Raw genomic sequence first — 57,671 nt, 5'->3', positions numbered from 1 at the left:
GCAGCAAATGCCGTGTTGATGATATGAATGATGCAGAAATGACGGAACGCACTACCCGCGCGCCCGGTGCGCAATGCCCAGATATTGCCGCACGGTCTCCGGCAATCCAAACTCCAGGGCATCGGCGATAAGGGCATGGCCGATGGAGACCTCCAGAACGTTGGGAACGGCTGATAGAAACAGCGGCAAGTTTTCGCGGTTCAGGTCATGCCCGGCGTTTACCCCCAGCCCCAGGCTCCCCGCCAACTCCGCCGCGCTGGCGTAGGCCGCAACGGCTTGCTGGCCTTCCCCGCGCGAATAGGCGGCGGCGTAGGGTTCGGTGTACAGCTCAATCCGGTCGGCACCGATTGCCGCTGCGCGCTGGATCTGCTCAGGAATCGGGTCCATGAACAGGCTAACGCGGCAGCCATAGCCGTGCAATGTTTCGATGATTGGCCGCAACCGTTCCCCTTCGGCAAGCAGGTCCCAGCCGTGGTCGCTGGTGAAGGCTTCGGGGCTGTCGGGGACAAGGGTGCATTGGGTTGGGCGAACCCGGCACGCAAGCTCCATGAACTCCTGAAACGGATTCCCCTCGATGTTGAATTCCATGCCGGGCCAATCGCGAAGGAAGGTGGCAAGGTCCAGAACGTCTTCCGTGCGGATGTGGCGTTGGTCGGGGCGGGGGTGGACGGTGAGGCCATCGGCACCGGCGGCGGCGCACAGATGGGCGGCGTGAGTGATCTCTGGAATCCCAATCGTTCGAGTGTTCCGCAGGGTTGCAACCTTGTTGAGGTTGACGCTCAGTTTGGTCATGGCGCGAATATACAACAGCAGCAAATGGCTATGGCCAAGGAAGATGAGTGATTGAAAGAAGTGGTTGGGGCGGCTACCCCTCCCCCAGAATTGGGGGAGGGGGTTGCTGCGGTGGCGGGCTTCACTCTGTTCGGTATCACCACTATCCAACCAATCCCACCCAACAACCCGTTACCCCACCCGATTTCTACCCCCCCGTATCTTTGCGAACTATGAGCGAATTGCAGCATGAAATAGCCCGGCGGCGAACCTTCGCCATCATCTCGCACCCGGACGCGGGGAAGACGACCTTGACCGAAAAACTCCTGCTGTACGGCGGCGCGCTTCGGCTGGCGGGGTCCGTTACGGCACGGCGAAATATGCGCAAAGCCACCAGCGATTGGATGGAGCTTGAGCAGCAACGCGGAATCTCCGTCACCAGCACGGTCCTGCAATTCGAGTACGAGGACCACACTATCAACCTGCTGGACACCCCGGGCCACGAGGACTTCTCGGAAGACACCTACCGCACCCTTACCGCCGCCGACAGCGCGGTGATGCTGATTGATTCGGCAAAGGGAATCGAGCCGCAAACCCGCAAGTTATTCGAGGTGTGCCGCATCCGCCGCATCCCCATTTTCACCTTCATCAACAAGCTGGACCGCCCGGGCCGCCCGGCGTTGGAGTTGCTGGATGAGTTGGAAGGGGAGTTCGGAATCGCGCCGTGGCCGGTGAACTGGCCGATTGGCTCCGGCCCAACGTTTAGCGGCGTTTACGACCGCCTTCACCACCGCGCCCATTTGTACGAGCGCACCGCCCACGGGGCCTATCGCGCGCCGGTGGAGCTGACCGATTTGAACGACCCAAAATTGGCCGGCATGATTGGCCAGCGCGAGCTTTCCGAGCTTCGCGATGACCTTGAGTTGATTGGCGGGGCGGGCGTTGAGTACAGCCATGAGCGTTTCCTGACGGGGGAAATCTCCCCAACATTTTTCGGCAGCGCGGTCAACAATTTTGGGGTTGATCTTTTCTTGGAGCGGTTCGTTTCCCTTGCGCCACCGCCGGCACCGCGCCGCACCGCCAACGGCCCGCTTGACCCTGCATCGGAGACGTTCACGGGGTTTGTTTTTAAGATTCAGGCCAACATGGACCGCCAGCATCGCGACCGTGTGGCGTTCCTGCGGGTCTGCTCCGGTAAGTTCGAGCGCGACATGAGCGTGACGAACACCCGCAGCGGGCGGCAGGTGCGGCTAAGCCGACCCCACAAGTTGTTTGCGCAGGAGCGGGAGACGGTGGAGGAAGCGTATCCAGGCGACATCATCGGCCTGATGAACCCTGGCGTGTTTGCCATTGGCGACACGGTGACTTCTGGGAAGGGGGTGCAGTTCGAGCCGATCCCGCACTTCTCGCCGGAGCGTTTTGCCAGCGTGCGAACCCCGTCGCCAGCAAAGCGGAAATCGTTGCAGAAAGGATTGGAGCAGTTGCGTGAGGAAGGGGCGATTCAGGTGATGTACTCCCCAAACAGCACGGACCCAATTTTGGCGGCCGTTGGCCAGCTGCAGTTCGACGTGGTGAAGTTCCGGCTGGAGGCAGAGTATGGGGTGGATGTGATCCTTGCTCCGCTCCCATTTGTGGCGGCCCGCTGGCTGTTTGGAAGCGAGGAGGACCTTGGCAACTTCCTGTACAGCGGCACGGTGGTGGTGAACGATGCCGACAATCTTCCGGTGATGCTCTTCCAAAGCGAATGGCATATCAACGCCGCACAGGAGAAAAATCCGAAGGTGACGTTCAGCCCAGTGGTGAGGGGGGAGGCGGTTCCGGTGTAGCCAGGGAACTCCTGTGCTTTTCCATGCCGTACGTGGAGTTATCTACTTCCATCACAATGTCCCATGGAATCATCTCCCTACATCTTCGACTATCACCTTCCCGAGGATCGCATCGCCGTGCGCCCGTTGGCCCAGCGTGATGGAAGTAAGCTGCTGCTGTGCGATGCCCGCAATGGCTCCGTTGCCCACCACACCTTCCGCCAGCTTCCGGCACTGCTGCCGGCGGATTCGCTTCTGGTGATGAACGACACCCGCGTTGTCCGCGCCCGCATCGTGATGCGGAAACCGACCGGCGGGCGCGTGGAGTTCTTTTTGCTGGAACCAGTTGCCCCTTCCCACGATCCCGCTATCACCCTTGCTGCCTGCGGAATGGCAACGTGGAACTGCATGGTTGGCGGCGCGCGAAGGCTTCGGCAGGGAATTGCGGTGGAGGGAACGTTCCCGATGAATGGGAAGGATGTTCAGCTATCCGCCACACTGCTGGGACCGGCTCCCGACGGCTTTGCTGTTCGGTTTCAATGGTCCCCCGCCGGGCTGCCCTTTGCCGATTTGCTGGATGCCGCCGGCTCCATCCCGCTCCCCCCGTACATCCACCGCCCCGCCGACGAATCCGATTCCGAGTCCTACCAGACGGTCTATGCCCAGCAATCGGGGGCGGTGGCCGCGCCCACTGCGGGCCTCCATTTCACCAACCAAATTTTTGCCGAGCTGCAACGCCGTGGAATCCAAACCGCACGGGTGACGCTTCATGTTGGGGCGGGGACGTTCAAGCAAGTGAAAGGGGAGATTGGCGAACACGACATGCACGAGGAGCGGATCGCCGTCGCTGCCGGAATGATGCGGGCGCTGATTGAGCAGGGGAAACGCCAGCGGGAATCGGTCGGTGCGCCGTTTGTGATGGTGGGGACAACATCACTCCGAACCGTCGAGTCGCTCTACTGGTTTGGCGTGCGGCTGCTGCGGAACGACGGCGATGCCCGGGGCGCGTCGGAGCTTTCCGTTGCGCAGTGGGACCCGTATCGTTTGGCCGAATCGGACCCCGCGCTTCCGTTGCCCGACGAAGCGTTTGCGGCGGTGGAGGGGTGGCGCAGCAGCCAGCAGATGGAGGCCGTGACTGGCCGGACAAAAATCTTGATTGTTCCCGGCTACCGGTTCCGCGCCTGCGATGCGTTGGTGACGAATTTCCACCAACCTGGAAGCACATTGATTCTTCTGGTTGGCGCGTTTCTTGGCCATGACCTGTGGCAGCAGGTGTACCAAGCGGCACTGCGCGAAGGGTATCGCTTCCTCAGCTATGGCGATTCTTCGCTGCTGATTCAGGGGCGGTGCGGTTCCGTTTCCCCGTAACCGTTGCGCGGTTTCCATCCCGCATCCAATCTGAATAGCTGACTTCCGGCCCCAGGGGAAGAAGTTTACTCCACCGAAATCTTCATTGCATAGCGCGACGACTTCGATTCAATCACCCCCATGGTGATCCGGTATTCGCCGTTGGCCGGAAGCTGGCCGCGCCATGTTGTGGTGATCTCCATTCCTGCATCCATCAGCGAGCCATTGGGGCCACTGATGGAGAAGACGACATCGTTGTTCGGCGTGGAAGCGTCAACGCTGGCGGTAAGCATTTGGCCAGCGTTGGCATTCAGCACAAACACCACCTCCTGGTTCTTTTTGATGGTGCCACGCAGAACGGTGCTGGTTTTCCCACGCGCAAACTTCACGCGGCGGACAATGGTTCCATTCTCCCCGGCAATCGTAATGGAGGTGAACGCAAGAAGGATGGCAAGAAGCGGAGTAAGAATTGCAGCGGCCGAGCGCTGGAATTGCGTAGCGGTAAGCATTGGCGGGATCCCTTTCTCCGAAAAGAGTGTTGATGAAGGACGTGCGTGCCCCGCTGCGGCAGCGGGCAGAAGGGGGGCTGAACATACAACGCATGCACGGCGCAGGCAAGCATGCGGCAAAAAAAGTTGGCTGGCAATCTGCGCCGGCAGCAATGTTGCCGGCGCAGGAATATCTAAAAAAACATCACCCCCACAGGGCTTTTTCCGTTGCTTCCTTCCCTTGCTGCAATGCCCCCTCAACAGTGTCGAATCCAACGCTTTGCAGCAAGGCATCCTGCTGGCCCGAACGCTGCAACGCTTCGGCGTAGCCGATGGTGCTGAACGTCACCATGCTGTACAACGGCATCCAGCGGTCGGGGAACAGTTCGTGCAGGCGGGCCTCGATAGATTTTTTGCGGAGGTAGTGCGGGTCCACCACGCGCGAGCGCATCTCGAAGAAGTTCGCGACGGCAAGCCGTGCAATTGCGTCGGCGTTCGGCTTCCGCAGCGCGTAGAATTGCGGCATGATGCTCCCCCAGTCGTGGCTGTCGGCAAGCAGGGTATCCAGCACGAAGCAATCTTCAAAACAGCAGTTCATCCCCTGCCCGTAAAAAGGGACGATGGCGTGAGCCGCGTCGCCAATCAGCAGCCCCCAATCGTCAAGGTGCCACGGCCCGCAGAAGACCGTCCCCAGCCGCGAGCTTGGGTTGGTGCGCCAGTCGTGCAGCAGCGTCGGCATCAGCGGAAGGGCATCGGGGAAGTGGCGTTGGAAGTAACCGTTCACGGCATCATCCCCCAGCACAGTGTCGAATCCATCCTCCCCATCGAATGCCGCGAACACCGTGCAGGTAAACGTTGCGTTCGGGTTCGGCAGCGCGATCATCATAAACTCGTGGCGGGGCCAGATATGGAGCGCGTTCGGCTCCATCAGAAACTCTCCATTGGGGCCGGGGGGAATCTCCAATTCCTTGTAGCCATGCTCCAGCCACTCCGTCCGCGAGTCGAATCCGGGCATTTCCAACTCCATTGCTGCACGGAGCGAGGAGTTCGCGCCGTCGGCAGCAATCAGCCGTTCGGGGGCGATGGTGGTCCGTTCCCCGGTTTGGTCGTTCACCAGCGTTGCGGTCCGTTCTTTCAGGCTGACAGATTCGCAGCGGGCGTTGAAGTGGACCCGCACGCCTGCGCGTTCGGCAGCGTTCAGAAGAATGATGTTCAGGCCCGAGCGGGAGATGGAGTTAATGGCTTCCCCAACTTTGCCGTACGGTTGGAAATCAAGGCTTCCATCCAACGCATGGATCATCCGCCCGGGCATTCGGATTGCGTCGGCCAGCACCTCCGCCTGCAGCCCCACCCCCTCCAACGCCCGAAGCCCACGGGTGGAAAGCGCAAGATTGATGGAACGCCCGCCACCAACGTCGTGGACCCGCATATCGGGGCGGCGTTCGTACAGGTCCACGGCGTAGCCACGGCGCGCCAGATAGACCGCAAGAAGGGGTCCGGTTAAGCCTGCGCCAAGAAGTGCGATGCGGTTGGGCATAAAAAAAAGCGTTGGATTAGGGAAGGAACAGCCACGGCTGTGCGCGGCGAATATGGTGCATGGGAACGGAATCCGCCAAGCATTTGTCCATCAACTCTACACCCCTTCACAAAATTCCTTCCCGAAAAGGCTTGACCCTGACGCGACGTGAGCCTGTATCTTGTTTCCACGCAACAACGCTATTCCAACGATTGTTCAACGATAGCTCAACACCGATGAACGAACGCATCTATCGCGTACGCCAGTTTGCCAAGTTGGCCGGGGTGACCGTCCGGACGCTTCACCATTACGACCACTTGGGGCTGTTGAAACCGCACGGGCATTCCGAAGCGGGCTACCGTTTGTACAGCGATGCGGACCTTCTGCGGCTGCAGCAGATCATCACGCTGCAGTGGATTGGCGTTCCGTTGCGCCAGATTCGGGAACTGCTGGATGGACAAACGCTGAACCTTGCCGAACTGCTACGAATGCAACGGACGTTGCTGCAGGAACAGCAGCGGCGTATCGAGCAAGCAATTCGGGCAATCCAGCAAGCGGAAACCGTTGCCGCCGGAAACGATCCCGATTCGGAAACGATCATCAACATCATCAAGGTAATCACCATGGCAACAAACAACGAATGGGTGAAGGAATACTACACCCCAGAGCAACTTGACGCGATTGAGAAACGCGCCACTCCGGAAACAATCACACAGGGGCAGCAGGCGTGGGGGCAGCTTATTGCCGACATCGAGGAAGCCGCCGCCAACGGCGTGGACCCCGCAAGCGCGGAAGCGCAAACGCTGATCCAACGGCAGGAATCGCTGATTGAAGGATTCACCGGAGGGGATGCCGGAACCCGGGAGAATTTGAACAAACTCTGGAGCGACAAAAGCAACTGGCCAGCAACGTTCAAAAGCCCCTACAGCCCAGCCGCAGAAGCCTTCTTGGAGCAGGCGCGGAAGCATAACAAGTAAGCGATAAACAGTGGGGGGGGAAGGGAATATCTGCCGGCGTGTGGAGATAGGAGAAAATCCTGCCGCACGCTCGGCAGTTGTTGTTCCCTTCCGTACTTTCGCTTCGTAGGGGTCTGCACGGGGTGTCACCATACTGATAAGCGGAGGGATCAATCATGGAGAATGTTCGATTCGGCGTACTGGCCTGGGCGATGGGGCTTCTGCTTCCGTTGCTTCCCAACCACCTCTATTCCCAAATTGCCGACTGGAGGTTCGGGTTTGAGTATATCGAGATTGAGCCTCCGTTTGCCACCGAGGCCCAGCACGACACGCTGATGGCAAGGCTTGCCTACGCCGCCGCCCCCCAGCAGAAGTTGGGGGCAATTAACGTCAACGAAATTGGCGGGGGGTGGAACGGGATGCAGCCAAACGAAAACGCCGCGATCAACTTCACGAACACCGATTCCTGGGTGCGGAGGCTGCAACGCAACGGGTTCGAGCTGGTGTTTAACCTTACCCCCAACGCCCCATGGTCCCAAGTGGGGAACACCGCCTGCATTGATGGATTCGGCAACGACGAATGCGCCCCCGACCCCGCCCACGAACCTCACTGGCGGAACTACATCAAGGCACTGGTGGAACGCTACGATGGCGACGGCATCAACGATATGCCTGGCTTGAAAATCCCCGTCCGGTTTTATGTGATGATGCAGGAAACCTATTTCGGCGGCGACGGAAAAGGGGACCAGGGGGAAGCACAGGGGAACGGATATTGGGAGGACAACATGGTGAATCTGATCCGCCTGCACCGCATCACGTGGGAGGCAATGCGCGAGGCCGACCCAACCGGCCAAACCAAGCTGGTGGGAAGCGGCGGGCTGTTCTTCGACCTCTATTCCGACTTCCCCGACTACCCCGCCGTTGATGGTCCCACAACCCAAGCGCGGCTGAACGGAGCCAACTTGGGGAAAAGCATCTACCGCCACAGTTTCGACAGCACCGTTTTCCTGATGCAGCAGCTTGGGAGCGACGTTGGCGGGGTGAAATGCGACTACATCGGCTGGCATCCGCATTTTGGCTGGCAGGCCACCGATCAATCGCTGAAATTCGTCCGAACCTACGCCCCGAACAAGCCGATTTTTATTGATGATATGTGGTCCAGCGTCCTTACCGATGTTCTTCCGCACGACGGGTTCACCCAGTTCATCGGTGGCGACTCGGCCAACCGGGACCTGCCGAACAGCACCGTTAGCAGCTTTGCCCAACTACGCGACAAACTGAACGCAAAGGACCCAGCGGTCACCGCGTGGTACAACGCCAAGACCGCGCGCGATGCCGTCAAATGCTTCGCCACCACGTTTGGGGAAGGGGCCGAACGGGCGATGTTCTCCCTTTCCAACGATTTCCAAAGCACCCATCCGCTCTACTTCTTCAGCCAACCCTGGCGATATACCGGAATCGTTGGCGACAAAGCCAGCAACTACGCGCCGAAGCCGGTCCTGCACACCATGCGAATGCTGATCGAGAAACTCCACGACTTCACTTCGGTGGAGCGGATTCCGGTTGGCACAAGCCAGCACACCCGCTGCTACAAGTTCCAGCGGAAACGGGGAACGCCCTGCTTAATTCTTTGGAGCGAGGCCACCCCCGTCACCGACAACCCCGGCACCCCGAACGGCGAAGAAGTGACGCTGGCAATCGCTGCCGACAGCGTGGTAATCACCACCATCGTCAGCACGCTTGAGCAGGTTACGCCCAACGTCACCACGCATCCGGTGGCGAACAACCGGTTTGGGGTGCGGCTGGGGTTCCAGCCGATCATCATGGAAGAAAAGGCCGCCGGAAGCAGCAGTGTTGGCCAACAGGAAAGCGAAGGGGAGTGGGGGCTGCGCTGCTTCCCTAACCCCGCCAGCCATGCCTTAACTGTGGCGGCCACGCTCCCCCGTCCGGCGGAGGTCACCTTGCAGTTATGGAACGTCCATGGCCAGCTGGTGCGCCAGCAGCGTGTGGGTTGGAACCAGCGTGGGGAGCATCAATGGAAGATGGAGCTTGCGGGCCTGCCGTCGGGAAGCTATCGCGTAACCCTGCAAGGCCAGCAAGGGAATGCCAGCGTTGTTGTGGCAGTGGTGGGGGAGTAATCGCGCACGTGCAGGCATGGCTTCCGGGGGAATCCATAATCCGGAAAAAGCAACAAGCCCCGGCAGAGCATGCACTCTGCCGGGGCTTGTTCGTTTTGCGTTTGCGAAAAACTGGATTACCAGCGTCCGCCGCCGCCGCCGCCACGGTTGCCGCCGCCGTAGCCACCGCCACCGCGGTTGCCACCGCCGCCAAATCCGCCGCGACCACCGCCGCCGCCGAATCCACGACCGCCGCCGCCACGCTCTTCGCGTGGTTTGGCTTCGTTCACCACAAGGTTGCGGCCCTGGTAATCAGCGTTGTTGAAACGCTCGATTGCTTCGTTGCCGGCCTCGCGCGATTCCATCTCCACAAAACCGAACCCGCGTGAGCGTCCGGTTTCGCGATCCTCAAGGACCGAAGCGGAGAGAACTTCGCCGACCTGCGAGAACAGATCGTTCAGGTCGTCGCCTGTGGTTTTGTAGGGAAGGTTCCCTACGTACAACTTAATTGACATGAAACTAACTTCCTTCCCGGTACGGGAAATATGAGAAACGGAGGATCGGTGGCTTCAACGGAAACTGTCGGTAGGGAAGACAATGACCCCAAGACTCAAGGTTGTTTGTGTGAATGAGCCGTTTCTACAAGGTTGACAAATCACCATCTCTAACTATCCCGAAAACCGACACGCCAACCTTTAGGAAGCAGGCGCACATCACCGTTGATGAGCGAGAGAGGATTACTATTGGGCTGCAAAAATGCAGAATGATTGCGAGATACCAAGCAAGCCCTGAAAAAAAGTTTTTGGCGCGAACCAATCGCCAGCGCTTCCGCCGCGTTGCCCCCCGGGGGGAATGCTCCGCTTGGTGCATCGGGGGGGGCGGATTGGCGCAGCGCGTCATCGATTGCTATCGTTTCACCCCTCCTTCCACTCACGCACCAAGCGTTCGTACTGCTGTGCAAGTTGGGCCGAGCGTTCGGCCTCGTCGGTTTCGGCCACCACGTGGAACAGGGGGCGTTCTTTGTCGGGAATCAGCATCACCCAATCATCATCAAGGAACATTTTCACCCCGTCAACCAGTATCCGCCGTTCCCCTTCACTGTGGTTCATGGCGTGGCGCATCACCCGGCCTTTCACCTCCCACGGGCATTCAATGGACCGTTCGGTGACGGCGCGGCGGGGAAGCTCGGCATGGAGTTGCCCAATCGTCATTCCGGTGCGGGCGCACATCTCCATAATCTTGGCCGCCACAAACATTCCATCCACCGAGAACAGGAAGTTCGGGAAGATGAATCCGCCGCGTGTCCCGCCAACAAAGGAGACATCGGGGTCCTTTGTGGCATCCATCATTGCTGAGTGGTTGTTCTTCGTGTACACCAACTCCACCCCGTAATCTGCGGCAATCATCTCCACCTCGCGCGAGGCAAGGATTGGCACGGCGATCTTCTTGACGCTCCCTTGATTGGCTTCCAGAAAGAGCTTGGTGACGATGGAAAGAAGCCGGTAGTTATGGATTGCCTCCCCGGTTTCCGAAACCACATTGATCCGCTCGGCACCGGGGTCAATGATAAACCCAAAGTCATACCCCAACGAGGTGACAACCTCACCGAGCTTCCCCTGCGCGGCCATCATCTCCTCCCGTTCGCGGGTCATGCGGCTGGGGTCAAGGTATGCGTTCAGCGAGATGACTTCCGGCCCCAGCGCGCTCAAGATATTCGGCATCAGGGTGCTTGCCACGCCGTAGCTGAAGTCGAACGCCACCTTGAAACGTGCGTCGCGGATTGCCACTTCGTCCAGCGATTGCAAGAATCGGGCAAGGTATGATTCGTTGGTTCGTTCCGGGAAGTAGATGCTCCCAACTTCGTCGTAGCGGGCGCGGCCATATTCTTCGCCAAAGAAGAGCCGTTCGATAGACTTGGTTTTCCCGGTCGGCATATCCTTCCCGTCGCCATCAAAGAAGATGATGTCCGTTTTGCGGCGGTCGTTGGGGGATTTACGGATATGGACCCCTGCGGCCTGCTTCCCGTTCAGCAGCTCGGCACGGGTGATCGGGATTGGAAGCCGCTGAAGGTCGTTGACATGGACCCCGGCGGACATCAGCCCGGCAATCATGGCGCGGTTAATCATCCGGGAAACGTTGTCGGCATCGCGACTGATGACCACGGTTCGGCCTTTGCCGGCATATGCCCCAAAGGCGGACCCTAACTTGGCCGCGAACTCCGCGTTCATCTCAACGTTCGACAATCCGCTGACCCTTGCATCGGTGAACAACGCCCGGGACCAGCGGTCGGCCCACACCATGCTGGTGGAAAGGATTGCGCGCGATTCCACTTCCTTGTCGGGCCAGAGTTTGATGTTGGAAAGAAGCCGTGCGCCGTCGCCAATCCGGCAGCGGTCGGCAATAAAAACATTCTCATGGACCACCACATCCCGCCCGATTTCCACATCGTTGCACAGCACGTCGTCGGCAAGCAAGGCGTTGGACCCAATGGTGGAGCGTTCCCAAACAACGGTGTTGCTTAGCCGCGCGCCCGACTCAATCTCGCACCCATCCCCAATGATGCAGTTGCTGATGTACGCCCCTTGCTGCACCGTCACGCCATCGCCCAGAACCACCGTGCCGTCGAACGTCACGCCGTCGGCCACCACGCTCTGTTCCCCCATGTGGACGTGGCCCAGCTTTGTCCCGGGAATCCGCACCTTGACGCGGCCGGCAAGGATGTCCATCTGGGCGGTTTGATACTCGTTCAAGTTCCCGATGTCGCGCCAGTACCCGTCGGCAATGTAGCCGAACAGCCCCAAGTCGTCGCGAAGCATCTGGGGGAAAAGGTCCTTGGAGAAATCGTAATCCCGCTTGAAGGGGATAAGGTCCAACACCTCCGGCTCAAGAATGTAGATGCCGGTGTTGATCGTGTCGCTGAAGACCTCCCCCCACTGTGGTTTTTCCAGGAATTGGGTGATCTTTCCTTCGTCGTTGGTCATCACCACGCCAAAGGCCAGGGGGTCGGGGACGCGGGTAAGGACGATGGTGGCGCGTGCGTTTTTTTCTTCGTGATAGGCAATGGCTTTTGCCAGATCAATATCGGTCAGCACGTCGCCGCTGATGATGATGAATCGTTCGTCCAGAAACTCGTGGGCGTTGCGGACCGACCCTGCCGTCCCGAAATCGGCTTCCGATTGGACGTAGTGCATATCAATGCCAAAGGCCGAACCATTGCCGAAGTAGGCAGTGATAACCTCCGGCTGATAGTAGAGCAACGAGACGATTTCCCGGATGCCAAGATCGGTGAGCACGTTGACGATGTGGTGCATCATTGGGCGATTTACCATTGGTGCCATTGGCTTAGGAACGTTGCAAGTAAGCGGACGCAACCGTGTGCCGAACCCGCCTGCCATGATGACTGCTTTCATGCTGTTTGCGGAGATTTGGTTTGCTTGAAGGAAGGAACGAAGCGTACAAGAAAAGGCCGCAGAAGTTAAGCAATTGGCGAAATGAACAACCAGGGGAAGAAGATTTTTTTTTCGGAAATCTGCGCCGGATGCGGAAATCTTTGCCAGCCACCCCCAGCCAACAGTCAACCAGCGCGGAATGGTAAACCCGCCGCACGCCTTCCCGCAGCTCCCGGAAAAAAGCATCCCACACCCAAATTTCTTCTTTCCATTGTTGTTGCGGCACGGTAGCTTTGCGGCCACTGCTGCACCGCTTAGCCTCCTTCTTTGCCACGGAATCTAATCTGGGGATGCCCGATGATTGCTCGTTGTTCTTTCGTGCTCTTCCTCTGTTCGCTGCTTGCCGCTCTGGTGGCCACGGCCCAGCCCGCCGATGAGTGCCGCGAGTGCCCGCCGCCGTCGCCCCGTTCCGGTGGTGACATGGACGTGATCCTTCGCAACCGCCCTCCGCTTCGCAATTGCCTTTCGGCAAAACGTGTCATGCTAACGGCCTTCGGTGCCGAGGAGCAAGGGCTGCTGCTGCGATACCGCACCGCAACCGGCTGCGCCGACACCACCGTCCGGTTGCAGGATGTGGAATCCTTCAGCATGGCCAGCTTGGGGATTGGCGGCCAGCCGCTGGTGGTTCCGGTTCTTCCCGCGCGTGAATTCTTCCGCGAGACCGGGCTAAAGGAGGAAGGGACTGGCTTTTTTGAGATTACCGCGCTGGGGGGATATGGCGGAAAGGACACTTCGCAGCGGGAAGTTGGGTTCAACAGCATCTACGTGGGGGGGGAGCTTCTTATCAGCATTTGGGAGCTTGCGAAGAATCTGGATTTTGCCGTTGGCGGCGGGGTGATTGCCGAGAACGGACGGACGCGGTTCCCGGTGCAAGGGCATGTGCGATGGAGTTTGGGGAAATCCAGCAGCCTTGAAGATGCCCGCGATTTCCTTCCCGGCCCCTGCAAATTCCGGCTTCCTGGCGAATCCCCAGCCCCCGGCCCCGGGGAGGATTATGTTGAAACGGCCACCGCCGGCAGCCGCGACAGCACCGTCTATCTGGTGCGGGAGAAACGCCGCGCTTCGGGGGGATTTACTCCATTTTTGTTTGCCGAGGGGGGAATCATTTTCAGCACTGGCTTCGATGGTGCGGGGCGTAATCCTTCGGTGAACCCCGATGAGTATGGGGAGTATTTTGTTGGCGCCGGCCTGGGCCTTCCGATTGCTGATTTCCTGACCGCAAGCCTTGCCTACCGCTACCTGCGGCTGAACCTGCGGACCCCCTGCCCAACTTGCCCACCGGATGTAACTGGCAATCCCGATAATTTCTTTATCCAAAACACCAACACTGCCCACACCGTGCTGCTGAAATTTGGGTGGAAGGTCTGGTAGTGGAACTTCGTCACCGCGCCGTAGGGGAATCCAACAACGCCTATTATGTTGCCAACATGAAATCAGTAACCAACGCATACTCCATCCTTCGCCGCGCGATTTCGCTGCTGCTTGCCATTGTTGGGCTTAGCTGCCAAACGCCCACCGAACCAACCGACGTCACCCGGCAAATGGAGACGCGGGTGGAGGTCCGCGATGGCGGGCAACGCCCGGTTGCCGGCGCGGCGGTTCGCTGGGCCATTAGCGAGCCTGGGTTCCCGCTGACCCCATTCGAGGCGATGGCGCAGGATGGCAGAGGAATTTTTAAGGCCCAGATACCGGTTCCGTTGGCGCGGCCCAACACGTTTGTTGTGTTCGAGGTGACCCCGCCAACAACCGCCGAATTTGCCGGGGCCGCAATCATCTTCGACTCCGTTGCGGTTTGCCTTGACACCACCGTCATCTACAACTTCGACCGCCGCAGGGATATCCGTTGCGGCGATGTTGAAAGCGAGGTGCTGGACCTGTTTGTGGATCTGAACCGCGAGACCTCGATCACCGGTTGCACCCCCGATTACGTCAACACCAGCGGCTTCACCCTTGCCCTGAATTTGGCGGCCAACCCCACGCTGCCGCAGAACACCCAGACGGCGTTGTTCCTGAATGGCGCGGCTGCTCCGCTGAACACACCAATCCCCCCAAACGCCCGTTTCCGCATCTGCTACACCTTCAACTTTCCACCGGGAACTCCCCCTTCGCAAAACAGCTTCAACGCCACGATTACGGGGCTTGCCAACGCCCAGCAGTGCTTTGTCAGCAACGTCCGAATTAATGTGGAGGCAGTGAAAACGCAGTTGTGCGATTGCCCCACCAGCAGCCTGACGGTTGACTATCCATCGGCCACCACCGAGGACACCGTTTGCACCAATGCGCAGGAGCAGATTGACATCCCACTTGGCGCGGTCCGCAACACCAGCGACCGCTGCCAGATGGTTCTGCGACTGGACCAAAGCCAGAACGATGGTGAGTTCACGCTCCTTTCCCTAAATGGAGGAAGCGTGACCGAACGGGTGATCCCGCCCGGCGGATCCATCAATTCCATGACGGTGCGGTTCGCGCCCCAGCAGCGGAAAACGTATGTGAAGCAGTTGATCTACAGCATCCAACTTCGCAACCCCGACGGCACCGTGACCAATTGCCCGAACAAGTTGCTGGTGAACTTCCGCGGGCGCGGCGGCGAAGGGGTTTGCACGGTGGACCGCACCCCAAGCGACACCACACTGGTCACCATTGACAGCACCTTGCAGCAGTGTGTTGGCCAGGACGACCCGACCGAGGTGAAACGCTACTGCATCACCAACACTGGCGATTGCCAGATGACCGCAACCGCAGCAATCACTGCCGGCGGAACGTTGTTCGAGGTGGAACCGGCCAGCCTAATCCTTGATCCCGGGGAAACCGATTGCTTCCAGGTCCGGTTCCTTCCAACCACCACCGACTACTGGCCGCCAGACGGCAACAGAAATAATCCCAAGCGAGAAGACTTCACGGGGGAGCTTTCCATCACGGGGCTTCCGGCCTGCAGCCCGGCAACGATTCAGCTAAGCGGCAAAGCCAAATTCCCCTGCCTTCGGTTCAACGATAACTGCTACAAGCAATGGGGATCGAAAGGGGGGGAGTACAAGGTGGGGGTTCGGTTGATTGAAGGTGGGTCGCTCCTTTCGGAACCGCGCGACATCAAGGATTCGCTGGCGATTTATGCCGATGCTTTCAACAGCAACGCCGCGCCAACCAGCGTGACGTTGCGCTCGGGAAACCCGACGGGGGGGAATCCGTTCGCCAAGTTCCGCCGGATTGACAACATCCGGTTGTCGCAAACCGAGAACATCTGCCAGCGCGCCGTGGGCTACTCGGCACAGTGCGATGGGCAAGGAACCTCCACCATCACCGGGGTCCAGGAAGGGGATGTTCTTCTGCTGACGTTCGAGTTGTTCGGAAGGCAGTTCTGCGCCGTGATGTGGATCCGCACCATCCGCCTGGACCGCACCAACGACCCCGCCAACGCCGTGCCGGAGGTCTGCTTCGAGATCTGTTATCCGATATAGAAAAACTGTCATCGTGCCGATGATCTTTTTCCCAACCGACCATCCAAAATCGTTATGCCGATGCGACTGATACTTTTCCCTCTCTTCTTCTGCGTTGCCTTGCTTCCGGCGATTGCCCAGGAGGTTCCCTACGGAACCGCCAACACCGCCGGGGATGATTACGCCGCCGCCTTCCGGTACGTTGAAGGAGGGGGAACAGAATTTTGGTTCACCACCAGCGATGGTTTCCAGCAGGCGCGTTCGCGGCGGCTGGTGCACGTTCCGATTTCTTCCAGCCAGGCCGAAACGCTTCCGTTCCCCCTGAATGTGGTGAACTTCGACAACGCGGCGGTGGTGATGGACGGCGCGCCAGCATTTCCCGTCTGCGAAACCGCCAACGGCCTGTTTGTTAGCAATCGGACGGTGGATGGGAAGTATCACGACAACGACCTGTATGAAATGCACGCCAACCGCGACGGGGCCTGGAGCGTCCGCCGCGTGGATGAGCTGAACAGCGATGCATGGGACGACACCCCGGCACTCTCCTCCAACGGAAAAACGCTTTACTTCGCCAGCGACCGCCGATTCCCGGGGAGCCAGAAAACTGATCTTTTCACCTCCCGCCGCCAAGAAAACGGACGCTGGTCCACACCGGTTCCGCTTGATGGAATCAACACCCCTGAGTATTCGGAGCAGACCCCAACGATTGGCGATGACGGCTATCTCTACTATGCCACCAACCAAACCGCGACCGGCGATTACGACATCTGGAGGGCGCAGATAGATGGCGCGACGGGAACCATAACAGGCCGCCCCGAACCAGCCCCATTTGCCGGGGTAAACAAAGCAGGTTCCGACGAAGGGCATCCCCTGTTTTCGCCCGGGGGAGCGCAGCTCCTGTTCTCCTCCAACCGAAGCAGCGCGGGGGGGACGAAAGATTTCGACATCTACGGGGTAGCGATTCCAAGCAGCAAGGGGGACAGGGTCTATCTTAGCGTGCAGCTTCGGACCCGGGTGGCGGGGGAGGACAAGACCGATCCGATCCGCACCACCGTCTTCATCACCGACCGCCAAACCGGGGAGCGAAGCAGTGTGGAATCCGATGGAAGCGGCGAGGCGACAATCCCACTGGGAAAAACCAGCGGGTCCGCAACCGACCGCCGTTTCCGCGAATTGATCGTCACCGCGCAATCGCCACGGCCTGGCTTTATCACCTCAACCGACACCCTTTCCATTGACCTTCTGTGTGGCCGCCGTTTGGCGCATACGCTTTATTTGTGGGACACCGCCGCGCTGCGCAGCGTGGGGTGTGTGCAAGATTTCCGCATCAAGAATGTCCGCTTTTTTGTCACCGGATATTGGTGTCCAACAACGGCAAAGTTTGCTGGGCTTGCCCCCTGCGCTTCGGCAATTCCTGGCGATCAATCTTGCTTGGCTTTGGACCATCCGGCACCGGAATCCCCCTGCGAAAGCAATGAGCTGTACACCTACGCCGTGAAATACACCGCGCCGCAAGTGGTGGCCACGCGGCAGCCCTTCAGCAACTGCATTGCCCTTGCCGAATTGAACGATCCCAAAATCCGCGAGCCCCGCGTCCGCGAAGTTGATTCGGCATTTGTGAAGCTGGTGGACGCAATGCGCTCGGCGTTGGAGTACGACTGCGTCCAACGTGCGGTCCGCGATGGCAAGCTGGTGGAAGTTGATGTTGTTGGCTGGACCGACCCCCGCCCGCTGGATGGCTCCTGCCGATACACCGGCCCGGACATTGACCTGAACAGCAGTTTTGTGAAGATAGACACTGCTGGCAGCCCATACATCGAGCAAGGAATTTTGCGGAACCAGACGCGGTTTCGCGATTCAAAATCTGGAGGGAATCAATTGCTGAGCCAGCTTCGGGCGTACCACACGGCGGTGCTGCTGGATAAATTGTGGGAAGAACAGGTGGAGGATTATCGGGAACTGAAGAAGGTGGGCTTGCTGCGTGTTACCGGGGTTGGCCGCGCGGTCTCGCAGGAAAATGTTGACATGGCGCAGCAGCGTTCGGTAAGCGTGCTGGTGAAGGTTCCGCTGAAACCTGGCGAGGCGATTGCCGCCACGCTTCCCCCGCCCGGGCGGTATCGCCAATTGTGCGACTCACCCTGTAAATAACCAATAACCTAATGCTCAATTTCACTCACCACTCCGCCCGCAATTTGATGCTTGCGGCGCAAGGGCTGGACCGCCCGCCGGCAAAAACTGCTGGGAAGCACGATGTCCTGAAAGCAATCCAACGGATGCAGGTTCTTCAGATTGACACCATCCATGTGGTGGCCCGAAGCCCGTATCTGGTGCTTTGGAGCCGCTTGGGGGCGTACCATCCGGCATGGTTAGAGGAGCATTTGGCCGAACGGCGATTGTTCGAATATTGGGCGCACGAAGCCTGCTTTATTCCAATCGAGGATTACCCCCTGTACCGCCACCGCATGGTGGACCCCGGGTCGCTTGGATGGAAATACTCCCATGCCTGGATGGAACGCCACCGCCCCGAGGTTGAGCGCGTGATGGAGCATATCCGCAGCAACGGCCCGGCGCGGTCCGTGGATTTTAAGGCCAGCGGAACCCGGGGCGGAACGTGGTGGGAATGGAAACCGGAAAAGCGAGCGTTGGAGATGATGTTCACCGCCGGAGAATTGATGATTGCCCGAAGGCAAAATTTCCAACGAGTGTATGACCTTCGCCAGCGGCTGCTTCCCGATTGGGACGACTCCGCAATGCCAAGCACCAACGAAGTGATGGAGCAGTTTGCACGCAAAGCGGTAAAAGCATTGGGGGTGACGACCGCACGCTGGGTTGCCGATTATTTCCGCACAAAAAAAGGGGAGACAATTCCGGTTGTGGAAAATCTTGCCGAGCGGGGTGAGTTGCTTCGCGCCGATGTTGAGGGGTTCCCGGCCAAAGCGTTCGTCCATCCCGATAATCTTGCGCTGGCCAAGCAAGCGATTGCTGGGAAGCTCACCCCTTCCCACGCCACTCTGCTTTCTCCATTCGATCCATTGGTTTGGGACCGCGAGCGAGCGCTTGCAATGTTCGGCTTCGATTACCGGATTGAATGCTACACCCCCGGGCCAAAACGGAAGTATGGCTATTTCACGCTCCCAATCTTGTGGCGTGGAAATTTAATCGGGCGATTAGACCCCAAAGCACACCGGAAGGAGGGGATATTTGAGATTAAATCCTTCCATCTTGAACCGGGCGTAGAACTCACGTCAGAAATAATCCACGATGTTGCTTCGGCAATTATCGAGTGCGCCCGTTGGCATGAAACGCCGAAGGTTCAGATAACCAGCAGCAACCCACCAAAGCTGGCAAAAATGTTGATGGAAGAAATTAGAAGGAGGTGATGGAAATCCGGCCACCGATGAACGATTCGAGCAGGAGGCACAGGCGCAACTATTCGCTCATGTCGGGGTTTTCCTCCAGTCCATTATTCACAATTTCAACATCTCCAATGATAGCCCTTCGCAACCTGAACCGAATGCTGTTGGCACTGGCCATTGGCGTGGCATTTGCCGCTTGCGCCGATAATGCCGTAACAACGGGCCCCATCATTGCCGTCAGGCCAGAGCTTGGCAAGCCTGCCCCCGATTTTACGCTGAAGGATCAGAATGGAGCCACGGTGAAGCTCAGCCAATTCAAAGGGAAAGTAGTGGTGTTGGATTTTTGGGCAACGTGGTGCGCGCCTTGCATCGCCTCAATTCCTGAATTCAAAGATTTATGGAATAAATACCGCAGTGATGATTTTGTGCTGTTCAGTATTTCGGCAGATTTTGGGGAAAAGGAGTGGAAGGAGTATATCGCCGCAGAAAATATGGATTGGGTGCATGGCTTCGACCCCGGCGAATCAACCGGCCCGCTGTCGGTTTATGCGATTGAGTATATCCCCGACACTTGGATTATTGATAAAAACGGCATTGCTATCGCCCACGGATTGCGCCACAACGACCTTGACGCTGCCGTGGAAAAAGCTCTGCGGTAGAAGAGGGGGGCTCACTCCAGCACCAATAATTCCACCATTGATTTGGGTGGCAAGTTCCTGTTGCATGAAGGTAGCCGTAAAAACGTAGAAAAGGGAGCGCAAATTGCGTTCCCTTTTCTGTGCTGTTTTTTTTTTGATTATTCACTTCCCACCGTTTCGGCGGGGAATTACGAGGCCATTGCTTCGCTTAATTTCATCCGTACCCGCTCGGCATCGGCGCGTTTGCCAAGTTGGCGAAGCGTTTGGTACAGCAGGTCGGCAAGCTCCTCGTCGTTCGGCATTGCGCTGAAACCCGGGCGGAGCAATTCCTCGGCACTTCGCAGGTCCCGTTCGTTCACCAAGTGGCGCGACACCTTCAAGATCAGCGAGCGGATATTCCCCTCGAAGTCATCGCGGACGGCTTCGAAGAACGCTTCGTACAAACCGGGGAAGGGGACTTCGCCGCTGGTGTATTCCAACGCCTTCAGAAGCTCCCGCTGCGCACGGATAAGCGACTCGCTGCGCAATGCCGCGGTGGCTTGCTGGATATGCTGGTGGGCACGCAGAATATCCACATCCACGCAGCCCAGATTCAGTTCCGGCGTTTCCGATTCGGTGTTGATGACCTCATGGCCAAGCATTTCGCGCAGCCGGAACACAATGCCGTTCAAGGTTTTGCGCGCACGGTCTGGGTCGTCATCAATTCCGGTGACGATGTGGCAAAACTCGCGGTAATCCAATCGCTCGTCTAACATCCTGTCGGCCACCATCACCCCAAGCAGCGCACGCAGCCGCGCACCACGCACCGGCGACGTTTCCCCACCCTCCGGTCCCGACTCGATGGAGCCAAGCATTGTCAGTTCCGTCCGCTGCCGTTGGGTGCCCAGCGGTTGCGCGCTGGCTTGCGCGGCCTTCAGTTGCCCCATCCGGTTTTGCCACGATCCCTCCACACCTTTGGGAAGATACTTGCCGAACAACGCCAGGATCGGTTGCATGTAGGGGAACAGCTTCCGCTCGCTTAGCCAATGTAGAGTTAGCTCGACGGCATGAATGATATCGTCGTGGAGCCTGGGGATCAGGCTCCCTTTTCCGATCCGTTGCTCCAGCGCCACGATGATCCCCAGCACGGCCCTCCGTTCCAGCAAATCCTGCACCCGCAGAATTGGGGCGCGAAGTGCGGATCGGGCCATCGTCTCGGCAGTGCCGGAATCGGGAAGCTGGGGGTTGATCCAGGTTTCCAGCAACGGTTTCAGCCTTGGGGAGGTAAGGTGGATGCTTGTTGATAAAGTTTCGCATTCCACCCCTTCCTCCAGCCGCAGCAGTGCTTGCGATTCGGGTCGCAAGGAATCAAGCCGCAACCGCCGCTGGGCAATGGCTTGGCGCAGCCATTGGCGATCCCCGTGCAGCAACCCAAGCTCAACCAACGCCGCTTCGGCAAACGTTTGGAACCGGTGGCTGATGTCGCGGGGAGCTTCGCCGCACAGGCGCATCATTTCCGCTTCCACGGTGGGTAGCTCCGCCCCCAACGCGGCCACGGCGCACAAGCGGTTCAGCGACCCGTAGAACAGGTTGTGGGTAAGGCCACGCTCGCGGAAAAGCTGCAATGCTTCGGCGGAGGTCCTGAGCGCGTCCTCCATCTGGCCAATGTCCACAAGGAACCCCAGCTTGAAAATCAGGAAGCTCATCTTCCGTTCATCGCTGTGGGCTTCAAGGTCGGCAAGGAGCTTCAGCCGCTCCTGCAGTTCCTCCTCGGTGTCGAACATATCCAAGAAATGGACGGCGACTTTATGCTTGGCCAGGTAGCGATAATCGTCGGTAACGTGGGGGCTTGCGGCAAGCTCCGACAGCTCCCGCTCGATCTGGCGCAGCGTCTCGAACTCCCCCATGTAGAGCATGGACCGGGCCGCCGAATCCAAGTAGCTGATGTAGCGTGGCGTGTAGCGAAGCTGCGGGTGCCGCTCCACAAACGAACGGGAAAATCCCCAAGCCTGGTGGCAAAGGTGCGTATCCTTCCGCCGGCCCAAGGAGTGCAAGTAGGTGAACGCCAGCAAGCGGTATTCCAGTATCGGGTCGGGGGCTGGCTCGTTGGTGAGTTGCAGCAGTTCCATCACCAACCGCTCGTACTCATCATGGCTTTCGGTGCGGCGAAGCAGCATCAGCCGTGCCGATAGGAGTTCGGCAGAAAGGGTAAGGTCCTGCAGCTTGCTCCAAACCGGTTGGTAGGCTTCCTTGATTGCTTGCGCGGCGCGCCACGGGGCCATTGCCAATCGCCAGTCGGAGCTTGCATCCAGCAGGCAGCTTACCTCAATGGCACGCATCACGGCGCGGTAGGCTTCTTCCGGCGAAAGGGTGGGGGCGATTGCCGATTCGCTAATCAGCTGGAATGGAACAACCGAGTAGAGTGGGATATCCGAGGCAATAATCTGGATCAGCCGTTGAACATCGTGGCTTCCTTGCCGGATAAGATGGTTATGGAGGATCGTGTGGGCAAAGGCCATCACCGGAAGCCCGCTTGCCGCACCGCTGATGGGGGCAACCGGGGTGTTGGAGGCAATGATGATCCCCCGAAATCCCAGCGATTCAATCATGCTATCGTTGTTGTCGCTGACGGCCCAGGCGGCCTCGCGGGAGAAGACCTCGCCCAACGCGGCGATCTTCACGGCGGCCTGCCGTGCATCTGGGGTAAGGTGCGCCGCCAACCCTTCGGAGAGCACCCGAACGTTCCGCTGGACAATCTGCCCAAAGGCATCGGCAGCGATGGTGGTCCGCCACGTGTTGCTAAGCGGGTCGTGGGTCAATGCGCCGGACTTGACAACCCCGCGCAGTGCCGAACGCAACGCCAGCGGGTTGCCGATGGTGGCACTTTGGACCTGATGCAAAATTTCTGGCGGCGGGGTCAGCCCAAACAGCTGCTCCCAGATGGTGGCAATCTCATCGCTGTTCAGCCCTTTCAGTTCAATCTCATCCACCAAGTAGCGTTCCAAAATTCCCCGCACGCTTAGCTCCACCGGGCGCGCCAAGCAAAGCACCGACAATTGCTCGTCGCTGATTGCCTCCAGCATCATCGCCAGCTCGCTGGTGGTTTCGGTGTTCAGCAGGTGGATGTCCTCGATAATCAGCAGGGTGGGGCGCAGCCGGGTAAGGCGGCGAAGGGAGGAGATGACCGAAAGGAGTTTTTCTTCCGGTTCATCCACCATCAGCCCGCGGCGGGTGTTCAGGAAACGGAGCGCGCGTGCCTGCAGCGAGGCAATGGAGGTGGAGGATTCAGGATAGAGCTTGGTGTGCAACACCGCACCCCCTTGCTGCGAGATGCGAGGGGTGATCTCTTCAATCAATCGGCTTTTCCCAATCCCCGACTCCCCCGATATCAGCATGGCGCGAAGGCGGTGGAACTCACTGCTTCCACGCCACAGCCCCATGACCCGCTCAACTTCTGCCGAGCGGCCCACAAATGGAAGGATGCCATGATTGAGAAAGTCAATCAGTTGAAGTTCCATGCGCCGAAATTAGTGATTCAGTGCAAGCCAAAAATGGCGGGAGAGTAAAGAATTGGCTAATCTGCCCAAAAAACGCAAACTGAGTTCACCGGGCCGGGCCGGTGCGCGTTAGCCTTCGGCAGGCGCGCTAAGCTGGATGCGGAACCAAGAGATGAAACCGCAGTTGTCGCAGATTCGGGGGAGTTGATGGATCACATCAACGGTTGCGGGATCGGGGGTGGCGGCCCCCATAAACTCGCGGGCTTCGTACACGCGGGCAATGATTTTCCAACCCGGGCGGCCACACGCCGGGCAATGTGGGCTGGTGCTGGCTTCGATACCTTCAGCAAGTTGTTGTGCGAATGCCGGATCAATCGTCATGCGGATGTTCGGAGAGGTTTGTGGATTGAAGGGAAGGAGGGCAGGAACGTCCATCCCATCAATGAAAATGTCGGCGGCAAAGATACGCCCAAATGAGAAAGATCAAACAGTGGGGCGTGTGAAATTTGGGAGCGGGGGAGAAGGTTCTCCTCAATCTCTCTCCCCCCACCTTTTTCCGATGAGTTCTATCAATCACCATAACCTGTTAAAAAATCTTCTTCAAATTTCCCTTTCGACCTTGCTTACAGGCTTCTTCTGTTGTAAGTTCAGCCCAAGCATTTCCATCGCAATTGTTGGAATGCGGTTCATTCTGCAGCGGGTAACGCTATCCTCAAGTATTCAGCAGCCCTATGAACACTCTCCACAGATCTCTAACGATTTTCGAAGCGGATACTCGGTACTCGGTACTCGGTACTCGGTACTCGGTACTCGGTACTCGGTACTCGGTACTCGGTACTCGGTACTTAATCCCCTCCCTATTACCACCTGTTTTTTCAGGGGGGGCTGCTTCCCAAGTATAGATAGCGGATCATCGTCCGCCCCCGACCTCTGCCACCGTCCTACGATTTTGTCTGCACCAACATTTATGCACCAAGCACATCCACAAAGGAGGGTATAACAATGGCTCCATAGTTCAAGCCACCTGCACCAAGAAGCCTTTTGCCGATGAAGCAATGGAAACGTCTGCGTTGCAGCGCATTCGTTAAGACCTTCGGAACATTCAGTCTATCCCTATGGAGCCAGAAATGGTCCCATGCGGAGTTCGTTGATAGCAAATCCAACACTAACAATTGAACCTAAAGTACAACTGGGAAGCGGATCCATGCAACGGTATCTGCTTCTCGGGAGGGACATAACCTATGAAGATTCACAAAACAACACGCCGCGCTGCGGTGGCAACCGCACTTTTGACAGCAATAGCAACCGGATGGTGGTTGCTCAGCAACGATACCAAAACTCCAGAAACCCATATCACCGATGCTGAAACTGCTGTTCCGGTAGTGCCAGTATCGAACCGAGGAACAAAGGAGGAGATGATGAATAAAGCTCGCGACTTTGCACAAAAGAAAGAACTGCTGTTTGTTCAAAACAGCGGCCAAGTGAAGGACGACCATGGCACTATTCGCTCCGATATTGACTTCACTGCGGAAGCTGGGAACCTGCGGCTTTACCTTGATGCTGGGCGTATCAGTTACGTGTTTACCCAGCATGAGCAAGCAAAGGATAGTAAGGAAGACAGTGCCAAACAGGAGTTGTCCCATCACAACCACACGCATTCGGCAACGGAAAACGTAAAGGTTTGGAGAATGGATATGGAGGTAGTGGGGGGTGCGGCCAATCCAACAGTTACGGCAACGGATACAGCCATTGAAACGCGGAATTACTACGTGGCAGGGAAATCGGTGCAGAACGTCCGCACGTTCCGGACGGTGGTGTATCATGGTATTTATCCACAGATTGACCTACGGCTGCGCACGTCTGGAAAACGGATGAAATACGAGTTCATCGTGCATCCGGGTGGGGATGTTGGGGATATTCAACTCCGTTATAACGGTGGAACAGCAACGGCGATGGGCGATGGAAGCCTGCGAGTTGAAAATCCTTTGGGGTACATCGTCGAAGAAGCCCCTGTAACCTACCAGACCGCGAATCCGCTCACCGGAAATGAAGCCGCTGAACCAGTAGAAAGCCGGTTTATCCTGAAGGAAAACACGGTACGGTTTGGCGTTGATGCTTACGACCACTCCAAAACATTGGTGATTGACCCCGACGTGCTGTGGGCAACGCTCTACGGTGGAAGCGGAAGCGATGAAGAGTATGAAGGAGGGGTTTGCGCCATTGATGGAAATGGCAACGTAGTTTTTGGCGGGAACACCGTAAGCACAGATTTCCCAGTAAGCGCAGGGGCGTTACAGTCAACGAATAAAGGAATTACAGATGTTGCTATTGTCAAAATGAATGCAATCGGGGGGAGAATTTGGGCTACATATATTGGCGGTTCACAAGAAGATTGGATACATGGTATCGCAATCAACAGCAGTAATGAAATTTACTTAGCTGGGCATACCGATCGTCCTGCTGATGGGACTGCTGAGTTTCCAGTGGGTGGTGGTTCAGCACATCAAACAGCACGCACCGGAGCAAAGCCAGGAGAACTTCCTGGGGGACAGCCAGATCGTGACGCATTTTTGATGAAGTTAAATGGTAATGGAGGGAAGATTTGGGCAAGTCTCTATGGAGGCCCTCAACCGGATGATGCTTATGGGTTGGCACTTGATTATAGTGGTAACCCAGTAATTACAGGGTTTACTGGAAGCACGTACAATATCTCAACCGATCAGAACCAGAGTCTTAAAAATGATCTAGACCCTACTTGGGATATTGATATGTACGTTGCCAAATTTACTCCATCAGGAGCACGTACATGGGGAACATATTATGGCGGCACTGGATACGAAAGCATTGAATCAGGTAGTATTACGGAAGAGAGCTATGACATTGCTGCGACTGCTAATCGAATCGTTATTACGGGCTGGACCTCAAGCTCAGATATTCCATTAGGAGAGCCAACAAAAGTATATCAGACAACAAATGTTTCTGGTATCAGTGCTTTTGTTGCAATGTTCGATAACCCAAATACAGGAAATCCTACCTTACAATGGACAAGCTATTTGGGCGGCGATAATTGGGATATTGGGTATGGAGTGATTTTTGACGGAGGTGATGTCATTGCTACGGGATTTACAGCATCTACTGATTTCCCAACGAAGCAGGCGATAACAGGGCAAACCACGCTAAAGGGTGATCGTGACGCGTTTGTCACAAAACTGGTTGGAGACATCACCACAATTCAAGCGAATCAGAATTCACAGCACTTAAAGTGGTCAACATATTTGGGCGGAAGTGGTGCGGAGATTGGCTTTGACCCAGTAATTGATGCTCAAGGAAAATTATGGCTGGCTGGTTGGACAAATAGTCAAGATTTTCCAACTTCAGGAGCTGGAGTTGTGCAAACTAAAAATGCAGGTGCTGTGGGAACTGCTGATGCGTTCCTTGTCCAACTTTCTCATAATTCCACTAACGTAGTATTGGATTGGGGAACATACTTTGGTGGCTGTGGTGAAGATTTTGGCACTGCACTGGCTATACGCGATGATGTAATAGTGATGGTAGGAGAAACTGACAGCAAAGATTTTCCAACGACAGTCGGTTCTTTTCAGCCGACACTGAGTGGAACCGCTTCTGATCTTTTTGTTGTACGGTTTGGCGAACAAGGAGATGATTGGAGCACGTACCTCGGTGGAAATTCCTTAGATGTCGGAACTGGTATTACCACCGACCGTGACGGCAATGTGATTGTCACAGGATTTACCTGTAGTGGCGATTTTCCAACAACGCCCGGTGCTTACCAAGAAGACTATGTTGGTATCTATCCACAAAACGATGCCTTTGTTGCAAAATTCTCGCCACAAGGTGAACGGCTTTGGATTACCCAATACGGCGGCACTAAAGAAGATGCTGGGTACGATGTTGGCGTTGATGATGCTGGCAATATCGTTATCGTTGGCAATACCGAAAGTACAGAGTTGGGAACAGCAGGAGATGGTGTCAAGTACTCGCTTGCCGGAGGTTTTGATGCCTTTATCGCAGAATTTTCACCAGATGGGGATCGCTTATGGGCATCATACTTTGGCAGCACTGGTGCTGATCGCGGATATGGCATTGCCGTTGCAGGGAACGGCACTATTACCATCGTTGGTGAAACAAGTCCGGGAGGGAATATTCCTGTGGCAAGCGTTGCCGGTGTACAATCAGGTAGAGGCGGTGGCAAGGATGGGTTTGTTGCCAAATTTAATCGTTCGGGAACAACCACGGTCTCCAGAACATTACTTTGGTCAACCTATTATGGAGGAACCAACGATGACATCCTCCATGGCGTTGACATGGACGACAACGGCACAATGGTTGTTGCTGGCGAAACCCGCAGTAGTAATATCGGATTAACCACAGGAGTTGTTCAGACTACCCTTGCTGGGCCACGCGATGCGTTTGCCGTAAAATTTGGGTTAGAAGCGAACGGCAATGATTTGGGAGGGAGAAAATGGGCAACACTCTATGGAGGCAGCGGCTCGGATGGAGCCTACGATGTTGCGCTTGATAGAAATGGGGATGTTGTTCTGGTAGGGGAAACCTTTAGCACAAATTTTCCTGTCAGTACGAACGCACATCAAAAAACAAAATCAGGAGGGGGTGGTTCACCAGACGGATTTGTTGTAAAACTGAATGGTTCCACTGCTGCGTCGGCTGTGTGGGGAACATATTTGGGAGGATCAACTCCTGATTATTTCTTGGGTGTAGCTATTGATCCTTTTAATAGCGTAGTAGCAGTTGGTGGAACAAACTCACCAAACTTCCCAACAGCCCCAGTTACGCAAGGAAGCAAAACTAGTGGGATCAACATGGATGTTATCATCTTCACTTTGAACTCTGCTGGTAAAGCTCTCTCTCGAACATTTACTGGTGGAAGCGGGGATGAGGTTCAATATCTAACAGTTAAACATACCGATGTAGCTGTAGATATGGTTGGTGATGTAGTAGCCACCGGGGTAACAACCAGCTCCGATTTCCCTGTTACTGCTGGCTCATTTGATGAGAGCTATAATGATGGTGATGGAGATGCCTTCGTTTCTAAATTCCATCGTGACTACGAGCCGGAACTCTCAACCTATTATGGTGGAGGAAGTAGTGCATCCCCATCAGGTAACCCTGATGACTATACTACTGATATTGCATTGGACAACGTCGGTAACACTATCATTACAGGGTATTCAATCTGTAGCGATTTACCGCGGCAAATTGGATTAGGAAACTCTGGTGGTTTTGATGCCATCATTGCAAAGATTGATCCTGAAGGACGAGTACGTTGGACTGCGGTTTTTGGTGGATCAGGAACAGAGTTTGCCCATAGTGTTGCGGTTGATGCCAACAATGATATTGTTGTCGTTGGGGAAACAAGTACCAACAACATTTGGCCTAACGTTCTTCCTGTTACGCCACCTCTGCAAACAATCTATGGAGGTGGATCAACAGATGGCTTTGTGCTGAAACTGGATGTATGCGGTAGCATTCGATGGGCCACCTACTATGGCGGAGCCGGGCTTGATGCAGTCTATAGCGTTGCTATCGGAAAGAGTCGGCTAAGTGGCAAACAGGAGGATATCCTGATTACTGGGATCACACGTAGCGGGAACCTACCAGGTGTTGTTCCTTTTGGCCCTCCTGGAACTCCTGGCAATGTTCTCAATCGCGGAAATTCGACAACAGCAAGCGACGGATTCATTGCCCGATACTATCCAACCGGAAATCGAATTTGGGCATCATATTATGGCGGGAGCCAAGACGATCAAGGGAACGGAATTCATGTGAAAACCGTTGACTTCCAACAACCCGAAGGACAGCAAGAAATTATTGCGGTCGTGGGGCAAACAGAGTCAGTGCTTGATCTTCCAATGGCAGGTAACAGCCTATTCCCAATCTTGATTGGAAAAGTTGATGCCTGGTTTGCAATCTTTACCGATGTGCCAGGAAATCCCCCTATTACTCTACCATCACCGATCCTCCGCTATGCTACCTATTATGGTGGCCACGATGATGATAAAGCGGAGGATGTAGTGATTGATGGTTCTGGAAACATTGCATTTATCGGCGGAACAGAATCCTTCGATTTCCCCACCTCGTGCAATAATCCCATGTTTCCGAATGAATCACGAGCCTATCAATCAACGCAAGGGAGTTTCCTGATCTACGATGCTTTCATCGTGAAATTCAATCATCAGCCACAAACTCCGGCATTATGGGACCGGTTCTGGGCAACTTACTATGGTGGTGCCGGAATTGATTTCGGTTATGCGATTGCTGTCGATGCCAATAATGACTTGTTGATTGGTGGTTCTACCAGTAGCCCCAACTTCCCTGTTGTTGGTGCCGCAACTTTACAGAAGACCTATCAGGGAGGAGGTAGCGATGGCTTCCTTGCCAAACTTAATGGGACACCAGCACCAGCACCATTTACTCCATGCAATGCGGCCCCTCCTCCGGCAGGAGCTGGTATCCCAATTTGGTCCGGGTATTTAGGAGGCACTGCTCAGGATGCTATTGGGAGTGGAACCGGTGCGCCTTCAACCCCACCTCGTGGCGGAATTGTTGTTGATGCTACAAATACACTTTACACCAGTAGCTCAACATTAAGTGCTGATTTCCCTATTGGCAATGGTCCATACCGCCGCAGGGCAATTGCTGGAATGGATATCGCTATTACAAAACTAAAGGGGGATGGAACGGCCATCTTAAAGACCAAGGGGCCATCTCAGCCCCCGGCTATCCTTCGGCAGCCTTCGACCCAACAGCCAACGATTGATCTTCGATAACCTTAGACTGTAGGCTATAGTGCGGTGGTGTTCTTCTCAGAAATGAGAGGGACTCACCGCTCCTGTAGCCGCAGTGCTGTAAACAGTCCCACCAAGTACTCAATTATACAGGAGAAGAACCGATGAGAACCTGGACAGTAATCAATGGCATAGCCCTTTCATTATGCCTATGGTGCGTAAGCAACACAGCTATAGGTCAATCAAACCCCTCACGTTTGCGTGTTGCCAACTTTATAGAACGCTCCCCAGTCGAAGGGATAGACATTTACCTAGATGATGAATCAACGCCGATTGCAACAAACCTCCGGTTTGCTGAAGCCTCCAGAGCATTACCGATCAGTGTAGGAGAACATCGGGTACGGGTAGTTGCTACCGGGGGAACTCCGCAACAAGCATTGTTTGATGAGTCCTTCATCACGACATCAGATTCATCCTATGTGGTCTATGCCGCCCGCACCCCCGGCGATACGTTGCGTGGAATTGTGATGGCGCGATGGCTATCGGAACCATACCCAGAACGAACCGTGCTGATCTATATGCTCCACCTTGCTCCCCGACTTGGTAAGGCACATATTGATTTCAAAAATTGGGGAGGAGATGGATCCGCTCAAACCTACACGTTTGCCAGTAGAGCAAGTGGTGAGTGGCGGCGGTATCCAGTACCCGAAGGAAAGATCGAAACGGATATAGATCCAACGAAGATTAAGGAGTTCAACAAGTTTAGCACACAGTATTTAGGGGGACCGATCTTGACGTTTATTGTTACGGGTGCAGCAACCGATACCTCGTTAGCAGTCTATGAGTTAGCGGAGTTAGACACAACTGAGCAACGCCCAGTGAAGAAGCAACGCCGCCGAGGCGAAGAAGATGGGGCGGTTCGATTCGTGATCTTAACACCAGATATTCTTAACCGCACCCAAGAAGAAGCAGCTCCAAATTTTGGAGGGGGAGCGGGAGCCAGCACTGCACCAAATGTAAGCGGAGTTTTTCGAGAGGCTATGCAAGTTTCAGATGATTTTTTAGGTCTATTGCGGGTACGAAGCAGGATATATGAAGGGATCCCAACCAGGGAGTTACAGCGATTAGACGATACAATCATGGTGAATAAGGATACGCTGTACACCTACTACCTCGTTGGAACAGCAAAGGACTCCTCGGCAACTCAGGTGATTCTGCATAGCTCATTAACAGCACGCCCGTCAGCAGGAAAATCATGGGTGCGCCTACTCCATGCTGGGGCTGACCTTGGTAGAGTAGATGTTGAGTTGCGGTATGCAGATGGTAGTATCCGTCAGATTCTTGATCTTGAATATCAAGCGTGGGTTGACTATGAAGAGAGTACCGCTGGAGTCATAGAAGTACGTGTAAGTCGTGCAGGAAGCAACCAGCAGTTACTTTGGAGTAGTGGTAGGATAGATGAAGATTCAGTCTATACGCTAATCATCAGCGGGATAGTCAAAAATAGTTCTATGGGGATCAATCGTTTAAGTGATCTGGATATGAACGCGCAGCTTCCGATCCCGTTATTTACAGCAACAGTAGGAATTAAAGAGCAGCAAGAGCAAACCTCCAGTATGAAGATTTTCCCGAACCCTTCGCGGGATGAGTTTGCGGTGGGGTATGTATCATCGGGGAGGGGTGAGGATAGGATAGAGGTGGTGGATTTGTTTGGTCGCGTGGTGCTGCGCCGTGAGGTTGGTGCAGGGATCGTTGGGGAGCGATTGGTGGGTATCCGCACGGAGGGCTTATCAAGCGGAAGCTACCGTGTTCGAGTGATAGATGGAGCAGGAATGGAGGTAGGATCGGGTGGGGTGATGGTGGTGAAGTAGATGAGAAGCCTTGGGGGATACCGCCGCACGGCAATTGCTGGGAAGGATATTGCGGTTACGAAAATGAAAGGCGATGGAACCGGAGTGTTGAAAATTAACGGTGATGGCGGATCGCAACCATCAATGGGTGCACAGCCATTACCAGCCACGGAGTTTGATTTACGCTAATAGATCATCGCTTCTCCTGCCATACCCTTGTGATGATACCATCACAAGGGTATGGTGAGGGGGGAGAGAGAGAGTACGCCATATTCACCATAAACCTTAGCAGGAGCCAGTAGATGAAAGTCCTATACACCATCGCGATGATGCTTGTTGGCATAGTAATGGCCGACCAGAACGCATACAGCCAGGCAATGATACCCCGGTTACGAGTGGCGAACTTCATGGAGAACGCCCCTGCGGAGAAATTAGATTTTTATGTTGACGACGAAGCAACACCGTTTGCAAGCGGACTGAGATTTGCTGATGCATCAGCGTCAGTGCCAATTTCCGTTGGAAGTCATAGGGTCATTGCCGTAGCATCGGGTGCACCGAAAAGTGAAGCGATCTTTACCGAAGAGGTGATGGTGACATCGGACTCGGCCTTTACCCTCTATGCGGTGCGAACACCGGGGGATACGATTAAAGGAATAATTGGTAGCTACGCGAATATCAACAAGGTCAATGGAAATAGGAGAGTACGTGTCGGATTTATGCATCTATCGCCAACATTAGGAACGGTGTCTTGTCGGTCACTCTCTGCCAACGGTAATCCACTATTTGTTGTACCTGATTGGACATTTGGAAAAAAAGGATTAGCTGGTGGCACTCCCTCATCGTTAGTCACAGAGGGATTATTACGTTCAACATTATCAGGCGATAAAATCTCAAATGCAAATATTTTTACTGATCAATTTATAGGAGAACAAGTAGTGACGTTCATTATTACAGGATCACCGGCTACAAACAACCTTGCTATTTATACGCTACATGATAGTGATACAGGAGAGCAACGTCCGATACATAAGCAACGCTACGCCTATCAAGGGGATGGTGGTATGCGGTATGTGGATTGTGTGCCAGATGAATTTACAGGAGATGCGGCTGGGCGTAGATTTATCAGCACTTCTATTGCATACTGGAATCGCGAGACTGCCCAATTTCTTGGAGCAACAACAGTGGTAGATGATCTATTAGGACCGACCATTACGCAAACCTACGTTGGACTTGATGGCCCTGCCGAGCAATTCCAACTTCTGTACGACACGGTCAATGTTCGTACCGACACACTCTACACGTTGTTTTTAGTGGGCACCGGGATGGATAGCAATGTCAGCACAGTAATCCTACCAACCAACTGGAACAACCGCCCTGCACCCGGGAAGGTTCGGTTTCGGTTATTCCACACAATTCCCGATGTAGGGAGTGTGAACTGTCCATGAAATTCAGCGATGGGGAGGAACGAATGGTTCAAGGAGTAGGGTTCAAGGGGCATAGCGAGTATATCGAGGTATCGGGTGGCCCGGTAACGGTGCGGTGCTTGCAAGCCGGAGGAGGGAAGGTGTTGTTCGAGAGCCGGGGGATATTGCCGTACGATTCCACCTACACGCTGCTTCTAACTGGGATGGAGAAGCGGAAGACGCTGGGGAGCACCCTGCTGAACGACAGCTACAGCGGCTTGCAGAGGCCGATGGTTCAGTTCAGCACAGTGGCAACGGGTGCTGAAGCAGAAGTGAAGGGGGTGCGTGGCGTAGGTATCTGGCCGAACCCTTCACGGGATGAGTTTGTGGTGGAGTATGTATCATCGGGGAGGGGTGAGGATAGGATAGAGGTGGTGGATCTGTTTGGTCGCGTGGTGCTGCGCCGTGAGGTTGGTGCAGGGATCGTTGGGGAGCGATTGGTGGGTGTCCGCACGGAGGGCTTATCAAGCGGAAGCTACCGTGTTCGAGTGATAGATGGAGCAGGAATGGAGGTAGGATCGGGTGGGGTGATGGTGGTGAAGTAGATGAGAAGCCTGGTGAGGATACCGCCGCACGGCAATTGCTGGGAAGGATATTGCGGTTACGAAAATGAAAGGCGATGGAACCGGAGTGTTGAAAATTAACGGTGATGGCGGATCGCAACCATCAATGGGTGCACAGCCATTACCAGCCACGGAGTTTGATTTACGCTAATAGATCATCGCTTCTCCTGCCATACCCTTGTGATGATACCATCACAAGGGTATGGTGAGGGGGGGGGGAGAGTACGCCATATTCACCATAAACCTTAGCAGGAGCCAGTAGATGAAAGTCCTATACACCATCGCGATGATGCTTGTTGCCATAGTAATGGCCGACCAGAACGCATACAGCCAAGCAATAATACCTCGGTTACGAGTGGCGAACTTCATGGAGAACGCCCCTGCGGAGAAATTAGATTTTTATGTTGACGACGAAGCAACACCGTTTGCAAGCGGACTGAGATTTGCCGACGCATCAGCGTCAGTGCCAATTTCCGTTGGAAGTCATAGGGTCATTGCCGTAGCATCGGGTGCACCGAAAAGTGAAGCGATCTTTACCGAAGAGGTGATGGTGACATCGGATTCGGCCTTTACCCTCTATGCGGTGCGAACACCGGGGGATACGTTGCGGGGGATAACATTTGGCCGGACATTAACGCCAGTGTATAAGGAGTTTAATAATTTAATTATTGGGGTATTTCACGCTTCGCCGAAATTAGGCGAGGTTCGATTAATGGGTCGTGATCCTAACGAGAAAAATGTGTTTGCGTCACAACTGTGGTTTGCGCGTCGGGGAATTAATGGAGAATTAGCGTATTTTTTACAGCAGGAGACGCGAATAACGTCAACGCTATTGATAGATAATCAACCGACGAATATTTATTTCACGGGCCAGTACATTGGACCGCAAGTGCTGACGATGGTAATTGTTGGAACAGTAGCGGAGAACACGCTTGGGTTCTATATGGTGCATGATAGCGATACGTTGGAGCAACGCCCGGTGGAGAAGCAACGGTATGCGAATCAAGGGGATGGTGGTATGCGGTATGTGGATTGTGTGCCAGATGAATTTACAGGAGATGCGAGTGGTCGCCGATTCATTCGTTCTCTTATTGCATACTGGAATCAGGGTGCTCAATTTCTTGGAGCAACAGGAGTTATAGATGATTTATTAGGCCCCACAATCACCCAGACGTACGTTGGACTTGATGGTCCCCCCGAGCAATTCCAACTGCTGTACGACACGGTCAATGTTCGTACCGACACACTCTACACGTTGTTTTTAGTGGGCACCGGGATGGATAGCAATGTCAGCACAGTAATCCTACCAACCAACTGGAACAACCGCCCTGCACCCGGGAAGGTTCGGTTTCGGTTATTCCACACAATTCCCGATGTAGGGAGTGTGGACCTGTCCATGAAATTCAGCGATGGGGAGGAACGAACGGTTCAAGGAGTAGGGTTCAAGGGGCATAGCGAGTATATCGAGGTATCGGGTGGCCCGGTAACGGTGCGGTGCTTGCAAGCCGGAGGAGGGAAGGTGTTGTTCGAGAGCCGGGGATATTGCCGTACGATTCCACCTACACGCTGCTTCTAACTGGGATGGAGAAGCGGAAGACGCTGGGGAGCACCCTGCTGAACGACAGCTACAGCGGCTTGCAGAGGCCGATGGTTCAGTTCAGCACAGTGGCAACGGGTGCTGAAGCAGAAGCGAAGGGAGTGCGTGGCGTAGGTATCTGGCCGAACCCTTCACGGGATGAGTTTGTGGTGGAGTATGTATCATCGGGGAGGGGTGAGGATAGGATAGAGGTGGTGGATCTGTTTGGTCGCGTGGTGCTGCGCCGTGAGGTTGGTGCAGGGATCGTTGGGGAGCGATTGGTGGGTGTCCGCACGGAGGGCTTATCAAGCGGAAGCTACCGTGTTCGAGTGATAGATGGAGCAGGAATGGAGGTAGGATCGGGCGGGGTGATGGTGGTGAAGTAGATTCCTTCCATTGTGGCTTGGCAAGAAAGTGGGGGGAGAGAGAGAAAGGATTCTCCTCTATCTCTCCCCCCCCACCTTTTTCCGATAGGCCGTTGATTCCCTCACTTCTTCTTTTTGGACTTCGATTTCTTTCCCGTTTTTTTCTTCCCCTCGCTTGTGGAGGTCGCGGTGTCGGTGGCTGCGTCGGTTGTGGCTTCAACCGTGCTCTCCTTTCCCTTGTGCTTCTTCTCCTCCTTTGCTTCTTTTTTCGCTTCCTCTTTCAAGGTTTTTTGCAGGTCAATCGCCCGGTAAATCTCGAACAACACCGCCGAATTTTTCTCCTCCTTCTTCAGCTTTGTCACCCGTTCCAGAAGCTCCAAGTCTTTCCAGCCGATAGCAAGGCGCGCGCCTTCAACGCGGTAGGTGGCGTTGGGGTCGGCAAGCAAGCCGTCAACAAGGCGTTTGCGTTGCACCGGCAGGGTGATTTTTGCGGCAAGGGGGCTAAGCAGGTCGTGGGTGTATCCGTGGCGTTGGCGCAGCAAGGCATCGGCAAGGAAGGGGGCAATGCTATCAATTGCTCGCATCCCCAGCCCAATTTGAATTTGGTAGCGGACAATCTGGCTGGGGTCGTTCGTTAGCGGAAGGATCAGGGTTTGTAGCTCGGTGCTGTCGGCAATGTTCACCAATGCCCGCGCCGCGCGCCCGCGAACGATTTCGACGGTGTCGCCCAGCGCACGGATCAAGTAGGGGCGTGCGGTGTCGGCTTTCATTTTTAGCAAGGCTTCGGCGGCGGTGGCGCGTATCCGCCAGTTGGTGGAGTCCACCAGCTTCCGCCCAAGCGCGATTGCTGCGGTGCTGTCCTTCATCTCACCCAACACGTACATCGCCAACCCCTGGCGCGATGGCGAGCCAAACCGGAGCGTATCAATCAACTGCGGCGTAAGTCTGCGCCCGATTTTCGGGAGGATGTAGTCGCGCAGGGCCAGTGCCTCGCGGGGGAGTTCGGTGTTGAGCATCTCCATCAGGAAGGGGATGGATGAGTCGGCGCGGTCAATGATTTTCTGGCGGGCGGGGCCAACCATGTATTGGTATTTCTGCGGCGCGGTGGAGGCCTGGATGAAGAGCGTGGGAAGATCATCGGACAATTCTTTTTCGATCTCCTCTTTGGTCTTCTCCGGCTTTTTCTCCTCAACCGGCGCGCCTGGCTCGCTCTCCTTCGGTTTGAAATTTCCGTCAAGCCCTGCACCGTAGAAGCTGCCGGTCCAAAGGGTGTCGTTCTTCCCTTTCGCGCTGCCGAAGAAGTCGTGGCCATCAAGGTCCAGGAAGATGCCGATCATGCCGAACCAGTTCCGCAAATCGCTGTAGCCCATGGTGTTGTCGCGGCGGGCGATGTAGCCATCTTCCCCCGCGCCGTCAATGAACAGCGAGATAGCGTTGGCGTTCCCGCCCCCTTGCGAAAGGGATTCCACCACATAGTTGTCATCCCCTTTCACGTCGTACAACCCGCCAAAGCCAACGTCGTGGCCGCACCCTTGCGAGACCCCGTGCGAGACGTAGTTGTCGTCGCCGGCGTTGTCCAGCACCACGCCATGGGCAAAGTGCACGCCGGCCCCTTGCGAGTATTGGAAGGCGTTGTAGCGGTCGTTCCCTTTGCGGTCAACGATTGCGCCGTAGCCGAACCAGTAGGCGGTCCCTTGCCCAAAAATGTCGGCGGTATAGTTGTCGCTTCCGGCAAGATCAGTAATGAATCCGTAGCCGGCCGAAGCCACCGGGCGGCTTCCAAGCGCGGCTCCCTGGCAGAAGGTTTCGTAGTGGTCGTCGTAGCGAAGGAAATCGGTGTAGGGGCTGTTGGCGATGTAGCTGTCGTTTCCGGCGCGGTCAATAATTCCGCCAACGCCACGGGTGTAGCCAAACCCTTGCGAGCAGAGGTGAGCCTGATAGACATCGTTGCCGGCCTGGTCAATCAGCAAGCCAATCCCGAACAGCCCCGCGCCTTCCACCGCTGTTCCGCCAACGTAGCGGTCGCTTCCTTCGGCATCGTATAAAACCCCCGTGCCGAAGTATCCGGCTCCAAGCGCAAAGTTCCCTGCGGAGTAGCTGTCGTCCCCTTTCATATCTATCAGCACCGATGCCCCGAACAAGGTTCCGCCAAAGTCAAAATCTCCGCCGATGTAGCTGTCGTTCCCGCTAAAATCCACCACCAGCGAAACGCCACGGTCGGCGGCTTTCTCCTTTGTGCGCGGGCTTGGTTTATACACGTCGTTCCCGCCAACATCAATGATGCAGTAGAAGTTTCCGGTGTAAACATCATCGCCTGGGCCGCCAATCGCCACCCTTCCAAGCCGTGTGTTCCAGATTCGGGTTTTCACGGAATCCTTCAGCTTCTCAACCTCGGGCGCGATGTTCCGCGCAAACTCCAACCCGCTGATAAACAAGTTTGCGCCGGGGCTGATGAACTGCGCGTAATCAATGTCGGCAGCGTCGGTGTTGAAAAACCGTTTTGCCCGCGCCAGCCCGTAGCGTTCGGCCATCCGCATCTCCACCGGCGTTGCTTCCCCGCCCCCTTCGGATTGCAGCACCAGCGAGTCGCAGTAGCTGACCAATCCTTGCAGCCGCTCCTCTATCAGTGCGGTGCGGGCGTTGTACATCTGCACGTCGGCCGCCAGGGTCAGCGTCAGGAATCGGCGAAGGATGAAGGCGGGGGCAAAGTCAACGGAATCCAGATCAACTTTTGCGAAGGAACGGAGCTCCCGGTCCGTTACCGATAGCCGGGGGTTGCTGAACAGGTCATCTTTCAAATCAAGCATTGCTGCGAATTGCTTGAAAAGAAGTGCGGGCTCTTCCAGCCCTTTTTCGGCAACGTTCCCCAGCGTATCGGCTAGCGCAAAGCAGATCAGGGGTTGCTCGAACATCCGTTTCACCAAGCTGAGCCGGTGGCGGTCGTCGGGGACGCGGTCCCAGCGGAGCTTCATGTCGTCGCGGGTCATCAAGATTGCCGAGAGCGAGGTGTCAATCGCCCGCATCACATAGGGGGGAAGGCTTTGCGAGGCAAGTGGAGGTGCGGCGGGAAAAACGGAAAGGGAAACAACGCAGGCCAGCAACAACGATAGGCCACGTATCGGCAGCGTCCGGTTCATCATCATGGTAAAGGGGGTTGGTAGCAACGGTTATCGTGTGCAGTTGTGTTGGATATGGAGTTGTCAAGGCAGGGGATGGCCAAAAAGCCTTCGCAAGCCGAATGGAGCAATGGCCAAAATAATCAGCCAGCGGAGAATGGAAAGGGGCTTAGTGAACAAGATGCTCAAGGAAAAACCCTTCCGTTGCATCAATCACTTGCTCGAACGCCAGCGTGGTTCCGGCAAACGGGTGGACCGTTCCAAACGTGTGCCCGGTGTTCGGTATCGGCAGATACGTGGTAAGGTCGGGCGAAGCCGCAGCGGCAATCCGCGCTCCATTGTCGGGGGAAACGGAAAGATCCTGGTTCCCATGCACCACCAGCAACGGGCGTTGAAGCCGGGCTGCGGCGGCGCAAATATCCAGGCGGTTGCCATGCTCGGCAAGGTCATCCATGAATGCGGCGTTTATCCGCATCGTCTGCCCGGTGCGTGCATTGGGAAGCTCGATGAAACCAGCATCCTTCCAGCGTTGCTTCTGCTGCTGGGTGTAGCGGTCGAACGTGCTTACCGGCCCCCAGACGGCAACCGCAGCAACCGAAGGCCGTTCGGCAGCGGCGATAATCGCGGTTCCCCCCCCGCGCGAGTGGCCAATAACCCCAAGCTGCCCAGGAAGAAGAAGGTGCGATTCCGGCAGGACTGCGCCCCCGGCAACGGCATCAATCACCTCGGCAGCTTCGCGGACTTCGCGGGAGTGGGTGTTGCTGGCAAACCGATCCAGCCGCGTGAACTCCGTCCCGTTCCCTTCAACACCGTTATGCGTGAAATTGATGCTCACAACGTAGAAGTCGGCATCGGCAAGCCGCTGGCAGGCGTAGGGAAATCCGCCCCAATCCTTAAAGCCCTTGAATCCATGAAAAAAAAGCAGCACTGGAAGCGGGCGGACCGGCTCGGTGGGAAATCGGGCGGTGCAGTGGATCCGCTCGCCATCGCTCATTGGCAGCGTAAAATGGGCGGTTGTTACGTCCAGTTGGTTCATGCCGGCCAATCTACATCGTGGCTTTAAACCGAAACAAGGTTTTGGTGGCGGCGTTGGCAATCTGGAACGAATGCTAACTTTGCGCACGGTGCGCAACGGGCCGCCAAACTCTACATCTTACTCCATGCGTTTTCAACAACTGATTGGGCGGTTTTTCCTGTTGGTGCTGCTCCTGTTTCCGGTTCTGGTTCTTGCTCAAAGCCGTCAAGATCGCCCACAACATTCAACTCAGGACTCAACCGAAGATCGTTCCGTGGCCGACACCGTTCTTCCAACACTGTGCGATTGCCCTTCGCAGAATGAGCAGGGGAGGGGGACGCTAAGTTTTGCTTGGGGCTACAACAAATCGTGGTTCAGCCGAAGCACCATCCATTTCAGCGACCACACAACCGACCAGTACGATTTCACCCTTTACAATCTTGAGGCGCACGACCGCCCAGGGCTGGAAATCGTTGGGACCAACCTCTCCAATCTCTCCGTGCCGCAGTACGTGTATCGGCTTGCCTATTTTTTCAATGATCCCAACGATCTTGGCATCGAGATCTGCTTCGACCATGTGAAATATGTGATGACCCAAAACCAAACCGCCCGAATCGAGGGGGAGATTCGTGGCAGAAGGGTCAGCACCGATACGGTTCTCAGCAACCAGTTCCTGCGGTTCGAGCATACCAACGGCGCGAATTTCTGGATGGTGAATTTCCTGAAGCGGCAGAACCTGCTGAAATCGAGCAACCGGCTCCACTGGTTGGGGCTGCTGGGGAAAGTTGGGGCGGGGATCGTGATCCCAAAATCGGACGTGGCTATCTTCAACGTGGAAACCGACAACCGCTACCACATTGCCGGTTACGTGGTTGGCCTGGACCTTGGGCTTCGGTACGATTTTCTGAAATATGGATTTTTGGAAGCAAGCCTGAAAGGAGCCTACGCCGATTACAGCGACGTTCTAACCGTAGGCGAAGGCCGCGCTTCGCACAGCTTTTTCACGCTGGAAGCAATCGTTTCATTGGGGTTTCAGGTGAATTTATGATTGATCGGCGGAAGGCATTCGGCAACAGCTTGGCTTCTTAAAAAAAACAGCAACCATAACCAACTAACCATATCAACATCATGTTCGACAAACTACGCCCGGCACTTCAGCAAGAGCTTCAAAATATCCGCGAAGCAGGCTTGTTCAAAAACGAGCGGGTGATTACTTCGCCGCAAGGGGTGGAAATCAGCGTTGAGGGGCGCGAAGGATCGGTGCTGAATTTTTGCGCAAATAATTATTTGGGGCTAAGCTCCCATCCAACGGTAATCCAAGCGGCCCACAACGCGCTTGATTCGCACGGGTTTGGGATGAGCTCCGTCCGGTTTATTTGCGGCACGCAGGACATCCACAAGGAGCTTGAACGGAAGCTGGCGGAGTTTCATGGAACCGAGGACACCATCCTGTATGCCGCTTGCTTCGATGCCAACGGCGGGGTGTTCGAGCCGTTGTTTGGCGAGAACGACGCGATTATTTCCGACTCCCTAAATCACGCATCCATTATTGATGGAGTTCGGTTGTGCAAGGCAAAACGCTACCGCTACGCCAATGCCGACATGGCGGACCTTGAGGCGCAACTCCAGAAAGCCGATGCCGACGGCTGCGTGCAAAAAATAATCGTCACCGACGGTGTTTTTTCGATGGATGGAATTATTGCCCCAATTGATAAAGTCTGTGATCTGGCCGACCGCTACGGTGCGCTGGTAATGGTGGACGAATGCCACGCCGCAGGATTTATGGGGGCAAAAGGGCGGGGCGCAACGGAGTACTGCAACGCAATCGGGCGGGTGGATATTATCACCGGAACGTTAGGAAAAGCGTTGGGTGGGGCGATTGGCGGATACACCACAGGGCGGAAGGAAATTATCGAAATGCTTCGCCAACGTTCGCGCCCATATCTGTTCAGCAACACCTTGCCGCCAAGTGTTGTTGGGGCAGGAATTGCGGTTATTGATATGCTAAGCCAAACTACCGAACTGCGCGATACGTTGGAGGAAAACACAAAATACTTCCGCGCAAAAATGGCGGAAACCGGGTTCGATATTATTCCTGGCGAGCATCCAATAACGCCGATCATGCTGTATGATGCCCCGCTGGCGCAGCAATTCGCGTCCAGATTATTGGAGGAAGGGATTTACGTGATCGGGTTTTTCTATCCAGTTGTCCCGAAGGGCCAGGCGCGCATCCGTGTTCAAATTTCTGCCGCGCACAATCGCCACCATTTGGACACCGCAATTGCAGCGTTTACAAAAGTTGGTCGCGAATTAGGTGTTCTGAAGGAAGTTGGAGCGGAGTAATAATGCGGCATCCATAGCAAAGAAGCGTGGTTGGAATTGCTCCCAACCACGCTTCTTTTTTTTAATTACGCGGAATTAGCTTGCCCGCGTGATCAATTTTTTTACGACGTTGTTGCCAATCATTTGCCCGAATCGGTTGCCCGAGTCGCAACCCTCGCGGAAATGGATACCGCCATACACGCGGCTTATGGAGGCTTCTTGCGCCGCATCCATAAAATTATTGAAGGTGCGTGCAGGGTAACCAAATGGCACTTCTGTATCGTCGGTAAATTTCATTGGGCCAAGCAGTTTGGTAAGCACTACTGCGGCAGCTGCGCTAACAGTGCTGTGGCCGCTTGGATACTCCGGGAATGATGGAGTCTCAATTAATGGCTTCCACGATGCTTGAGTGGTGGAGTCGCCAAGAAAATAGCGGTTGATATAGCTGACAGGGCGGATGGTGTTGTATTTGTATTTCGCATTCCAGCAGGAAAGGAAGCCATCAAACAAGGATATTGAAACAAGCCCGTATGCTTCAATGGTTTCCATCAAGCCCAAATTGCGCTGCTCGCACACAATTCTGGTGATGTTAATCCAATGGCTGGTTGGATTGATTTGCCGTTTTGTGGGGGTAAAATGCCCAAGGAAATCTGTTGAACCAGGCGTGTCGTTCCAGAATAGCGCGATTTCCCGCTGCTCGTCGGTCATGTTCTGGGAAATCTGATAGACCTCCTGCGCTTGTTTGTAGAATCTACTGTTCGGATCCGTGCTGAATTCTATCGGTGCCCCGGGATCAAATTCGCTAGCCGATCCCATAGACATTGGACGAACAGTGCCGATAAATGGGCCGGATGGTTCCATAAATTTTGGTGGAGTCGGTTCCCAAATGCCTGGTATTCCTCGCGGAAAATTATACTCAGGGCTTGCTTGAATTTTACCCCATCCATCCGTTTTGGCATACTTCATCAGGGCCGCAATAACTTGCTGCCCAAATGCCTTCGAGCGTTCAAAGACTTCGGGGGAAGTGGTGGCTTTCAGCTCATCCAATATGAGTGCTTCAACAGAATCAATGCTCTGGTAATAATACACCAATTTGGAGGCTACTCCGCATAATGCCGTAACGCTACTGACGCGCCAATCGTACTCCAATGCCGGATCGGCAGTTGGCATCCCAGAGATAATGTTCAATTGGCCATCTAACGTTTTAAATCCTTGGAAGCCGGAGCAGGAAGCCTGGTAGGCTGCAAGGTTTGCATACGCAAAAATTCGGCTTGCCGCCGGTGGCGAAAACGCATCGTTGATGATCGTCTCGATAATTTGGCGGTTAATCTGGTGGATATAACGGCTCCCTTCCGCGTTAGCATCTTTTGCCGTGGCGGATGGAAGAATTCCGCATCCAATAAGCATTGCTGCCAGCAAGGCGTAAAGCCTTTTGCTTTTTTTGTTCTCGTGGTTCATGGTTTTCCCTTTTATGATCTGTGTATGGATGCACTTAAAAGTTGATCTGTTTTATCTGCTTCGTCCCTTTGAACAGCGTCACCGATTGCGTTTGCGGCGTGATTAAAATCGCCCCAGAGCATTGCGAAAGATAGCCGGAGCCATACGAACACTCATACCGCCGCTGCCGACCGTCTTCTAATTTTAGAATTAGATGGGTGTATTTGGCAACATCCTCAAAACCCATCAGCTTGCCATCGGCGCTGCTGAATTGGCGTTGGAATATCTGCGACGGAGCGTTGTTGTTCACCACAATCATTGCCAGGGAGTTGGTCCCCGATTGCTGCAATGCAGTGATCCCGCGGGCATCATCATTTGCAAACAACCCGCTTTGGGTTGGAGTAAGCGGGGTAAAGTTTCCCTTGCCATCCCCTTGCAGTACCAAGCCGCTTCCGGCATCATAGCGCACAACGTCTTGGCTGGGAGCGTAAAAATTCCCGACCAATGCCAGGTCAAGGTTGCCATCGGCGTTAAAATCTTGGATTATCATTCCAAATGTTGGCGACACTTGCGCCTCGATGGGGAGTTGAGAAATTTTGAACTGCCCGTTTCCTATGTTTTCAATGTAGGAGCTTGCCATGTTCGTTGCCTCCAGACGGATCGCTGCATCCAATTTTTTCTTGTCGAAAATTTCTTGGATTGATGCCGCCGCATACGCCGCGTACGTTGGGAATTTCCGGCGAATAAATGGCGGCATTTGCGATGCCATTGTTTGGCGGCCACGGGTTGGATATTCAATCCCCCGGTAATAATAGCTGGTGATTAAATCAAGGCTGCCGTTGTCATCGAAATCGTTGGCATAAAGCCGGATTGGATGTTCTTTTGAGGCCTTCATCCGCAAGGAGGTGTTCAGCCCCAAATTTCCGGCAATGTAATCCATGTCGCCATCGTTGTCGAAATCCCCAGAAATGATGCTGTTCCACCAACCTTTCTCATGTTCCAATCCGGAGTTGGCGGTGGCATCTTTGAATTTCCCTTTATCGTTGCGGAAGACGCGAGGGGTCATCCACTCACCAACAAGCAGGATATCGGGATCGCCATCGTTGTCGTAATCGCTCCAGATTGCAGATGTCACCATTCCGACGGTGTCAAGCTCGGGGGCAATTTTTGCCGTGACGTCGCTGAATTTCCCTTTGGTGTTATTCAGCAAATAGCTGCGCGGATTCAGCGGATATTGCCCGGGAATGCACCGTCCCGCAACAAACAAATCAAGGTCGTTATCGCCGTCGTAATCGGCAGCAATAACTGATGAGCTGCTGGTGAGCATCCGCGGCAGCGCGTCGGTATTTTTCTTGAAATTCCCTTTGCCATCGTTGAAATACAGCCGATCCTGTAGCTCTGGGCTCTCTGCTTGGTATTCATTCCCGCCGCTGACAACGTACAGATCAAGGTCGTTATCGCCATCGGCATCAAAAAACAGCGCGCCCATATCTTCGCTCATCGAGTCGGCAGCGATGCTTGGTTGCTGAAGCGGCTGGAATTTCCCTTCGTCCAGTTGAATGAAGATTTTTCCGGGCTGGAATTTCCCTCCACCAACGAACACGTCCTCCCGGCTATCGCCGTTAATATCGCCAACGGCAATTCCGGGCCCATTTCGCGAAAGCCGATTGGGGAGCAACCGTTCCCGCTCGAAATCATCCCATTTGATGTTCTCGCGGTGGTTAAAATGCAATCCGTTTTCGGCGGTTATTTCGGTGAATAATGCTGGCATTTGCGGCTTTGCCTGCGGTGTCGATTTGCTGGCCTCCGATTGATTTAACGCCAGCACTTGGTTGGCGGCAACGTTCCGGAGCATCTGCTCCGTTCCATCGCTCCAGATCACACGAACCGAATCAACAGTGGTGGCCTTGCCAATTCCAAAATTGGGGATTGGTTCCACCGAAGAAAGGTAGCCGCGTGTGCGGTATGCTTCGCGAACTTGGTGGCCACCATTTGCCCACAGATCAATTCGCGCCCCAATTCCTTCGGCGTTTGGAGTTTTTCCGTTGAGTTTTATCCGCAAATAATTCCCCACGTGATTCTCGACTGCGTTGCTGCGGTAGATATAGGCAACCGAGTCAAGGTTGTTCAGCACTAAATCAAGATCGCCGTCGCGGTCAAGGTCGGCAAAGGCTGCGCCGTTGGTGTTTATCACTTGCGAAAACCCCCATTGATCGGTGATTTTGCTGAAGGTGAGGTTCCCATTATTGCGGAAGACGTAATTCTGCAGCCGAGTGGTCGGGACCAATTTCACTGCCGAAACTTTATCCATCATCGTTCGGCTGAAATTATTGATCACGTCAAGGTTGCTAACGTCGCGTTTGTAGCCGTTGGCAACGTACAGGTCCTTAAATCCGTCGTTGTCTAAATCTTCCAGCAGGCAGGCCCAGCTCCAATCGGTTTCGGCAATGCCGGAAAGAAAGGCGATATCGGCAAAGGTTCCGTTGCCACGATTGTGCAGCAGGATATTCCGCATCAACTGCGTGCTGTCGAACAAGGGGCTATAGACCGATTGGCTTCCCATGTGCCCGTGCAATCGTTTGTGGTCCTCGGGGAGCATATCCACCGCCACAATGTCCAAATGTCCGTCGTTATCAAAATCGGCAATGTCGTTCCCCATGCCGAATTCCGTGGTGTGTTTTGTGACGGATTTCGTGGAGTTGGTGAACGTTCCATTCTGATTGTTGAGATAAATAATATCCCGCTCTTCAAAATCATTGGTAATGAACAGGTCGGGCCATTGGTCATCGTTTAAATCGCCCACGCTCACGCCAAGCCCGTAGCCACGGTCGTTAATTCCTGCTTCGGTCGAGACATCGGTGAAGGTGTTGTTCCCATTGTTGCGAAACAGGCGGTCGGTTAATCCTTTCCGCGTATAATTTTCGCCGCGTGCGTCGCCATTGACAAGGATATACACGTCCAAATCGCCATCGCGGTCATAATCGAAAAATGCGGAGTGGGTGCTGCTGGGGCTGTATGCCAATCCGAAATCTTTTGCACGCTCGGTAAAGGTAAGATTCCCATTGTTGATGTATAAGCGATTGGGGCCATCTTGGCGGCAGACGTAAATGTCCATCCAACCATCAGCATTAATATCCACCATGGACACGCCAAAGCTGATCCCGTCGTTCTCCACCAGCCCAGCTTGGTGGGTGATGTCTTCAAATTTGAACTTCCCTTTGTTGATATACAGTTTATTCTGCAACTGCATTGCCGTAAAAAACAGGTCGGGAAGGCCATCGTTATTAATATCCCCAACGCCCACACCGCCGCCGTTATAAGCGTAGATGAATTCCTGGATATTGAACTCCTTCGTCTCATTAATCCGGTTAGCGAAGTCAACACCCGTTTGGGTGGGGGAGAGCAATTCGTAGAGCTGTGATTGCTGGCCCCATGATGCCGATGGAAGAAGCAGCGCAACGATTGCCGCAACCAGCACTGCTGGCAGCGGAAAACGTGCGGTTCGGTGCAAGCGGCGGGACACGTCGTCCGGCGAAGATGAATGATTGATGAGCATGATGCTGTTATTCTCCAAGTGTTTCTCCCCAGAACACCGTTCTGTGGTGCGGGTTGCCGGCTGAAAAATATGAATACGTTTTGGTTTCATGGCCTTTCGTGTCACTGTGCCTGTCCCCCTTTGGTTCCTTTGGAAAAGGAGATGGTTTTTAGAAGTTTTGCGCCACGGTACACGGTTGCTTGGGTGGCCGTTGGCGGAATAAGAATTGCGCCGGAGCACTGCGAAAGATACCCCGAGCCGATGCTGCACTCATACCGGCGTTGGCTTCCGTTGCCGAAGGTGAGCAGAAGGTGGGTGTAGCCCAGCGATTTATCCACGCTCCATAATGTTCCGGCCTGGGGTGGGAATTGGCGTTCGAACACCTGGGCCGGCGCGTTGTTGTTCGCTACCACGGCATAAAGGGCGTTGCCGGTTCCTTTGCGAACGGAGACAACTCCACGCGCATCGTTCGGCGCAAAAAATCCACTTTCGGCGATTGTCTCGGCTTCAAACCCACCTTTCCCATCCCCACGCAGCAGCAGCCCTTGCCCGGCGTCGTACTGGATTACCTCCTGATCCACACCGTGGAAATTCCCGGTCAGCAGAAGATCCAAATTGCCGTCGCCGGTGAAATCCTCGGCAATCATTCCATGCGTAGGGGAGAGTTGCGCCAGGATTGGAAGAGGGCGTATAGCAAATTTCCCCCCACCCAAATTTTCGATATAACTGCTGCTGAAGGTTGTTGCGAACAACCGCTGTGCCGAATCCAATTTCTCTTTTGAAAACATTGCCGAAAGGGGGGAGGCTGCAAACGCAGAGAAGGTTGGATATTTGCGGCGGATATAGGCCGGCATCTGGCTGCTCATGGTCGTTCGGTCGCGCATGGGGTATTCCGTTCCTTGATAGTAGTAGGACATCACCAGATCAAGGCTGCCGTTTTCATCAAAGTCGTTGGCATACAGCCGCACGGGGAATTGCTGCGAAGCATTGTGGCGCGAATTTGTATTCAGCCCCAAGTTGCCGGCCACGTAATCCATGTCGCCATCGTTATCAAAATCGGCGGCAATAATGCTGTTCCACCATCCCGTTGCTGTTTCTAATCCGGTGCTTGGGGTGATGTCTTGGAATTTCCCTTTGCTGTTGCGGAACAGCCGCGGGGCCATCCACTCGCCAACAATAAACAGGTCAACGGCGTTATCGTTGTCGGCATCGGTCCAGATCGCACCCGAGACCATCCCCACGGTTTCCAACCCAGGGGCAACGGCCGCGGTGACATCGGTGAATTTTCCTTTGTCGTTCCGCAGAAGATAGCTGCGGGGGGAAGTTGGATACGCCCCGGGGACCACGCGCCCGCCAACGAACAGATCAAGATCGCCGTCGGCATCGTAATCGGCAGCAATCACGCACGAACCGCTGGTAAGCATTCGCGGAAGCGCGGCAGTGGCGCGGGTGAGTTTCCCTTTGCCATCGTTCAGATACAAACGGTCCTGCAATTCTGATGCGTTGGCATCGAACTCATTCCCGCCGCTGACAACGTACAGGTCGTTATCACCATCGTTGTCGGCATCGAACAGCAGTGCGCCCATGTCCTCGCTGGTGGAGTCGGCAGCAATGGAGTGCTGGACGGTTTGGGAAAACGTCCCGTCCGGTTTCTGCAAAAATATCTTGCCATCAATTCCTTTTGCTCCGCCGATAAACAGGTCCTCCAGATGATCGCCATTGACATCGCCGCTGGCAATTCCGGGACCATTTTTGGAAAACCGCCGCGGTATCAGCCGCTCTCGCTTGAAGTCATCGTACTCTCCATTTTCGCGATGGGTGAATTTCAACACGTCCTTCCCTGCGTCGGTAAATAATGGAGTGATGGAAGGCGTTGCGGCCACCGTCGGCTGGGCAGATGCTTCCGACTGCGAAACGGATAGGGTCTGGTTTGTTGCCACATTGCGCAACCATTGAACGGAGCCATCGGGCCAGGTCACTTTTAGCGAATCCACAACGGTTGCGTTGGCCACGCCCATGTGGGTGATCGGCTCAACAGAGGATAGATATCCACGATTCCGGTACACCTCGCGCAATTGATAATTACCGCCAGCCCAAAGCTCAATGCGTGCCCCAATCCCTTCGGTGTTTGGCGATTTTCCGCGCAGTGCAACGCGCAAATATCGTCCAAGCGAACGTTGAGCAGCATTGTTCCGGTACAAAAACGCGACGCTGTCAACATTGTTGGTGACGATATCCAGATCGCCGTCGCGATCCAAATCGCACACAACTGCGCCGTTGGAATTAATAATTTGAGTGATTCCCCATTGATTGTTGTACTTGCTAAATGTGAGGTCTCCATTATTTCGGAAGATATAATTCTGCAAGCGGGTTGTGGGGATATTCCGGTACAAGGTAACCGGGTCCATGCGCGTGCGCTGAATATTGAATGTGATATCTAAATTGCCAACATCACGTTTATAGCCGTTGGTGACGAACAGATCCTTGTTGCCATCATTGTCGAAATCCTCAAATAACGCTGCCCAGCTCCAATCGGTTTCGGCGATTCCTACAAGCTGGCCAATGTCGGCAAAGCTGCCGTTCCCAAGATTTAATTGCAGCACATTTCGGGTCATCTGCGTGGAATCATAAATAGGGGAATAAATTGGACCAACGCCAATATGGGACATCCGGCGTTTGTGATCCTCCGGAAGCATATCAAGGCTGATAATATCTAACAGGCCATCGTTATTAAAATCGGCAATATCTGTTCCCATACTTGCTGCCGAGGTATGCCGAAATGCTTGGCGCGAGGCATCGCGGAATGTGCCGTTGTGATTGTTAAGGTAAAGAATATCACGAACATCAAAATCGTTAGCAAGGTAAATGTCGGGCCAGCCGTCGTTGTTTACATCACCGATAGCAACGCTTTGGCAAAATCCATTATCAAAAATGGCTGCTTCTTTTGTGACGTTCGTGAATGTTCGGTTTCCATTGTTTCGGAACAGCTGATCGGGCTGGCCACGAAATAAATAATCTGAGGTTGTGTTGCTTGCGCTTAGTGCTACTTGTGGGTTGTTGGATCCGCGCCCATTTAGCCCCAAATACATATCCAGATCGCCATCGCGGTCGTAATCGAAAAACGCAGCCTGCATGCTGAACCCATTCCAATCCAATCCATATTCTTTGGCCCGCTCGGTAAAGGTTCCGTTGCCATTATTGATGAATAATTTATTCGGCTCAAATTCTTTGCACAGATAAATATCTAAGTCTTGATCGCCATCAATATCTATCATCGAAACGCCGAAATGCACCCCGGTGGAGTCGGCAAGGCCAGCCGATTGGGTTGCATCGTCAAACCGGAAATTGCCGCGATTGAGGTACAGCTTGCAGGAGCCTTGCGATGAGCCAAAGAAAAGATCGGGAAGCGCGTCGCCGTTGACATCGCCAACCGCCACGCCTGCCCCGTTGTAGGCGTAGATGAAGACGTTGATGTTGTAATCCTGGGTCTCCAAAATCGGGTTTGCAAAGGTGACACCCGTTTCGCTGGGGGGGAGGAAGGTGAACAAGGGGTCTTGCTGCGCGTGCAGTGGGTTGGCAGCAACGGCAAGCAGGATGATGCAACAAAGGTTCCACCATCGCAGTTTTTGTTGAGCCATTGATCGGTTCATCATGGGCTACAATCGGTTTGTGGGTTTGAAGAGTTGCTGCCTGCTTCACCAACAATTCGGTTCTACAGCAGCTCAATGGTAACAATATCCCCCGTTTCCTGAAAGCCATCGTTCTCGGCCAGCAGAATCAAGCAGTTGGCCTTGCTGATAGAGGAGAGCGCGCCGCTGGACTGCGTGCCAGTGGTGGCAACGGTGGGAAATCCGGTTTCATCGGTGCTGAAGATGCCGCGGATGAAGTGCCGTTTGCTATCGGTTTTCTTGATTGGGGAACGCAACCGGGCAGCCATCCGAACCGGCTGCTCGGTCATCCCCAACATTGCTCGCATTGCCGGAAGAACGAATTGATGGAAGGTAATGGCCGTGGAAACCGGATTCCCAGGCAGCCCGAACACCAGGGTGCGCTCGGAGGCCACGTGGTAGGTTCCAAACATCACCGGCTTCCCGGGGCGGATGTTGACTTGATGGAATTGCACGCCAACCCCAAGCTCCGGCAAAATGTTCTGCACAAGGTCATACTCCCCGGCGGAAACCCCTCCGGTGGTCACCAGCAGATCGTACCGTAGCCCTTGTTCAATGGCTTCCAGAAGTGCGTCGCGGTCGTCGCCGGCAATGCCTAGGTCAATCGGCTCGGCTCCGAAATCGTTGCACAACGCGTACAGGGTTGGGAGCGAGCTGTTGCGGATTTGGCCAAGCGATGGAGTTCGGAACGGCTCAACAAGTTCGTTCCCCGTTGCCAGCAGCCCCACAATTGGCTTGGTGCGGACGGGGACGTTGACGATTCCCAGCGATGCCAGCACACCTACGTCGCCGGGGGTAAGCCGCTTCCCTGCGGTAATCACCTCGGTCCCTTGCTGAACATCTTCCCCAGCCGGCCGCACCGATTCCCACAAACGGATTGCGCGGCGAACCAGAACGGTGGCCTCGGCTTCGGAGGTTGCTTCAACTTCAATCACGCCGGTTGCCCCTTCCGGCAGAATGCCTCCGGTCATAATCCGCACCGCTTGACCCCGCCCAACGGCCCCGGCAAACGGAGCACCGGCGGCGGATTCCCCAATAACCTGAAGTGGAATCGGCATATCTACCGATGCCGAGGTGACATCTTCAGCGTGGATAGCATAGCCATCCATTGCGGAGTTTGGGGCAGGGGGGATGTTCTCGGCAGCGATGATGGATGTTGCCAGGACGCGCCCCGCCGCCAGCACCAACGGGACGGTTTCCACCGGCATTGTGCGTGTGCTGTTGGCAAGGACAATGGAGAGAGCTTCGGAGAATGAGATCATAACGTGTGAAAGGCGCAATGCCAAATATCGGCAGGAGGATTGCGCTGGTGTATGAACGGAGAATTGGCGTTTTGGGAAGCCGCAAACGCAAACGTACAAGAAACCGAGGGGATAGCCGCCCGGTTAGCCCCGCTCGATGCGAAACAGGTTAAACACGCCGATGATGCAGAAGACGATGTTGGACATCCAAGCCGTAAGCTCGGGGGGGAACTGCGTGCCGTAGGTGAAGGTTTTGCTCACCTCGTTCAGCACCATGTAGAGCGCGCTTATCAGTGCCGTGATTGCTATCTGCATTGCCGCACCGCTTTTGCGCTGCGCCGATGAAAATGGAATGCCGAAGAAGACAACAATGAAGGCAGAGAAAGGGAAGGCAAAGCGGCTGTAGTAATCAATCAAAAGTTTTTCCACGTTGCGCCCGCCAAGCCGCTCTTGCTCGATGCGTTCGCGCAATTCCCCAAGCGTCAGTTCTTTCACGTTCTGCTGCGACAAGTTCAGCTCTTGGGGGGTAATCGGAAGGAATCCGATTTCCCGCTCCTTGAACGGCGTTGTGGCAATGAGTTCCGGGTTTGTGAGGTTCCGGGCTGTGCCGTTCTGAAGTATCCAGAGTTTCCGTGCGGTGTCGTAGCGCATCGTTGCCGCGTCAATCCGCTCGGTGATGCGGATGGTGGTGGCTGTGTCGGTCTTCACCTCAACCTCGGTCGCCGATTTCCGGTGAATGGTGCTTACGGGAACCCGTGCGGCGGTGTCGAATCGTTCAAGGGCAACGGTGGTGGCTTGGCTGGTGGTGGGGTCAAAAAAATTGATCAGGAGATTCAGCGTTGGGGAGATTCGCTTGAAGACGTTGTACTGCGCGCCGGAGCCACCTTTCTCAAGGAACTTCCGTTCAATAGCGTAGCGTTCCTTGTTGGTAACCGGCACAATCCAGCCGTTGAAATAGACCATGAAGCCGCTAACCAGCAAGCCGAACAGGAGGATTGGGGTGGCGATGCGCCTCATGCTTCTTCCGGCAGCACGCATGGCGGTTAGCTCGTGGGTTTGGTCCAATCGGCCAATGGTGAACAGGCTTGCCAGCAACGTGCCAATCGGGACAATCAATTGGGTGATGTCGGGGATGGAGTAGAGGTAGTACTTCAGGATAATTGAGCCGGCGACGTTGTTGTCGTAAAACTTCCCCAGCTTCTCCATGATGTCCACGGCGATATAGATCACCACAAACGCCAGTACGCCAAATAAAAATGTCTGGATGAATTGCCGAAGGAGATAGCGATCAAGACGCATGATGACAGGGGAAGGGGGGCAGGGCTAATCGTTGGGGAAGAACTGCATGAAATCGTGCAGCGATGCCGAGGTCATTACGCGAAGGCTTAGCTGACTTAGCATCTCGGGTTCGCGGATGCTTTGAACTTTAGTCAGGACATCCTCCGGTAGCTCACCAAATTTGGCAGTAAGAAGCATCGGAACAACAGAGCGCAGTTGCTGAAGCCCTTGTTCAATTCCTTTCTCAATGCCCTGCTGCATTCCTTTCTCAATCCCCTGTTGCATTCCTTTCTCGATACCCTGCTCAATGCCTTGCTGAAGGCCTCGATTAAATCCTAACTGCTCAATGCTGGTGATATACGGCATGGCGTTTTCCTTCTCAAAGTTTGTGAATTCTGTCCAGAAGGATTCGGGATTAGTCGTTGGGGAAGAACTGCATGAAATCATGCAGCGATGCCGAGGTCATTACACGAAGGCTTAGCTGACTTAGCATCTCGGGTTCGTGGATGCTTTGAATCTTAGTCATGGTTTCCTCCGGTAGCTCACCAAACTTGGCAGTAAGAAGCGTCAGGACAACAGAGCGCAGTTGCTGAAGCCCTTGTTCAATGCCTTTCTCGATGCCTTTCTCAATGCCTTTCTCGATGCCTTTCTCAATGCCTTTCTCAATTCCCTGCTGCATTCCTTTCTCAATTCCCTGCTGCATCCCTTTCTCGATCCCTTGCTGCATTCCTTTCTCGATACCCTGCTCAATGCCTTGCTGAAGGCCTCGATTAAATCCCAATTGCTCGATGCTGGTGATATACGGCATGGCGTTCTCCTTCTCAAAGTTTGTGAATTCTGTCCAGAAGCGGGTTGTTAGTGCTTCTGGTAGGCGCATCAGCCAATCAATAAACCGGAACAGGTCAAGGATTTGCTGCCGGTTGTGGCCGGTTCGGTACAGCCCTTTTATCAGCTCCAGTTTCCATTGGTAGATCATGTCGGTATCGCGCCGCCACTGCAGGGTGCGCAAGTGCGCGGCGGTGACGGTTCCAAAGACGTTCGGGTTTGCCGCTATCGTGTCCAAGTCTGCGCGGAAATCAATCAGCTTGGTTGTGGCAAACCGCAGAAGCACTTCCGTTCCCATCAAGCCATAGGTGAATTCGGCAGGCCGCCACCGTTGGTCGCTATCGGCAAGCACCGCAAAACTTGCCACCCTGCGGCGGTAAAGGTCGAAAATTCGATTGTTGTAGATGTACATCCGCTCGGCAAAATCGGCATCGGGCTGCTGCTGCACCTCGATGTGAATCAGCACCCATGCCTCCTCGGCTTCCGTGGTCCATACTTTTGCCAGCGTGTCAACGTACCGCCGCCCAATTTCTGCTTCGCGTGCAACTTGCCGAAGCTCTTTGTCCAAAAACTCCGGCTGGCGGCTCCAATCAATCTGCGAAAACGCTTCGGGAAAATAGAACGCAAAAAACTGATCGAGGTACCCCTCGATGATCTCCTTCCACGGGCTGTCGTAATCGTTGGAGTTCTGCTCCATCTACTGGCCGGAGTCGTTGGTTTCGGGCTTCTTTTTTTCGACAGGTTTCGCTGTACTGGCTTGGCGCGCTTTGCGGCGTTTGTTGTAATCAATGGACCAGGAAAGCTGCACATCCTTGCGGATGATTCCGCGGGCTTTCAGCGTGTCTTCAGCCGTCACATACCGCTGGCGATTTGGCAATCCGCCGCGTGCGTCGGCGGGCACTTGGCTGATTGGGATCAACGCTTCTTCAATCTGCATCGGCGCATCGGGCAGCTTCACGATGCTATCGCGGTTGCTGGTTAGCTCCAGCCATGGGCCGCCACGCTTCCGGGTGAAATCAAACATATCCAAAATGATAACCGGGGTCCCCGATAACGCCACAAACCGCCCGTCCTGGCGGCGCGCACCTTCCCCCCAGTCGAATAACCATTTTGCATCGGTCATAAACTGCCGCACGCAGGAGTGGGAAACCGGGCGGCCCGGCATCGCGAACTGATGGAACGCATTGCCAGCATGAAGATGGAAATTCCATGTGTAGGGGAGCTTCCAAAACTCATTCAATGATGAAATCCGCAACCGCTCCTTCCAGTTTAATGCGTACCGCCCGGGAAGCGTTGGCTTCCGCTCGGTCCCGGTGTTGCAGGCCGCAAACCGCACCAGCCGCCCGTTCTCATAACAGGCGTAGGCTTGGAAGCTGTTGGAGATCATAATGATCTTTTTGATGGAATCGGCCGCGGGATACCGCTGCGGAAAAATGGAGTAAGCCCGAAGATCGGGAACAATGCTGTCCGGCAGCGATACCGTGTCCCCCACGTGGAAGTATCCAAACTCCTTCCGGTTCATGGTGATGATTGCGCGGTGGGCGGCGGTGTCCTTCGCGTAAGCAAACCGCTTCCGGATGGAGTCAAGCAACTCCTTTGTTAAAGCCACTTTCCGATATCCAATCCGTGGGAAAATCTCCTCCTCGGCGCGCCGTTTTGCTGCAATGGCCGAGTCGGCGCGGCGTGCCGAGTCCGCTTTGGCGATGGAGTCGGTGCGGCGTTCTTCTTCGCGTGCGGCTTCGCCACCGCAGGAAAGGAGTAGCAAGCATGATGGTACTACCAGAAGCAATGTCCGGGTGCAGAACGTCATGGATTCGGTGGAACGATGGTTGCGTTGTTGTTGTGCTTGTGTAGCTGCGATGACCACGCCAAAATGAACCTTTTCGGGGAAACCACAATGGGCTGCAATGGTGAGGGGTTTCGGGCGGTGCGCTTGGCGCGCCATGCCCTTCCCAATTGGCAACTACAACGTCACCCCGGCCTTCAATTTCTCGGCGCGGTCGGCAAGGTTTAGCGCGGTGATGATTGGCTCAAGCCCCCCTTCAACAACTTCCACAAGGGGGTGGTTTTTGTCATCGCCGGTAAGGCGGTGGTCCGTGACGCGATTTTGCGGCCAGTTGTAGGTTCGGATTTTATCGGAGCGGTCGCCGCTTCCCACCATCTCCTTCCGTTGGGCCGCGTAGGCGCTGTCGCGCTTCTCCCGCTCCATCTCGTACAGTTTTGCGCGAAGCATCTTCATTGCCCGCTCGCGGTTTTGCAGCTGGGAACGCTCCTGCTGGCAAGCCACAACAACGCCGGTGGGGGTGTGGGTTAATCGCACCGCCGTTTCCACTTTGTTCACATTCTGCCCACCTTTCCCGCCGGAACGGAAGGTGTCCAGTTGGATGTCGGCGGGGTTGATCTCAATCTCCACATCCTCCACCTCCGGCAAAATGGCAACCGTTGCTGCCGAGGTATGCACCCGCCCTTGGGCCTCCGTTGCCGGAACACGCTGCACCCGGTGGACCCCCGATTCCCACTTCATCGTTCCAAAAACCTCCTCACCGCTCAGCTGAAACACCACTTCCTTGAACCCGCCCAGGTCGCTTTCGCTGAAGTCCAGAAGCTCCAGCCTCCAGCCTTTGCGCTCGGCAAAGCGGGTGTACATTCGGTAGAGGTCGCCAGCGAACAGCGCGGCTTCTTCTCCGCCGGTTCCGGCGCGGACCTCCACAATGCAGTTCTTGGTGTCGTCGGGGTCGGGGGGGATCAGAAGGATTCTGATCTCTTCCTCCATCCGCTCCTTCTGGTCGCGAAGTTCGGCAAACTCCACTTCGGCCATTTCGCGAAGTTCGGGGTCGTCAACGGAGTTCATCAACTCCTTTGCGCCGTCAAGATTGCTGAGAAGTTTGCGGTAGCTGTGGTAGGCCTCCACAATCGGCGCAAGCTGCTTTTGCTCGCGCCCAAGCTCCCGATATGCCTTCATATCATTGAAGATTCCGGGGTCGGCAAGGCGTTGCTCAATCTCCTCGTGGCGACGGGCAATATGGGTCAGTTTATCAAGCATGATGTTGGTTCCGTAAAAAAATGGCCTGCAATCTACATCTCCCGCGCTGATCTGGCTGTTCGGATATGAATCAGCGGCGGCCCATCAAGCCCAGGTTGGGGGGGAAGGCACGTTGGGGGATTGTTCTTTCAGGAGATGCTGTATTTTCCGGCATCAATGGCAATGCCAACATGAGAACGCCCAAACGATATTTCGCACGGTGTGGCTGGGCTGCCGCACTTTGCTTGCTGTTGCTTGCCGCGTGCGCACCGGCT

The 57,671-nt window shown here is 55.0% G+C and carries 37 protein-coding genes (1 of these 37 only partly in view); 18 read left to right on the top strand and 19 right to left on the bottom strand.

What is annotated here, in order from left to right:
• Positions 1–51: 51 nt before the first annotated feature.
• Entirely contained in the window at positions 52–792 is a 741-nt protein-coding gene (locus IPM61_15565; GenBank protein MBK8912729.1) for a pyridoxine 5'-phosphate synthase, read from the bottom strand.
• Positions 793–1,004: 212 nt separating this feature from the next.
• Here IPM61_15565 and IPM61_15560 point away from each other — a divergent pair, with 212 nt between their 5' ends.
• Both IPM61_15560 and IPM61_15555 read left to right on the top strand, forming a co-directional pair.
• Positions 1,005–2,597, top strand: coding sequence for a peptide chain release factor 3 (locus tag IPM61_15560; protein MBK8912728.1), 1,593 nt, complete (start codon positions 1,005–1,007; stop codon positions 2,595–2,597).
• A gap of 63 nt (positions 2,598–2,660) precedes the next feature.
• A complete protein-coding gene (locus IPM61_15555) occupies positions 2,661–3,944 on the top strand; it encodes an S-adenosylmethionine:tRNA ribosyltransferase-isomerase (GenBank protein ID MBK8912727.1) in 1,284 nt (427 codons plus the stop codon).
• A 65-nt stretch (positions 3,945–4,009) separates the two neighbouring features.
• Here IPM61_15555 and IPM61_15550 read toward each other — a convergent pair whose 3' ends face one another.
• Together IPM61_15550 and IPM61_15545 are read right to left on the bottom strand one after the other, a co-directional pair.
• Positions 4,010–4,432, bottom strand: coding sequence for a hypothetical protein (locus tag IPM61_15550; protein MBK8912726.1), 423 nt, complete (start codon positions 4,430–4,432; stop codon positions 4,010–4,012).
• Positions 4,433–4,616: 184 nt separating this feature from the next.
• A complete protein-coding gene (locus IPM61_15545) occupies positions 4,617–5,948 on the bottom strand; it encodes an FAD-dependent monooxygenase (GenBank protein MBK8912725.1) in 1,332 nt (443 codons plus the stop codon).
• A gap of 215 nt (positions 5,949–6,163) precedes the next feature.
• On the opposite strand from IPM61_15545, the gene IPM61_15540 reads away from it, so the two are divergent.
• Positions 6,164–6,904, top strand: coding sequence for a MerR family transcriptional regulator (locus IPM61_15540; protein MBK8912724.1), 741 nt, complete (start codon positions 6,164–6,166; stop codon positions 6,902–6,904).
• 155 nt (positions 6,905–7,059) lie between these two features.
• Positions 7,060–9,021 (top strand): hypothetical protein, encoded by a 1,962-nt coding sequence (locus tag IPM61_15535; GenBank protein ID MBK8912723.1) that lies wholly within the window; start codon positions 7,060–7,062, stop codon positions 9,019–9,021.
• A gap of 116 nt (positions 9,022–9,137) precedes the next feature.
• Here IPM61_15535 and IPM61_15530 read toward each other — a convergent pair whose 3' ends face one another.
• The 3 genes from IPM61_15530 to IPM61_15520 form a co-directional block, all read right to left on the bottom strand.
• The gene (locus tag IPM61_15530) at positions 9,138–9,515 is read right to left on the bottom strand and encodes an RNA-binding protein (GenBank protein MBK8912722.1); all 378 of its coding nucleotides are present in this window, start codon (positions 9,513–9,515) and stop codon (positions 9,138–9,140) included.
• A 399-nt stretch (positions 9,516–9,914) separates the two neighbouring features.
• Positions 9,915–12,410 carry an NTP transferase domain-containing protein gene (locus IPM61_15525; GenBank protein MBK8912721.1) on the bottom strand — a complete coding sequence of 832 codons (2,496 nt, stop codon included), beginning with the start codon at positions 12,408–12,410 and terminating at the stop codon, positions 9,915–9,917.
• A complete protein-coding gene (locus tag IPM61_15520) occupies positions 12,343–12,675 on the bottom strand; it encodes a hypothetical protein (protein MBK8912720.1) in 333 nt (110 codons plus the stop codon). Before IPM61_15520 ends, IPM61_15525 begins: the two co-directional genes overlap by 68 nt.
• Positions 12,676–12,746: 71 nt before the next feature.
• Here IPM61_15520 and IPM61_15515 point away from each other — a divergent pair, with 71 nt between their 5' ends.
• From IPM61_15515 to IPM61_15495, 5 genes are all read left to right on the top strand, one after another.
• The gene (locus tag IPM61_15515; GenBank protein ID MBK8912719.1) at positions 12,747–13,820 is read left to right on the top strand and encodes a hypothetical protein; all 1,074 of its coding nucleotides are present in this window, start codon (positions 12,747–12,749) and stop codon (positions 13,818–13,820) included.
• Positions 13,821–13,876: 56 nt separating this feature from the next.
• Entirely contained in the window at positions 13,877–15,904 is a 2,028-nt protein-coding gene (locus IPM61_15510; protein MBK8912718.1) for a hypothetical protein, read from the top strand.
• A 54-nt stretch (positions 15,905–15,958) separates the two neighbouring features.
• Positions 15,959–18,031, top strand: coding sequence for a PD40 domain-containing protein (locus IPM61_15505; GenBank protein ID MBK8912717.1), 2,073 nt, complete (start codon positions 15,959–15,961; stop codon positions 18,029–18,031).
• A gap of 11 nt (positions 18,032–18,042) precedes the next feature.
• Positions 18,043–19,263: a YcaQ family DNA glycosylase gene (locus IPM61_15500; protein ID MBK8912716.1), complete on the top strand. Its 1,221-nt coding sequence runs from the start codon at positions 18,043–18,045 to the stop codon at positions 19,261–19,263.
• A gap of 107 nt (positions 19,264–19,370) precedes the next feature.
• On the top strand, positions 19,371–19,898 hold the full coding sequence (locus tag IPM61_15495) for a TlpA family protein disulfide reductase (GenBank protein MBK8912715.1): 528 nt from the start codon (positions 19,371–19,373) through the stop codon (positions 19,896–19,898).
• Positions 19,899–20,065: 167 nt separating this feature from the next.
• On the opposite strand, the gene IPM61_15490 is transcribed toward IPM61_15495, so the two are convergent.
• Together IPM61_15490 and IPM61_15485 are read right to left on the bottom strand one after the other, a co-directional pair.
• Positions 20,066–23,374 carry an AAA family ATPase gene (locus tag IPM61_15490; protein ID MBK8912714.1) on the bottom strand — a complete coding sequence of 1,103 codons (3,309 nt, stop codon included), beginning with the start codon at positions 23,372–23,374 and terminating at the stop codon, positions 20,066–20,068.
• A gap of 108 nt (positions 23,375–23,482) precedes the next feature.
• Entirely contained in the window at positions 23,483–23,788 is a 306-nt protein-coding gene (locus IPM61_15485; GenBank protein MBK8912713.1) for a hypothetical protein, read from the bottom strand.
• Between the two features lie 806 nt (positions 23,789–24,594).
• On the opposite strand from IPM61_15485, the gene IPM61_15480 reads away from it, so the two are divergent.
• The 6 genes from IPM61_15480 to IPM61_15455 all read left to right on the top strand — a co-directional run bounded on the left by IPM61_15480 (position 24,595) and on the right by IPM61_15455 (position 35,958).
• Positions 24,595–30,162, top strand: a complete 5,568-nt coding sequence (locus IPM61_15480; GenBank protein ID MBK8912712.1) for an SBBP repeat-containing protein — start codon at positions 24,595–24,597, stop codon at positions 30,160–30,162.
• 122 nt (positions 30,163–30,284) lie between these two features.
• The gene (locus tag IPM61_15475; GenBank protein ID MBK8912711.1) at positions 30,285–31,991 is read left to right on the top strand and encodes a DUF4397 domain-containing protein; all 1,707 of its coding nucleotides are present in this window, start codon (positions 30,285–30,287) and stop codon (positions 31,989–31,991) included.
• A gap of 281 nt (positions 31,992–32,272) precedes the next feature.
• Positions 32,273–33,415, top strand: a complete 1,143-nt coding sequence (locus IPM61_15470) for a DUF4397 domain-containing protein (GenBank protein MBK8912710.1) — start codon at positions 32,273–32,275, stop codon at positions 33,413–33,415.
• Positions 33,412–33,978: a T9SS type A sorting domain-containing protein gene (locus IPM61_15465; GenBank protein MBK8912709.1), complete on the top strand. Its 567-nt coding sequence runs from the start codon at positions 33,412–33,414 to the stop codon at positions 33,976–33,978. The genes IPM61_15470 and IPM61_15465 overlap by 4 nt, the downstream gene beginning before the upstream one ends.
• Before the next feature lie 280 nt (positions 33,979–34,258).
• On the top strand, positions 34,259–35,572 hold the full coding sequence (locus IPM61_15460; GenBank protein ID MBK8912708.1) for a DUF4397 domain-containing protein: 1,314 nt from the start codon (positions 34,259–34,261) through the stop codon (positions 35,570–35,572).
• Positions 35,539–35,958, top strand: coding sequence for a T9SS type A sorting domain-containing protein (locus IPM61_15455; GenBank protein ID MBK8912707.1), 420 nt, complete (start codon positions 35,539–35,541; stop codon positions 35,956–35,958). The genes IPM61_15460 and IPM61_15455 overlap by 34 nt, the downstream gene beginning before the upstream one ends.
• A gap of 101 nt (positions 35,959–36,059) precedes the next feature.
• On the opposite strand, the gene IPM61_15450 is transcribed toward IPM61_15455, so the two are convergent.
• Together IPM61_15450 and IPM61_15445 are read right to left on the bottom strand one after the other, a co-directional pair.
• Positions 36,060–39,080, bottom strand: coding sequence for a HEAT repeat domain-containing protein (locus tag IPM61_15450; protein MBK8912706.1), 3,021 nt, complete (start codon positions 39,078–39,080; stop codon positions 36,060–36,062).
• Between the two features lie 142 nt (positions 39,081–39,222).
• Positions 39,223–40,089, bottom strand: a complete 867-nt coding sequence (locus IPM61_15445; protein ID MBK8912705.1) for a prolyl oligopeptidase family serine peptidase — start codon at positions 40,087–40,089, stop codon at positions 39,223–39,225.
• A gap of 124 nt (positions 40,090–40,213) precedes the next feature.
• Between IPM61_15445 and IPM61_15440 the strand changes: the two genes are divergently transcribed.
• On the top strand, positions 40,214–41,116 hold the full coding sequence (locus IPM61_15440; GenBank protein ID MBK8912704.1) for a hypothetical protein: 903 nt from the start codon (positions 40,214–40,216) through the stop codon (positions 41,114–41,116).
• An 80-nt stretch (positions 41,117–41,196) separates the two neighbouring features.
• Positions 41,197–42,411 carry a glycine C-acetyltransferase gene (gene kbl / locus IPM61_15435; GenBank protein MBK8912703.1) on the top strand — a complete coding sequence of 405 codons (1,215 nt, stop codon included), beginning with the start codon at positions 41,197–41,199 and terminating at the stop codon, positions 42,409–42,411.
• Positions 42,412–42,486: 75 nt separating this feature from the next.
• On the opposite strand, the gene IPM61_15430 is transcribed toward kbl, so the two are convergent.
• From IPM61_15430 to prfA, 9 genes are all read right to left on the bottom strand, one after another.
• Entirely contained in the window at positions 42,487–43,848 is a 1,362-nt protein-coding gene (locus tag IPM61_15430) for a vanadium-dependent haloperoxidase (GenBank protein ID MBK8912702.1), read from the bottom strand.
• Positions 43,849–43,882: 34 nt separating this feature from the next.
• Positions 43,883–47,383 carry a VCBS repeat-containing protein gene (locus tag IPM61_15425; protein MBK8912701.1) on the bottom strand — a complete coding sequence of 1,167 codons (3,501 nt, stop codon included), beginning with the start codon at positions 47,381–47,383 and terminating at the stop codon, positions 43,883–43,885.
• 101 nt (positions 47,384–47,484) lie between these two features.
• Positions 47,485–51,015, bottom strand: a complete 3,531-nt coding sequence (locus tag IPM61_15420; protein MBK8912700.1) for a VCBS repeat-containing protein — start codon at positions 51,013–51,015, stop codon at positions 47,485–47,487.
• A gap of 59 nt (positions 51,016–51,074) precedes the next feature.
• Positions 51,075–52,292: a molybdopterin molybdotransferase MoeA gene (locus tag IPM61_15415; GenBank protein MBK8912699.1), complete on the bottom strand. Its 1,218-nt coding sequence runs from the start codon at positions 52,290–52,292 to the stop codon at positions 51,075–51,077.
• 123 nt (positions 52,293–52,415) lie between these two features.
• Positions 52,416–53,570, bottom strand: a complete 1,155-nt coding sequence (locus tag IPM61_15410) for an LptF/LptG family permease (GenBank protein ID MBK8912698.1) — start codon at positions 53,568–53,570, stop codon at positions 52,416–52,418.
• 24 nt (positions 53,571–53,594) lie between these two features.
• A complete protein-coding gene (locus IPM61_15405) occupies positions 53,595–53,915 on the bottom strand; it encodes a hypothetical protein (GenBank protein ID MBK8912697.1) in 321 nt (106 codons plus the stop codon).
• Between the two features lie 49 nt (positions 53,916–53,964).
• Complete coding sequence (locus IPM61_15400) at positions 53,965–55,071, bottom strand: cytosolic protein (GenBank protein MBK8912696.1); 1,107 nt, start codon at positions 55,069–55,071, stop codon at positions 53,965–53,967.
• Positions 55,072–56,184 carry a L,D-transpeptidase gene (locus tag IPM61_15395; GenBank protein ID MBK8912695.1) on the bottom strand — a complete coding sequence of 371 codons (1,113 nt, stop codon included), beginning with the start codon at positions 56,182–56,184 and terminating at the stop codon, positions 55,072–55,074. It abuts the gene before it with no gap.
• A gap of 153 nt (positions 56,185–56,337) precedes the next feature.
• Positions 56,338–57,417 (bottom strand): peptide chain release factor 1, encoded by a 1,080-nt coding sequence (gene prfA / locus IPM61_15390; protein ID MBK8912694.1) that lies wholly within the window; start codon positions 57,415–57,417, stop codon positions 56,338–56,340.
• A gap of 170 nt (positions 57,418–57,587) precedes the next feature.
• Between prfA and IPM61_15385 the strand changes: the two genes are divergently transcribed.
• Positions 57,588–57,671 carry the 5' end (the start) of a tetratricopeptide repeat protein gene (locus IPM61_15385; protein MBK8912693.1) on the top strand. 1,527 nt of this gene lie beyond the right edge of the window, so 84 of the gene's 1,611 nt are visible here — the first part of the coding sequence; the start codon lies at positions 57,588–57,590; its stop codon lies beyond the right edge, outside the window.

It is taken from the genome of Chlorobiota bacterium (genome assembly GCA_016710285.1).
Lineage (GTDB): Bacteria > Bacteroidota > Ignavibacteria > OLB7 > OLB7 > OLB7.
This window is presented reverse-complemented; position numbering and strand designations above follow the sequence as displayed.

Excerpts from the sequence above, each read along its gene's own strand:
- IPM61_15505 (MBK8912717.1), top strand. The coding sequence starts at position 15,959 with ATGCCGATGCGACTGATACTTTTCCCTCTCTTCTTCTGCGTTGCCTTG.
- IPM61_15460 (MBK8912708.1), top strand. The coding sequence starts at position 34,259 with ATGAAAGTCCTATACACCATCGCGATGATGCTTGTTGCCATAGTAATG.
- IPM61_15465 (MBK8912709.1), top strand. The coding sequence starts at position 33,412 with ATGAAATTCAGCGATGGGGAGGAACGAATGGTTCAAGGAGTAGGGTTC.
- IPM61_15530 (MBK8912722.1), bottom strand. The coding sequence starts at position 9,515 with ATGTCAATTAAGTTGTACGTAGGGAACCTTCCCTACAAAACCACAGGC.
- IPM61_15560 (MBK8912728.1), top strand. The coding sequence starts at position 1,005 with ATGAGCGAATTGCAGCATGAAATAGCCCGGCGGCGAACCTTCGCCATC.
- IPM61_15475 (MBK8912711.1), top strand. The coding sequence starts at position 30,285 with ATGAGAACCTGGACAGTAATCAATGGCATAGCCCTTTCATTATGCCTA.
- IPM61_15425 (MBK8912701.1), bottom strand. The coding sequence starts at position 47,383 with ATGCTCATCAATCATTCATCTTCGCCGGACGACGTGTCCCGCCGCTTG.
- IPM61_15490 (MBK8912714.1), bottom strand. The coding sequence starts at position 23,374 with ATGGAACTTCAACTGATTGACTTTCTCAATCATGGCATCCTTCCATTT.
- IPM61_15450 (MBK8912706.1), bottom strand. The coding sequence starts at position 39,080 with ATGATGATGAACCGGACGCTGCCGATACGTGGCCTATCGTTGTTGCTG.
- IPM61_15430 (MBK8912702.1), bottom strand. The coding sequence starts at position 43,848 with ATGAACCACGAGAACAAAAAAAGCAAAAGGCTTTACGCCTTGCTGGCA.
- IPM61_15395 (MBK8912695.1), bottom strand. The coding sequence starts at position 56,184 with ATGACGTTCTGCACCCGGACATTGCTTCTGGTAGTACCATCATGCTTG.
- IPM61_15445 (MBK8912705.1), bottom strand. The coding sequence starts at position 40,089 with ATGAACCAACTGGACGTAACAACCGCCCATTTTACGCTGCCAATGAGC.
- IPM61_15495 (MBK8912715.1), top strand. The coding sequence starts at position 19,371 with ATGATAGCCCTTCGCAACCTGAACCGAATGCTGTTGGCACTGGCCATT.
- IPM61_15535 (MBK8912723.1), top strand. The coding sequence starts at position 7,060 with ATGGAGAATGTTCGATTCGGCGTACTGGCCTGGGCGATGGGGCTTCTG.
- IPM61_15565 (MBK8912729.1), bottom strand. The coding sequence starts at position 792 with ATGACCAAACTGAGCGTCAACCTCAACAAGGTTGCAACCCTGCGGAAC.
- IPM61_15525 (MBK8912721.1), bottom strand. The coding sequence starts at position 12,410 with ATGAAAGCAGTCATCATGGCAGGCGGGTTCGGCACACGGTTGCGTCCG.
- IPM61_15545 (MBK8912725.1), bottom strand. The coding sequence starts at position 5,948 with ATGCCCAACCGCATCGCACTTCTTGGCGCAGGCTTAACCGGACCCCTT.
- IPM61_15420 (MBK8912700.1), bottom strand. The coding sequence starts at position 51,015 with ATGATGAACCGATCAATGGCTCAACAAAAACTGCGATGGTGGAACCTT.
- IPM61_15500 (MBK8912716.1), top strand. The coding sequence starts at position 18,043 with ATGCTCAATTTCACTCACCACTCCGCCCGCAATTTGATGCTTGCGGCG.
- IPM61_15540 (MBK8912724.1), top strand. The coding sequence starts at position 6,164 with ATGAACGAACGCATCTATCGCGTACGCCAGTTTGCCAAGTTGGCCGGG.
- IPM61_15480 (MBK8912712.1), top strand. The coding sequence starts at position 24,595 with ATGAAGATTCACAAAACAACACGCCGCGCTGCGGTGGCAACCGCACTT.
- IPM61_15440 (MBK8912704.1), top strand. The coding sequence starts at position 40,214 with ATGCGTTTTCAACAACTGATTGGGCGGTTTTTCCTGTTGGTGCTGCTC.
- IPM61_15515 (MBK8912719.1), top strand. The coding sequence starts at position 12,747 with ATGATTGCTCGTTGTTCTTTCGTGCTCTTCCTCTGTTCGCTGCTTGCC.
- IPM61_15555 (MBK8912727.1), top strand. The coding sequence starts at position 2,661 with ATGGAATCATCTCCCTACATCTTCGACTATCACCTTCCCGAGGATCGC.
- IPM61_15410 (MBK8912698.1), bottom strand. The coding sequence starts at position 53,570 with ATGCGTCTTGATCGCTATCTCCTTCGGCAATTCATCCAGACATTTTTA.
- IPM61_15405 (MBK8912697.1), bottom strand. The coding sequence starts at position 53,915 with ATGCCGTATATCACCAGCATTGAGCAGTTAGGATTTAATCGAGGCCTT.
- IPM61_15510 (MBK8912718.1), top strand. The coding sequence starts at position 13,877 with ATGAAATCAGTAACCAACGCATACTCCATCCTTCGCCGCGCGATTTCG.
- prfA (MBK8912694.1), bottom strand. The coding sequence starts at position 57,417 with ATGCTTGATAAACTGACCCATATTGCCCGTCGCCACGAGGAGATTGAG.
- IPM61_15415 (MBK8912699.1), bottom strand. The coding sequence starts at position 52,292 with ATGATCTCATTCTCCGAAGCTCTCTCCATTGTCCTTGCCAACAGCACA.
- kbl (MBK8912703.1), top strand. The coding sequence starts at position 41,197 with ATGTTCGACAAACTACGCCCGGCACTTCAGCAAGAGCTTCAAAATATC.
- IPM61_15485 (MBK8912713.1), bottom strand. The coding sequence starts at position 23,788 with ATGGACGTTCCTGCCCTCCTTCCCTTCAATCCACAAACCTCTCCGAAC.
- IPM61_15550 (MBK8912726.1), bottom strand. The coding sequence starts at position 4,432 with ATGCTTACCGCTACGCAATTCCAGCGCTCGGCCGCTGCAATTCTTACT.
- IPM61_15400 (MBK8912696.1), bottom strand. The coding sequence starts at position 55,071 with ATGGAGCAGAACTCCAACGATTACGACAGCCCGTGGAAGGAGATCATC.
- IPM61_15470 (MBK8912710.1), top strand. The coding sequence starts at position 32,273 with ATGAAAGTCCTATACACCATCGCGATGATGCTTGTTGGCATAGTAATG.